This window comes from Janthinobacterium leeuwenhoeki (genome assembly GCF_051380795.1).
Lineage (GTDB): Bacteria > Pseudomonadota > Gammaproteobacteria > Burkholderiales > Burkholderiaceae_D > Janthinobacterium.
Window position 1 is genome coordinate 1 of sequence record NZ_JBNYXT010000010.1, and the last position, 56332, is coordinate 56332.

The 56332-nt window shown below is 62.7% G+C and carries 52 protein-coding genes, 1 tRNA gene and 1 pseudogene (1 of these 54 cut by a window edge); 34 read left to right on the plus strand and 20 right to left on the minus strand.

Annotated features, from left to right (window positions below):
* The first annotated feature begins 470 nt into the window (after positions 1-470).
* Positions 471-1850, plus strand: a complete 1380-nt coding sequence (locus ACQ4WS_RS10680) for a sodium-dependent transporter (RefSeq protein ID WP_436476038.1) — start codon at positions 471-473, stop codon at positions 1848-1850.
* Here the strand turns inward: ACQ4WS_RS10680 and ACQ4WS_RS10685 are convergent, their stop codons facing one another.
* The 7 genes from ACQ4WS_RS10685 to ACQ4WS_RS10715 all read right to left on the minus strand — a co-directional run bounded on the left by ACQ4WS_RS10685 (position 1851) and on the right by ACQ4WS_RS10715 (position 9295).
* Positions 1851-2465 (minus strand): M15 family metallopeptidase, encoded by a 615-nt coding sequence (locus ACQ4WS_RS10685; protein ID WP_436476040.1) that lies wholly within the window; start codon positions 2463-2465, stop codon positions 1851-1853.
* Positions 2465-3367: a LysR family transcriptional regulator gene (locus ACQ4WS_RS10690; protein WP_436476041.1), complete on the minus strand. Its 903-nt coding sequence runs from the start codon at positions 3365-3367 to the stop codon at positions 2465-2467. Before ACQ4WS_RS10690 ends, ACQ4WS_RS10685 begins: the two co-directional genes overlap by 1 nt.
* Before the next feature lie 83 nt (positions 3368-3450).
* Complete coding sequence (locus ACQ4WS_RS10695) at positions 3451-4251, minus strand: N-acetylmuramoyl-L-alanine amidase (RefSeq protein ID WP_436476043.1); 801 nt, start codon at positions 4249-4251, stop codon at positions 3451-3453.
* 30 nt (positions 4252-4281) lie between these two features.
* Positions 4282-5229: a BadF/BadG/BcrA/BcrD ATPase family protein gene (locus ACQ4WS_RS10700; RefSeq protein WP_436476045.1), complete on the minus strand. Its 948-nt coding sequence runs from the start codon at positions 5227-5229 to the stop codon at positions 4282-4284.
* 87 nt (positions 5230-5316) lie between these two features.
* Complete coding sequence (locus ACQ4WS_RS10705; RefSeq protein ID WP_436476046.1) at positions 5317-6978, minus strand: glycoside hydrolase family 10-like protein; 1662 nt, start codon at positions 6976-6978, stop codon at positions 5317-5319.
* A 91-nt stretch (positions 6979-7069) separates the two neighbouring features.
* A complete protein-coding gene (locus ACQ4WS_RS10710; RefSeq protein WP_436476048.1) occupies positions 7070-8368 on the minus strand; it encodes an MFS transporter in 1299 nt (432 codons plus the stop codon).
* A gap of 45 nt (positions 8369-8413) precedes the next feature.
* A complete protein-coding gene (locus tag ACQ4WS_RS10715) occupies positions 8414-9295 on the minus strand; it encodes an N-acetylmuramic acid 6-phosphate etherase (protein ID WP_436476050.1) in 882 nt (293 codons plus the stop codon).
* A 133-nt stretch (positions 9296-9428) separates the two neighbouring features.
* Between ACQ4WS_RS10715 and ACQ4WS_RS10720 the strand changes: the two are divergent.
* Positions 9429-9512 (plus strand): annotated as a pseudogene (locus ACQ4WS_RS10720) (recombinase); the annotation flags it as partial.
* Between the two features lie 12 nt (positions 9513-9524).
* Here ACQ4WS_RS10720 and ACQ4WS_RS10725 read toward each other — a convergent pair.
* Both ACQ4WS_RS10725 and ACQ4WS_RS10730 read right to left on the minus strand, forming a co-directional pair.
* The gene (locus ACQ4WS_RS10725) at positions 9525-10166 is read right to left on the minus strand and encodes a hypothetical protein (protein WP_436476052.1); all 642 of its coding nucleotides are present in this window, start codon (positions 10164-10166) and stop codon (positions 9525-9527) included.
* Complete coding sequence (locus ACQ4WS_RS10730; protein WP_436476054.1) at positions 10166-11167, minus strand: ImmA/IrrE family metallo-endopeptidase; 1002 nt, start codon at positions 11165-11167, stop codon at positions 10166-10168. The genes ACQ4WS_RS10725 and ACQ4WS_RS10730 overlap by 1 nt, the downstream gene beginning before the upstream one ends.
* A gap of 278 nt (positions 11168-11445) precedes the next feature.
* On the opposite strand from ACQ4WS_RS10730, the gene ACQ4WS_RS10735 reads away from it, so the two are divergent.
* Positions 11446-11958: a DJ-1/PfpI family protein gene (locus ACQ4WS_RS10735; RefSeq protein WP_436476056.1), complete on the plus strand. Its 513-nt coding sequence runs from the start codon at positions 11446-11448 to the stop codon at positions 11956-11958.
* A 2-nt stretch (positions 11959-11960) separates the two neighbouring features.
* Here the strand turns inward: ACQ4WS_RS10735 and ACQ4WS_RS10740 are convergent, their stop codons facing one another.
* On the minus strand, positions 11961-12701 hold the full coding sequence (locus tag ACQ4WS_RS10740; protein ID WP_096232721.1) for a GntR family transcriptional regulator: 741 nt from the start codon (positions 12699-12701) through the stop codon (positions 11961-11963).
* Between the two features lie 227 nt (positions 12702-12928).
* Between ACQ4WS_RS10740 and ACQ4WS_RS10745 the strand changes: the two genes are divergently transcribed.
* From ACQ4WS_RS10745 to ACQ4WS_RS10800, 12 genes are all read left to right on the plus strand, one after another.
* Positions 12929-14275, plus strand: a complete 1347-nt coding sequence (locus tag ACQ4WS_RS10745) for a serine hydrolase domain-containing protein (protein ID WP_436476058.1) — start codon at positions 12929-12931, stop codon at positions 14273-14275.
* Positions 14276-14356: 81 nt separating this feature from the next.
* Positions 14357-15643, plus strand: coding sequence for a D-amino acid dehydrogenase (locus tag ACQ4WS_RS10750; protein WP_436476060.1), 1287 nt, complete (start codon positions 14357-14359; stop codon positions 15641-15643).
* 92 nt (positions 15644-15735) lie between these two features.
* Positions 15736-16179, plus strand: a complete 444-nt coding sequence (locus tag ACQ4WS_RS10755) for a YchJ family protein (RefSeq protein WP_436476061.1) — start codon at positions 15736-15738, stop codon at positions 16177-16179.
* Between the two features lie 40 nt (positions 16180-16219).
* The gene (locus ACQ4WS_RS10760; RefSeq protein ID WP_436476062.1) at positions 16220-17842 is read left to right on the plus strand and encodes a carboxyl transferase domain-containing protein; all 1623 of its coding nucleotides are present in this window, start codon (positions 16220-16222) and stop codon (positions 17840-17842) included.
* 22 nt (positions 17843-17864) lie between these two features.
* Positions 17865-18653, plus strand: coding sequence for an enoyl-CoA hydratase/isomerase family protein (locus ACQ4WS_RS10765; protein ID WP_436476064.1), 789 nt, complete (start codon positions 17865-17867; stop codon positions 18651-18653).
* Between the two features lie 45 nt (positions 18654-18698).
* Entirely contained in the window at positions 18699-20027 is a 1329-nt protein-coding gene (gene bioA / locus ACQ4WS_RS10770; protein WP_436476065.1) for an adenosylmethionine--8-amino-7-oxononanoate transaminase, read from the plus strand.
* Position 20028: 1 nt separating this feature from the next.
* Entirely contained in the window at positions 20029-21225 is a 1197-nt protein-coding gene (gene bioF, locus ACQ4WS_RS10775; protein WP_436476066.1) for an 8-amino-7-oxononanoate synthase, read from the plus strand.
* Positions 21215-22006 (plus strand): dethiobiotin synthase, encoded by a 792-nt coding sequence (gene bioD / locus ACQ4WS_RS10780; RefSeq protein WP_436476068.1) that lies wholly within the window; start codon positions 21215-21217, stop codon positions 22004-22006. The genes bioF and bioD overlap by 11 nt, the downstream gene beginning before the upstream one ends.
* Positions 22007-22038: 32 nt before the next feature.
* On the plus strand, positions 22039-23085 hold the full coding sequence (gene bioB / locus ACQ4WS_RS10785) for a biotin synthase BioB (RefSeq protein WP_436476069.1): 1047 nt from the start codon (positions 22039-22041) through the stop codon (positions 23083-23085).
* A 138-nt stretch (positions 23086-23223) separates the two neighbouring features.
* Entirely contained in the window at positions 23224-25251 is a 2028-nt protein-coding gene (locus tag ACQ4WS_RS10790) for an acetyl/propionyl/methylcrotonyl-CoA carboxylase subunit alpha (RefSeq protein ID WP_436476071.1), read from the plus strand.
* 11 nt (positions 25252-25262) lie between these two features.
* Entirely contained in the window at positions 25263-26195 is a 933-nt protein-coding gene (locus tag ACQ4WS_RS10795) for a 2-hydroxyacid dehydrogenase (protein WP_436476073.1), read from the plus strand.
* 1 nt (position 26196) lies between these two features.
* Positions 26197-27120: a hydroxymethylglutaryl-CoA lyase gene (locus ACQ4WS_RS10800; protein WP_436476075.1), complete on the plus strand. Its 924-nt coding sequence runs from the start codon at positions 26197-26199 to the stop codon at positions 27118-27120.
* 169 nt (positions 27121-27289) lie between these two features.
* On the opposite strand, the gene ACQ4WS_RS10805 is transcribed toward ACQ4WS_RS10800, so the two are convergent.
* Positions 27290-27366: transfer RNA gene (locus ACQ4WS_RS10805), tRNA-Pro, on the minus strand.
* 177 nt (positions 27367-27543) lie between these two features.
* On the opposite strand from ACQ4WS_RS10805, the gene ACQ4WS_RS10810 reads away from it, so the two are divergent.
* Positions 27544-28173, plus strand: a complete 630-nt coding sequence (locus ACQ4WS_RS10810) for a hypothetical protein (RefSeq protein ID WP_436476077.1) — start codon at positions 27544-27546, stop codon at positions 28171-28173.
* A 38-nt stretch (positions 28174-28211) separates the two neighbouring features.
* Here the strand turns inward: ACQ4WS_RS10810 and rsmI are convergent, their stop codons facing one another.
* Positions 28212-29120, minus strand: coding sequence for a 16S rRNA (cytidine(1402)-2'-O)-methyltransferase (rsmI, locus tag ACQ4WS_RS10815; RefSeq protein WP_166446200.1), 909 nt, complete (start codon positions 29118-29120; stop codon positions 28212-28214).
* A gap of 60 nt (positions 29121-29180) precedes the next feature.
* Here rsmI and ACQ4WS_RS10820 point away from each other — a divergent pair, with 60 nt between their 5' ends.
* The 7 genes from ACQ4WS_RS10820 to ACQ4WS_RS10850 all read left to right on the plus strand — a co-directional run bounded on the left by ACQ4WS_RS10820 (position 29181) and on the right by ACQ4WS_RS10850 (position 34191).
* Positions 29181-30491, plus strand: a complete 1311-nt coding sequence (locus ACQ4WS_RS10820) for a penicillin-binding protein activator (protein WP_436476079.1) — start codon at positions 29181-29183, stop codon at positions 30489-30491.
* A gap of 9 nt (positions 30492-30500) precedes the next feature.
* A complete protein-coding gene (locus tag ACQ4WS_RS10825; RefSeq protein WP_436476081.1) occupies positions 30501-30860 on the plus strand; it encodes a YraN family protein in 360 nt (119 codons plus the stop codon).
* A 57-nt stretch (positions 30861-30917) separates the two neighbouring features.
* A complete protein-coding gene (locus ACQ4WS_RS10830) occupies positions 30918-31514 on the plus strand; it encodes a phosphoheptose isomerase (RefSeq protein WP_034752465.1) in 597 nt (198 codons plus the stop codon).
* On the plus strand, positions 31507-32193 hold the full coding sequence (locus ACQ4WS_RS10835) for a BON domain-containing protein (RefSeq protein WP_436476083.1): 687 nt from the start codon (positions 31507-31509) through the stop codon (positions 32191-32193). Before ACQ4WS_RS10830 ends, ACQ4WS_RS10835 begins: the two co-directional genes overlap by 8 nt.
* Positions 32194-32288: 95 nt before the next feature.
* Positions 32289-32810 (plus strand): peroxiredoxin family protein, encoded by a 522-nt coding sequence (locus tag ACQ4WS_RS10840; protein ID WP_436476085.1) that lies wholly within the window; start codon positions 32289-32291, stop codon positions 32808-32810.
* Positions 32811-32908: 98 nt separating this feature from the next.
* Positions 32909-33499, plus strand: a complete 591-nt coding sequence (locus ACQ4WS_RS10845) for a sigma-70 family RNA polymerase sigma factor (protein ID WP_436476087.1) — start codon at positions 32909-32911, stop codon at positions 33497-33499.
* Complete coding sequence (locus ACQ4WS_RS10850; protein ID WP_436476089.1) at positions 33496-34191, plus strand: anti-sigma factor; 696 nt, start codon at positions 33496-33498, stop codon at positions 34189-34191. The genes ACQ4WS_RS10845 and ACQ4WS_RS10850 overlap by 4 nt, the downstream gene beginning before the upstream one ends.
* A gap of 64 nt (positions 34192-34255) precedes the next feature.
* Here the strand turns inward: ACQ4WS_RS10850 and ACQ4WS_RS10855 are convergent, their stop codons facing one another.
* Complete coding sequence (locus ACQ4WS_RS10855; RefSeq protein ID WP_436476091.1) at positions 34256-34678, minus strand: PaaI family thioesterase; 423 nt, start codon at positions 34676-34678, stop codon at positions 34256-34258.
* Between the two features lie 90 nt (positions 34679-34768).
* Entirely contained in the window at positions 34769-35926 is a 1158-nt protein-coding gene (locus tag ACQ4WS_RS10860) for a PepSY-associated TM helix domain-containing protein (protein WP_436476093.1), read from the minus strand.
* A 107-nt stretch (positions 35927-36033) separates the two neighbouring features.
* Here ACQ4WS_RS10860 and ACQ4WS_RS10865 point away from each other — a divergent pair, with 107 nt between their 5' ends.
* Complete coding sequence (locus ACQ4WS_RS10865; RefSeq protein WP_436476095.1) at positions 36034-36390, plus strand: hypothetical protein; 357 nt, start codon at positions 36034-36036, stop codon at positions 36388-36390.
* 91 nt (positions 36391-36481) lie between these two features.
* Positions 36482-38638: a TonB-dependent receptor gene (locus ACQ4WS_RS10870; RefSeq protein WP_436476097.1), complete on the plus strand. Its 2157-nt coding sequence runs from the start codon at positions 36482-36484 to the stop codon at positions 38636-38638.
* Between the two features lie 222 nt (positions 38639-38860).
* Here ACQ4WS_RS10870 and lipA read toward each other — a convergent pair whose 3' ends face one another.
* From lipA to pdxR, 3 genes are all read right to left on the minus strand, one after another.
* On the minus strand, positions 38861-39868 hold the full coding sequence (gene lipA / locus ACQ4WS_RS10875) for a lipoyl synthase (protein WP_436476099.1): 1008 nt from the start codon (positions 39866-39868) through the stop codon (positions 38861-38863).
* 37 nt (positions 39869-39905) lie between these two features.
* Entirely contained in the window at positions 39906-40610 is a 705-nt protein-coding gene (lipB, locus tag ACQ4WS_RS10880; RefSeq protein WP_436476101.1) for a lipoyl(octanoyl) transferase LipB, read from the minus strand.
* A gap of 75 nt (positions 40611-40685) precedes the next feature.
* A complete protein-coding gene (gene pdxR / locus ACQ4WS_RS10885) occupies positions 40686-42158 on the minus strand; it encodes a MocR-like pyridoxine biosynthesis transcription factor PdxR (RefSeq protein ID WP_436476103.1) in 1473 nt (490 codons plus the stop codon).
* A 125-nt stretch (positions 42159-42283) separates the two neighbouring features.
* Between pdxR and ACQ4WS_RS10890 the strand changes: the two genes are divergently transcribed.
* A complete protein-coding gene (locus ACQ4WS_RS10890; protein ID WP_436476105.1) occupies positions 42284-43483 on the plus strand; it encodes a multidrug effflux MFS transporter in 1200 nt (399 codons plus the stop codon).
* On the opposite strand, the gene ACQ4WS_RS10895 is transcribed toward ACQ4WS_RS10890, so the two are convergent.
* Positions 43476-43772, minus strand: coding sequence for a DUF493 family protein (locus ACQ4WS_RS10895; protein WP_436476107.1), 297 nt, complete (start codon positions 43770-43772; stop codon positions 43476-43478). The genes ACQ4WS_RS10890 and ACQ4WS_RS10895 overlap by 8 nt on opposite strands.
* Between ACQ4WS_RS10895 and ACQ4WS_RS10900 the strand changes: the two genes are divergently transcribed.
* Positions 43771-44007 (plus strand): hypothetical protein, encoded by a 237-nt coding sequence (locus ACQ4WS_RS10900; protein WP_436476109.1) that lies wholly within the window; start codon positions 43771-43773, stop codon positions 44005-44007. The two genes, ACQ4WS_RS10895 and ACQ4WS_RS10900, sit on opposite strands and share 2 nt — an antisense overlap.
* 76 nt (positions 44008-44083) lie before the next feature.
* Here ACQ4WS_RS10900 and ACQ4WS_RS10905 read toward each other — a convergent pair whose 3' ends face one another.
* Both ACQ4WS_RS10905 and ACQ4WS_RS10910 read right to left on the minus strand, forming a co-directional pair.
* The gene (locus ACQ4WS_RS10905; RefSeq protein ID WP_436476111.1) at positions 44084-45490 is read right to left on the minus strand and encodes a DUF6600 domain-containing protein; all 1407 of its coding nucleotides are present in this window, start codon (positions 45488-45490) and stop codon (positions 44084-44086) included.
* A 103-nt stretch (positions 45491-45593) separates the two neighbouring features.
* The gene (locus ACQ4WS_RS10910) at positions 45594-46235 is read right to left on the minus strand and encodes a LysE family transporter (protein ID WP_436476113.1); all 642 of its coding nucleotides are present in this window, start codon (positions 46233-46235) and stop codon (positions 45594-45596) included.
* Between the two features lie 176 nt (positions 46236-46411).
* Here ACQ4WS_RS10910 and ACQ4WS_RS10915 point away from each other — a divergent pair, with 176 nt between their 5' ends.
* From ACQ4WS_RS10915 to ACQ4WS_RS10945, 7 genes are all read left to right on the plus strand, one after another.
* On the plus strand, positions 46412-47359 hold the full coding sequence (locus ACQ4WS_RS10915) for a DUF808 domain-containing protein (RefSeq protein WP_436476114.1): 948 nt from the start codon (positions 46412-46414) through the stop codon (positions 47357-47359).
* A gap of 84 nt (positions 47360-47443) precedes the next feature.
* On the plus strand, positions 47444-47887 hold the full coding sequence (gene yiaA / locus ACQ4WS_RS10920; protein WP_436476116.1) for an inner membrane protein YiaA: 444 nt from the start codon (positions 47444-47446) through the stop codon (positions 47885-47887).
* Positions 47888-47932: 45 nt separating this feature from the next.
* Positions 47933-50041, plus strand: a complete 2109-nt coding sequence (locus tag ACQ4WS_RS10925; protein WP_436476117.1) for an EAL domain-containing protein — start codon at positions 47933-47935, stop codon at positions 50039-50041.
* A gap of 195 nt (positions 50042-50236) precedes the next feature.
* Complete coding sequence (locus ACQ4WS_RS10930; RefSeq protein ID WP_436476118.1) at positions 50237-51898, plus strand: methyl-accepting chemotaxis protein; 1662 nt, start codon at positions 50237-50239, stop codon at positions 51896-51898.
* Positions 51899-51922: 24 nt separating this feature from the next.
* Positions 51923-53371: an oxygen-independent coproporphyrinogen III oxidase gene (hemN, locus tag ACQ4WS_RS10935; protein WP_436476120.1), complete on the plus strand. Its 1449-nt coding sequence runs from the start codon at positions 51923-51925 to the stop codon at positions 53369-53371.
* Positions 53372-53380: 9 nt separating this feature from the next.
* Positions 53381-54151 (plus strand): sulfite exporter TauE/SafE family protein, encoded by a 771-nt coding sequence (locus tag ACQ4WS_RS10940; protein WP_436476122.1) that lies wholly within the window; start codon positions 53381-53383, stop codon positions 54149-54151.
* A 22-nt stretch (positions 54152-54173) separates the two neighbouring features.
* A protein-coding gene (locus ACQ4WS_RS10945; RefSeq protein ID WP_436476124.1) for a heavy metal translocating P-type ATPase crosses the window boundary here: on the plus strand, positions 54174-56332 show its 5' portion. It continues 268 nt past the right edge of the window; only the first 2159 of its 2427 coding nucleotides appear in the window; the start codon lies at positions 54174-54176; the stop codon falls past the right edge of the window.

The window sequence follows — 56332 nt, forward strand, 5'->3', positions numbered from 1 at the left end:
TAACTAGTTCAAACCCCTCGCATTGCGAGGTGTTTGCTCACTCAAAAAACTGACAGGCTACTTCCGAAGAAGTATCCTATTTCATTATTTCTTGTGAACATTTGATATTTTAAGTTAGACGTCAATCCGAAGATTAACGCTGCACTTACACCAAATGCTCACACTTATCGACTGTTAATTGTTAAAGAACTGTGATCGGTTACTGCTTTCGCGCTATCGACAAAGCGTTGTGTTTGTCAGCTGCGAAGAAGGAAGAGTATGAAGCATTTCACTACATCCGTCAACTCCTTCTTTACTACTCATCGCCGTTTCCGGTGATCCTCAAAGCCGCATTTGACTGCGTCTCATTGGGGAGGCGAACTATAGCAAAGCGCCCCCGTAGTAGCAAGGCTTTTCCGGGGTATTTGCGGCCAACTGCTACAATTTCGCCCCCTCAGCGCAAATCCGCGTCCATATATAGAAGATTCACAATGAAACAACAAGCTCAAGGATCAGGCCTGACCCTGAAACGAGCTGGCTTTACCACTGGCTTCGGCGTGCTCGCCGCCACGCTCGGTTCCGCAGTCGGTCTCGGCAATATCTGGAAGTTCCCCTACCTGACGGGCGCCAATGGCGGCGCCGGCTTCCTGCTCATCTATCTGCTCGCTACCTTATTGGTGGGACTGCCGGTGATGATCGCGGAAATCACCCTGGGACGCCGCGCCAAGGTCAATCCCATCTCCACCATGGAACAGCTGGCACCCAAGGGCAAGCCCTGGTGGCTGGTCGGCGTGATCGGCATGGTCGCCGCCTTCCTGATCGTGGCGTTCTATTCAGAGGTGGTGGGCTGGGTGTTTGCCTATATCGCCAAGGCCATCGACGGCTCCATCCTCAGCAGCGACAAGCTGGTGACGGAAGCGGCCTTCGCTTCGCTGATCAGCAATCCCCTGCAATCACTATTGTGGCAATGGGGCGTGCTGCTGTTTATCGGCGGCATATTGATGCTGGGTGTTACCAAGGGCATCGAAGCGATCGCCAAGAAACTGATGCCGCTGCTGTTCCTGCTGCTGCTACTGCTCTGTGCAGTCAGCCTGTCGCTGGATAAGGCAAGCGAAGGCCTGGCGTTTCTGTTCCGCCCGGATTTTTCCAAGCTGACGGCATCCGTCGTGCTGACGGCCATGGGCCTGGCCTTTTTTAAATTGTCCGTCGGCATGGGTACGATGATGACGTACGGCAGCTATTTCCGCGATGACCAGAATATCCCTGCGACCACCCTGCGCGTGATGGCGGCCGACCTGGGTGTCTCCATGCTGGCCGGCATCGCCATCTTCCCCGCCGTGTTCACGTTTGGCTTCGCCCCCAGCGCAGGACCGTCGCTGGTGTTCATCACCATCCCCGCCGTGTTTTCGCAAATTCCCATGGGACAAGCCCTGATGGTGGTGTTCTTCATCCTGGCCGCCGTGGCCGCCACCGGGGCGATGCTATCGCTGATGGAAGTGCCCGTGGTGATTTTTCACGAACGCTTTGGCTGGACGCGCACCAAGGCAACGGTGGTGACCATGCTGCTACTTGCCGTGCTCGGCTCCGTGTGCGCCCTGAGTAACAGCACCCTGGCCGATTTCAAGCTGTTTAACTTGAATATGTTTGATCTGTTCGACTTCGTCTCGTCGAATATTTTCCTGCCCGTGGGCGGCATCGCCATTGCCTTGTTTACAGGCTGGGCCTGGGGCAAGGACCATTTCATCGATGCGATCAGCAATCATGGCCAGTTGCAAAATAAAACTCTGGCGCATGTGCTGCTGTTCCTGCTGCGCTTTGTCTCGCCCGTGCTGATCCTGATCGTGATGCTGAAGGGACTAAAGGTCTTCTAATTAGAGTACCCGGGTGTAGGTCTGGCGCACCAGCACCCGGTCGCCGCAATCGAAATGCCACCATTCGCTGTTGATACCAAAGAAGCCCGCCTGGAACATGGCGTCGCGCAACAAGCGGCGATGCGCCACGTGTTCCTCCGTGATTTCCCCCTTTTCCAGCAAGGACAGCTCCAGCGCCGGGTGCGAGCGCTCACTCAGATCATCGAAGCCCGTGCCCATGTCCAGTTCCTGCCCGTCCGGGCCCACGATGGTGATGTCGAGCGCCATGCCAAACGAGTGGATCGAGCCGCGCGACGGTTCCGCGATATAGCCCAGCAACTCCGTTCCCTGCAGCGCATCCCACAGTTGCTGCTGCACCCGTTGCGGGCGCAGGGCGTCGAGCACCAATAAATGATGATCGGGGCGATGCGCGACCAGCCAGGCCACGGCTTTTTCCAGGGCGGCGGCGGCATCGCGGTGCAACCAGGCGCAATCGATGGGACTATATAAGTCACGGCCGACAAAGTTGCCGGGCGTGGCGTAGCGCAAGTCGACGGCGATGCCGGCGATGCTGCTCAGGTGGCGAAATTGCGGATCGCTGCCGACCGCTTCCAATTGCAAACTTGCAACAGACATCAGACTCCTCTTTCCAGGCAGTTGCGCGCCGCCACGCCGATGCTGTCGGCCAGGCGCCGCGCGCCATGCGACAGCGGCGAGTGGCTCGCCGTCAATAAATACAGTTGGATGGGGATCGTCGGCGCCCAGGGACGGCGCTGCAGCCGCTCGGGTGAGCCGGACGCGGCCGTAAACGGGTCGACCACGGCCATGCCGGCGCCCGCTTCCACCAGGGAACGGGCAATTTGATAAGTCTGCACCACGGTGGCAAAAACGGGGTGGATATCCTGCGCCTCGCAGGCGGCCACCACCAGCTCACCCAGCGGATCGTTGTCCGCATGGCCGATCAGCTCGCCATTCAGGCCATGCGCCGTCAAGGGCGTGCCGCAATCGGCCGCATGCCAGGTGCCGGCCGGCGCGATCACCGTCATGACACCCTGCGCAATGGGTTCGGCCACGATGCCCGGGTGGCGTGGGTCTTGCAGCGATACGGCCAGGTCCGCTTCACCGAGGCGCAGGGTATTGACGATCTCGCCCGTGTGGTGGGTGGCCAGCTGGCAACGCGTGTGGGGAAAGTCGCGCCGCCATTCCGTCATGGCGAATGGCAAGACGCTGATGGCGAGCGTCGGCGTGGAGACCAGGCGGATGGTTTCCACCGCGTGGCCCTTCAGGCTGGCCGCCAGGCGGCGGATGCCCAATAAATCGCGGTTGAGTTTTTCCGTCTCGACAAACAAACGGTGCGCCTCGGGCTTCGGGTACAGCTTGCCGCGCACGCGCTCGAACAGCGGCATGCCCAGTTGCAATTCGCAATGCTGCAAGACCTTGGTCACGGCCGGCTGCGAAATATGCAACACCTGGGCCGCGCCGCTGATGGTGCCAACTTGCATGATGGCGTGAAACACTTCGATATGACGCAGCCGCATGAGCTATTCCTCTACCTTGCCATGGCCACCTGGGCCTTCAACGTTCAGCATATAAGAAAAAGTCATGGGCTGGAACGGCCATGCTACTTTGTTGCAACAGCTGGGGCCGGCGTCGTCAGCACTTCCAGCAGGGCTGCCGTTTCGCCATCGGGCGTGCCGTCAAACAATGTATTGCGGTATTTCATCTGGAAGGCGATCAACACATTGCGCGTCGCTTCATCGAAGACGCCCGTATTCGGCGTCGCATAGCCGTGCTGGGCCAGCTTTTTCTGGAACCAGACGGCGTCCGGCACTTGGCTCTCAAACATGGGGCGCTGCACGGCGACACGGTTGGCATCGGGCCAGACGATCAGGCCCGCATCGGCCAGTTGGCGCCATGGAAACAGCGGACCCGGATCCTGCTTACGCTGCGGGGCGATTTCGTTGTGGCCCAGGATATTTTCCGGCGCGATGTTGTAACGCGCCTGGATATCTTTCAACAGCGGAATCAGCTCATCGATCTGCGCCTGCGGAAATGGATACCAGAGGCGGCCTTCCGGCGTGTCCTTGTAGCCAGGGTTGACGATCTCGATGCCGATCGAGCTGACATTCAACTGTGTATAAGTCTTCCAGTTACTTACACCCGCGTGATTTGCCTGGCGCGATTCGTCGACCAGCACGTAAAACTTCGGCTTGTCCGTGTCGGTCAGCAAATAATGGCTGCTGACCACTTGTTCCGTCAGGATCTTGATCGAGCGGGGCAGGTCGCTGACCGTGTAATGGATAACGATGAATTTCACGCGCGGGCTCTGGCTGCGCGCCGTCAAGCTGTGGTCAAGGTGCGGCGCGGGCGTGGTACAGGCGGAGAGCAGGGCCACCAGCAGGGCGAGGGCGATTTTTTTCATGAAAGATCCGTGTTCGGGTTGGTAAAATGTTCAGTTCTTGCCAGTACGCTGGCTGGCTGCCCGGGCTGCCAGCTTGGCCGCAGCCTCATGCGAACGGGCAACTTTTTGCTCCAACATCAACGATACCGGCAAAGCGGCGCGCATGGCAACCGCGATGGCCGGGTGCAACTGCGCCGCGCGGCCCGCCAGCACCACGGGACGGGGACCGTAGCGCGCCGTCAGGGCCAGCGCCAAACGCGCCAGTTCCTGTCCCGCGCGCCGCAAGATATCCAGCGCCAGCGGGTCGGCATCCGCACTGGCAGCCACGGCCAGCGCCAGCCGGCCGATGGCGCCCCGGTCCTGGCCATACATGAAAGCGCGCGACAGCGACCAGTCGCTGCCGCCCAGTTGCGCAAACACGGCCCCGGCCATGGGCGAGGCTTGCCAGCTACCAGGCGCCTCGTCTTCGCGGCGCCAGATGTGGCGCAAGGCTTCGCGCGCGATCCAGTAGCCGCCGCCGCCATCGTCAAGCAGCACGCCGCGCCCGCCCGCGCGGTGAAACACGCCATCCGCATCGATCCAGGCGGCAATCGAGCCCGTGCCAGCGTAGACCAGATAGCCTTCGCCTGGTTCAAAGCTGTCGCGATAGGCGATGTCGATATCGTTGCCTACACTGACATCGCCGGCGTCCAGCGCCAGCAAGGCGGCCAGCATGTGCGCCAGCGCCACATCGTCACCGCCAAAGCCCGTCAAGCCCGCCACCACGGCACCCGGTTGGCCGACAGCCAGCACGCCCTGGCACAGCCGGGCAAACGTGGCGTGCACGGCCGCGCGGCCCGCTTCGTTGCTCATTTGCAAGGCAGACAAGCCTTCCACAGCCCCATCGGCCACGATGGCGCCGTCCGCGTTGGCCAGGGCCCAGCGCGTCTGCGTGCCGCCCGCGTCGATGCCCAGGCCCAGCACGGGCGCTGCATGAGGGGCTTTAGGGATGGAAATCATGGCATGAGTGTAAAGCCAAGCCGAGCTTGCAGGCATGAAAGCTTGCGCATGTTTCATGCCTGCAGGTTATGGACTAGCGGTGAACAATTACTTGGCGGGGGCCGTAAACGGTGCGCGCACGGTGACGCGGGGGCTTTCATTGCCGAGGCGGTCCACGGCGCTGACCACCACCGCATTGACTTTACCAATGACATCGTCGACCAGGGTCAGCTCGCCCTGCACGCCCGTGACCACGGTAAAGCGCCAGTCTTCGCCGTAGCGGGCCCAGACGGCGTACTGCGCCACGGCTTTGCCGCCGCCCGCCGTCAATTTGACGTTCAGGCTGGTGGAATCGCGGCGCAAGGCCAGCACGGGCGTACCCGGTGCTTCCTTGCCCAGCCATGGCGTGGCGGGAATCAGCGCAGGGCTTTGATACACGATGGCCTTGAGTTGCTCGCTGACACCCTTGCGGTTCTGCATCAGCGGCGCCATGCTGAAATGCACTTGTCCATTTGCGCCGGGGCGCGTGCGCGTCACTTCGATCTGCTTGATGATCTCTTGCGGCGTGAAGGACTTGGCGGAATTGTCGATCCGGCTCGTATATAAACCCGGCCACACGTGGCGGCCATACGGATTTTGCGCCAGCCAGTAGTCGAGCAGCACGCCAAACGCTTGCGGCGCCTGCGCCACGGGCCAGTACAGCTGCGGCGACAGATAGTCGAGCCAGCCCTTGGCCAGCCACAGTTCCGCATCCGCATACAATTTATCGTACTGGCTGAAGCCGACGATGCCGGCAGGGCGACGATCCGGACGGCCGATGCCGAAGGGGCTGATGCCAAAACGCACCCAGCTCTTTTCGCGGTGGATGCCTGTATACAAGGTTTCAATCAGCTGGTTGACGTTCTGGCGGCGCCAGGAAGGGCGGTCCAACTGGCCACCGGCCAGCAGATATTGCTGCCAGGAAGGCTCATCGGGAAACGGCAGTTCGCGCTTGGCGCCGCCATTGCCCGCGTCCAGCGCGGCTGTTTCCGCACCGGCACCGGCGCCAGGCGCATCGATCGGGTACGGATAAAAGTAATCGTCGATGTGCACGCCGTCGATATCGTAGCGGCGCACGACGTCGAGCACCACCTCCGTCGTGTGTTTGGAAGCGGCGGCGTCGCCCGGGTCCATCCACAGGTAGCGCCCGTATTGCTTGACGGATGCCGGGTTGGTGGACGCAAAACTGTCGCGCGCCAGCGGCGACTTGGCCGTCGCGTGACGCGCCCGGTAAGGGTTGAACCAGGCGTGCAATTCCAGGCCGCGCGCATGCGCCTGCGCCACCCAGAAGGCCAGCGGGTCATACATGGGCAATGGTGGCTGGCCTTGCTTGCCGGTCAGGTATTCCGACCATGGCTCCAGTTGCGATGGGTAAATCGTGTCGGCGCTGGGCCGCACCTGCAGCACAATCGCGTTCAGATTCAAGGACTTGGCGCGGTCAAGGATGGCGATCGCCTCGGCTTGCTGCTTGGCGACAGGCAAATTGCTGCGGCTGGGCCAATCGATATTGGCCACCGTCGAAACCCAGGCGGCGCGGAACTCGCGCGGCGCCGGCGGCGGCACTTCGCCCGTGATGTGCCGTACGGGCGGCACGGCCGGCAAACCCGCTTCGCCCGGCGTCACTGCCGAGGGCAGCTTGGTACTGGTACAGCTGCTGAGCAATGTGGCGGTGGCCAGCGCGGCCAGCACGCCAGCCGCGGCGCCCAGGCGTTTTTTGAAAGTAGACAACAAAACAATTCCTTGCAGTGGTGAAGCGCAGGTCTATCGGTGCGGGCATTTTACTGTGCGCCCGACATCCTTGCGGGCGCACAGTTCAAAAGAATCAAGCCTCGGCCTTCTTGCCGAATTCGGGATCGATCTTGACCAGCGCGGCCATAATGAAGGCGGGAATCGTGGCGATGCAGACCCAGATGAAGAAGTGCTGGTAGCCGAGCATTTGCTGGATCCAGCCGCTGGCCATGCCCGGCAGCATCATGCCCAGGGCCATGAAACCCGTGCAAATGGCGTAATGGGCCGTTTTATGCGCGCCATCGGACACCATGATCATGTACAACATATACGAAGCGAAACCGAAGCCATAGCCAAATTGCTCAAGTGCAATCCCACCGGCGATCACATAGATGCTGCTGGGCAAGGCGCTGGCCAGATAAACGAAGACCAGGTCGGGCAAGTGGACGGACAGCACCATGATCCACAAACAGCGTTTCAAGCCGAAGCGGGAAATAATATAACCGCCCAGCAAGCCGCCCAGGGTCAGGGCGATCACGCCGATGGTGCCGTAGACGAGGCCCACCTGTTCCGTGCTGAGGCCCAGGCCACCCTTGGCGACGGGGTCGAGCAGGAAGGGCGCGGCCAGCTTCAACAGTTGCGCTTCGCCGAGGCGGAACAGCAGCAGGAAACCCAGGATGACGAAAATATCCTTCTTCTTGAAGAAGGAAGCAAAGGTGGCGATGAATTCCTGCAACGGAGAAATACCGGCGCCCTGGATGCTGGGGCGGTCATCCTTGGGCTTGGGCAAGACGAAATAGTGGTACAGGAACAGAGCGATGAACAGGCCCGCCAAAATCGCAAACACGACGGACCAGGCCAGCTGCACATTGCCCGTCGCATGCGTCAGATAGCCGGCCAGATACACGAGGCCGCCCTGGCCCGCGATCATCGCCAGGCGATAAAACGTGCTGCGCACGCCAACGAAGGCCGCCTGCTGGTGCTCTTCCAGTCCCAGCATATAAAAGCCGTCGGCGGCAATGTCATGCGTGGCGGAACTGAAGGCCATCAGCCAGAAGATGGCCAGGCTGATCTGGAAAAAGTGCGGCAGGGACGTCGTCAGGGCCACCAGCGCCAGCGCGGCGCCGATCACCAGCTGCAAGCCGACGATCCAGAAGCGCTTGGTGCGGTACATATCGATGAAGGGCGACCACAACGGCTTGATGACCCATGGCAAGTACAACCAGCTGGTATACAGCGCGATATCCGTATTGGAAAAACCATAGTTCTTGTACATGATCACGGACAAGGTCATGACCACTACATAGGGGATGCCCTGGCCGAAATACAGGGAAGGGATCCATAGCCACGGCTTATTCGCGCGCGCCGGGGCGGTTTGTTTCACTAGCTCCATACATCCTTCTTTGTCTCCCAGACAGAAGAATGCCGTGCCATCGGATCACGCCGCCAGTGCCGCCCGCACACTGCCGTCCGCGCCGGCCAACAATGCCTGTGCCTGGTTTGTGTTGATTTTTTTGATCAAGGCAACTATCGCCACCTTGACGTGATAGTGGCATTGCTCCAGCACGGTCCTGGCCTGCACTTCGCTGGCGCCCGTGGCGTGCATGGTCAGACGCACGGCCCGCCAGATCAGCTTGGCGTTGGTCGGCTTCAAGTCTACCATCAAGTTTCCGTAAGTTTTGTGCAAACCGACCATCAGGGCGCTGGAAATCGTGTTCAGGGTGATTTTTTGCGCCGTGCCCGCTTTCAGGCGGGTGCTGCCGGAAATGACTTCCGTACCCGTGTCGAGCACAATGCCGCATTGCGCCTCAAGCGCCACGGGAGCATCGACATTGTTGGCGATGCCTATCGTCAAGGCGCCAGCCTTGCGCGCGGCCAGCAGCGCGCCCAGCACGTAGGGCGTGGCGCCCGAGGCGGCCAGCAGGATCACCACGTCCTTGGCTTGCGGCTGCAGGGCCAGCAAATCCCGCTCGCCTTGCGATAAATCATCTTCCGCCCCTTCGACTGCCGTAAACATGGCGCCCGCGCCGCCGGCCAGGATGGCGACGGCCCGCTCGGGCGGCCAGGAAAACGTGGGGTTGAGTTCAACGCTGTCGAGTACGCCAAGCCGTCCCGACGTACCGGCGCCCACATACAGCAGGCGTCCGCCAGCGGCGATGCGGGGCAGGGCGGCCGTGATGGCGGCAGCGATGTCGGGCGAGGCCAGCCGCACGGCTTCGACGGCCCAAAACTGGTCATCGACTAGCGCCGCCACCAGTTGTTCCACCGGATACAGGTCCAGATCCGGATGCCGCCGGCTCGGAGTTTCAGTTTTCAACATGATTTCAGAACATGGTTGAAGGTGAAACCAGTTTAATACCGATGTGCAAGGTCAGCCATGAAAGCTTGGCGGACGGGCATAACGGGAGATTATGACTAGTGCAGAAACCTGATGTACCACTCGTACGTCGACAGCAATCACAAGACATCAGACATTGGATATACTCAAACGATACACCCACCTTCGCGCAGAAGATCTTGCCAAGAAACTCGACTAGGTCTTATGCTATTTATACCCGCAGTTCATCAGGAAGTCGTTCTTTTGCGGTCAGGAACAAAGAGACCTCGCGTGTAAATGAAACCAAACACTCACGTAAGTTCTCTTCAGCCATGTCTGGCCTTAAAACCTGCTTCAACACACCATCAGGTTTAGGGCAAGACAGGAGCTTCTGCTTGAGTACAGCAAAACCAAAGACCTCTAGGGCAAGCAACAAAGCACTTTCAAAAGTAACAACTCGACCTACCAAGCCCGTATGTAGTTCAGGTACGGTTTCCTTGCAAGAAATGACTGCACGGAGAGCCTTTCGATCTCCGGTAATCAAGGTCGAAGCATCATCGCTTATGCAAGCAACAAAAAGTTGCTGTTCACCAGCATCAATGTTCGGGATTGCCGACACACGAGTTAATAATTCCAGATTTTCAATCGCAGGAATATCTTTGACAGCATCCAAGAACCTCCTCAAGCGCAGCACAGTTTCTTCGTTGCCACACTTTGAAAGAAGCTTCTCCGGATTTTTGGGGAGCAACTGGTATCTAGCAGTTGTTGAGACAAAGATACTCTCTATCGGTGCACCGAGTAGATCCGGCAACGAATCGAGCAAGTCGCATTGGGCCAGCTTCAGAATTATGTCATTATCCGCGAGAACAATCACTACTCTGCCTCACCAACCATTTTCGCCAGAATATCAAGATCGTCCTCTTTCATAGAGTCCTGATCTAGACTCTCGAACAACTTTGCTCGGATAAGATCTTGATCTGAAGGGGATGTCCCAACAATTTGCTTTACTGCATTTATCGCTACCGGCCAGTGACCATGCGAATGCCCATAGTTGAGTGCTACATGCGTCGGATCAATTTGATTGCTTTCACCGTGTCGAACAGCAGCGCTCGCCAACTCACTGCCGGTCAAGTTCCGTCCAGCAGGAACAATTCTGCACTCCGCATCGCCAGTCAACAACTCTAACGCAAACCGATTAGCTGCACGCTCATCCTCGTCTTCAGCATCCGCATCAATTTTCTGATCAATTATGCAGCCACCTTCCTTCAAATGCTTCAATGCAATATGACCCAACTCGTGCGCCAAATCGAAGAGGAGATAACCATGTGTATAACGTTTCGTAAGCACAATGACAGGGCGTCCATGACAGTCAAATGCCAGGCCATCCATTTTCTTTGCTTTAGCTGGAAATTTGCCCAAATGAATGACGGGAATGCCAATCGAAATGCAATAGTCAAGCAATTCAGCAAAGCCAATCCACTTCGACTTGGTCAAAAGTTCTTTCCGTAAAACGCTAGCATCCGGCACAGCGATTGGAGATACGAGTTCATCCAAACCACTTTGCACAATTCTTGCGGCAGAGAAAGCTAACGCACAGGCAACATCGAGCGAATCCTCAGCTATGTCTGTACGACGTTTAAATTTTCTAGAGTCAGGCAGAGCAAATACAGGCACACTTCCCTGGTCCCATAGGGACTCGGGGCGAATGGCAAGGATTTTTCCAAGAATCAATGTTACTTGCTGAAAACCAGATGGGGTTCCCGCAATCGAGTCATCCCACCACTCAGGAAGCAATGATCTAACAAAAGTAGGGTTGAAGCCTGACGACTGCAGCTTTTTAAGAAGAGGCTGCATAGGTTTTTGAACGATAGCCATTGCATACCTCCAATAAAAAAGTCGCCAAACATGCGCACTATGCCCTCAGCGGGGCAGATACAATGTTCGAGCGAAGTTGTGCTAAGTGCGGAATCCACATGTAGCGCCCGAGAGCCAAAAAATGTCAGTAGGCACTCACACACATGGGATAATTAAGCAAGTATATCATTCAAAGTCAAGTGACCGCAAAAGCTTATTTTCATACAGACTAATACAGTAGATTGCGGTGTTTATCGTCGTCACGCATCCACAGGAGGGGGGGCGCTATACGCCTGGAAATGATCGTCACGTCGGACGCGCTGCTCAAGAAGCACCTGTACGACAGTGATTTCATGTGGGCACTGGCCCATACCAAGCCTGTCTCCGAGGTCAGGGCAGACGAGTATGCGGGCATGGCTTTCGTCGGCGGCGGCGCGGCCATCGTCGGCATCCCGGAAAACAAGCCGCTCCAGGACATCGCCTTGCGTATCTACGAACAACAAGGCGGGGTGATCGCGGGCATCTGCCATGGAACCGAGGGCATCAAGAACCTGAAGCTCAGTGACGGCACTTTCCTGATCCAGGGCAAGGTGCTCACCTCCTTCCCCGATGCGTTTCTCAACAAGGAATCGCCGGTATACAAGGCCTATCCCTTTTCGGCAGAAGCCAGCATCAAGCGCCATGGCGGCATATTCAGGCACGGCGCCAACGGCAAGAGTCACGTCGAAGTCGATGGCCGGCTGGTGACCGGCATGAGCTGGGAGTCGTCCGTCGGCGTGGCGGAATCCATGATCCGCCTGTTCCAGCAGTAGATTTATGGAGCGCGGCGCATCTCTGCCACAAAATCATAATGGTCGCTGCGGCAATACGAATGCGTGAGTTCCACCGCTTCGCCCGACTCCAGGTAGGCGATGCGCGTGATGAACAGCACGGCCTGGCCATCGGGGATGCCCAGCTGCTTGGCCAGCACGTCCGTCGCATTCATGGCGCGGATGTGCTGCAAGGCGCGCACGGGGGCCTTCTTGATGCTGCTCAAGTATTCATACAGCGAATCGCCCATGGCGGCCGGGTCCGGCACCACGCTGAAGGGCAGCACGCTCACTTCATACGCCATCACCACGTCGTCGGCCAGGCGCAGGCGCTCCAGGCGCGCCACTTTCGTGTTCTGCGCCAGGCCCAGGCTCAGCTGTTCATCGCTGCTGGCGATGACGACTTCACGCTTGAGCCAGCGCGAGCCGGGGCGGTAGCCGCGCTGCTGCAGCTGCTCGGAAAAGCTCGACAAGTTCGACAGCGGCTGTTCGATGCGCGGGGCAATATAGTTGCCCGAACCACGGCGGCGCACGACGAGGCCTTGCTCGACGAGCTGGTCGATGGCCTTGCGGGCAGTCACGCGCGATACGTCGAGCAGTTCGGACAGGGTACGTTCGGATGGCAGGGCCTGGTCTACCTGGTAGCGGCCGTTGCGTACGTCATCGCTCAGCTTGCGGGCGATCTGCATATATAAAGGCGAATTGTCATTTAAATCGACCTTGAGTTCTACGCTGGTCTGGCTCATACAGTTCTCCTTGTCCTCCTAGTGTAATAGCGATGGCGCTTGCGCGTAGCCCGTCCACCCATGAATAAATGGAAAATGACCATAAATAACGGTTATACACTTAAAAAAACAATGTTTTACCGTACGTATAGCTTTGCATTATAGATAAATAAGCAATTTTCATTGGCCTAGTCAACCATCCCACCCTATGCTGGCGATGCCTCCACCACACCGTAAAACAGGGAAACATGCACAATAGAATGACAGGATTGCTGGGCTTGCTGCTGCTGGGCACGACCTGGAGCGCGCTGGCCGCCCCGCCCGGCGGCGGCACTCAGCAACTCGTGCCACACGAACGCCAGCGCGCGCTCGATGCGGCGCTGGCCGCCATCGTCGATGACCCGGCCCACCCGCTGGCCAGCCTGTCCGTGCTGGCCATCCGCCATGGCAAGGTGTCGTATCAGCAACAATTTGGCTACCGGCATATCGGCGCCACGCCGGCGGACAGCTTGCCCGTGACGCCGGCCACCCTGTTCCGCATCGCTTCCATATCGAAGATGATGACCACCCTGGGCCTGATGCGGCTGGTCGAGCAGGGCAAGCTGAGCCTGGACCAGGACGTGGGCATTTACCTGGGCTTTTCACTGCGCAACCCGCACTTTCCCCAGCAAGCCGTCACCCTGCGCAGCCTGCTCAGCCATACTTCCTCGCTGCGCGACGCGGGCGGCTACGCTTGGGGACCGGAACGCAGCCTGCGCGACGTGTTCACGGCTGGCGGCGACCTCATGTGGGATGCGGCGGCTCCCCCGGGCCATTACTTTAGGTATGCCAACCTGAACTGGGGCGTGATCGGCACCGTGATGGAAAAAGTCACGGGCGAGCGCTTCGACTTGCTGATGCGGCGTTTGCTGCTCGATCCCCTCGATGTGCGCGGCGGCTACAACCCTGCGGCATTTTCTACGGACGAGGTGGCGAACACGGCCACCCTGTACCGCAAGCGCACGCTGGAGACGGAACAGTGGCAGCCGCAAGGCCCCTGGATCGTGCAAGCCGATGATTTTTACCAGCGTCCACCGGCCGGCATGGCCAACTATGTGATCGGCAGCAACGCCACCGTCTTCAGTCCCACGGGCGGCTTGCGCATTTCCGCCGCAGGACTGGGCACGGTCATGCAGATGCTGCTCGACGGTGGCCGCCACCAGGGCAAGCAACTATTGCAACCGGCCAGCCTCGCCCTGATGTTTGAACGCCAATGGCAGCTGGCGCCCGATGGCGGCAATGGCGACAGCGAGCGGGGCCTGTACCGCGCCTGGGGCCTGGGCAACCAGCAGTTCGATGCGGTGGCGGGGAAGGGCAATGGCCTGGTCGAGGGCGCCAGTTTTCATGCGGTCGGCCACCTGGGCGACGCGTATGGCCTCGTCTCCGCCTTCGTGCTCGATTTGAAGAACAGGAACGGCATGGTGATGCTGGTGGGCGGCACGGGCAGCGACGCCGAACGCTATCCGGGCACCTATTCCGCCATGGGGCGCAACGAGGAATTGATACTCACCACCTTATACCGTGGTGCGATTGATAAGCATGAATCATTTCACTGAAACAGTGCATTCCTGAAAGTTATGGCTGCACCATGATGTTTCATTGGCTCCCTGACCGGCCAGCCTCTAAGCTCTTCCCGAATGCTCCCGCACCATGGGAGCGCAACGCAGCGAGGCAACATGCAGCAACAAGTCATCATCATCGGCGGCGGCGTCGTCGGTCTGACATCGGCCTGGTGGCTGGCCGAGGCCGGCTACAAGGTCACCTTACTGGAACGTAATGAACAAGTGGCGATCGCCGCCAGCTACCGCAATGGCGGCCAGCTCAGCTATCGCTATGTGGCACCGCTGGCGGACGCGGGCGTGCCCTTCAAAGCCCTGCAATGGCTGTTGCAGAAAGATGGCCCGCTGCGCTTCCGGCCCGAAGCGGACTGGCGCCAGTGGCGCTGGATGGCCAGTTTCCTGCGCAATTGTAATGCTGCCAGCAATGCCCGCACGACGGCCAAGCTGCTGCAACTGGGCGAATGGAGCCGCGCCGGCATGGCGCAGCTGGAGTTGAGCGTACCACCGGAAGCGTATGCCTGGCGTGACGCGGGCAAGCTCATCGTCTACCGTTCGCCCGCCATCTTTCAGCGGGCCGTGGCCCGGCCCGAGTCGGAAGAAGCGCGCATCGTCCTGTCGCCTCTTGAAGCCTTACAGCGCGAACCGGCGCTGGCCGCCCTGCAGGGTGCCCTTGCGGGCGGCATCTTCACGGAAGGCGAAGCGGTGGCCGATTGCCACGCCTTTTGCCTGGCCCTGGAAGCGCGCTTGCTGCAGCACCCGAATTGTTCGCTCATATTAAAAGGCGAGGCGCGCCGCCTCGTCACGCACAAGGGCAAGATCACGGGCGTCGACACCAGCCTGGGCCTGTTGCAGGCAGATCACTATGTGCTGGCGGCGGGCATCCAGAGCCGCGACCTGGCCGCCACGGCGGGCATTTACCTACCCCTGTACCCGCTGAAAGGCTACAGCCTGACGGCGCCCATCCGCGCACAGCACCGGGCGCCCGAGATCAGCATCACGGATTTCGAGCGCAAGGTGCTGTATGCTCGCATCGGTGGCGACCTGCGCGTGGCCGCCATGGTCGACATGGTGGGCGCCGACAACAGCATAGCCTGGAACCGCATCGCCGGCCTGACGCGCCTGGCGCGCGAAGCCATGCCGCACGGCGCCGATTACGACCAGGCCACGGCCTGGGCCGGCCTGCGCCCCGCCACACCGAACAGCGCGCCGCTGGTGGGCGCCAGCAAAGTTGGCAATCTGTGGCTCAACGTGGGCCATGGCCCGCTGGGCTTTACCTTTGCCGCCGGCACGGCGCGCATCCTGGCCGACCTCATGGCGGGCAAGGCGCCGCCGTTCGCGCTGGACTTCCTCAGCCCGAAAAAGTAGCAGGCCAAGGCGGCACGCACGCGGCGCTGCCGATATGGCGGATAATTGCGGAACTTTCCTGTTCCGTCTTTTCCGTTCCTTATTGCCAGCGCATGCCCACACCCTCGACATCTGCCGCCTGCCCCTGTGGCGGCGCCTCCTACGCCAGTTGCTGCGGCCCGTATATCGCGGGCGACGTCTTGCCGCCCACGGCCGAAACCCTGATGCGTTCGCGCTACACGGCGTTTACCTTGCGCGATGAAGCGTATCTGCGCGCCACCTGGCACGCCAGCACCCGTCCTACCGACGCTTTATTTGCGGAAGAAGAAAAAGTCCACTGGCTGGGACTTGAGGTAAAATCTGCTTTACGTTTACGTCAACGTAAAGCAGTATCAGCAGATCAAGCCGAAGAGATACACCGCGACAGCGTGGAATTCGTGGCCCGCTACAAGGTCAATGGCCGCGCGCACCGCCTGCATGAAGTGAGCCGCTTCGTGCGCGAAGCAGGCGAGGGTGGCATGCGCTGGTTTTATCTCGACGGCAGTTTTCCCGAATAGCGCGACCCGAGAGACCGGGCGATCATAAAAAGGAACCGCAATGCCGCACATCGAAAGCAAACTCAATCCGCGCAGTGAAGATTTCAAGGCCAATGCTGCGGCCATGCAAGCCATCGTCGACGATTTGCGCGACAAGGTCGAGAAAATCGCTGCCGGCGGCGGCGAGGCGGCTGCCGCCAAGCACCTGGCGCGCGGAAAACTGCTGCCGCGCGATCGCGTGCAAATGCTGCTCGATCCCGGCACGCCCTTCCTCGAGTTTTCCCAGATGGCGGCCTACGCCATGTACCAGGACGCCAAGGGCGTCGATGCGGCGCCTTCCGCCGGCATCATCACGGGCATTGGCCGCGTCTCGGGCCAGGAATGCGTCATCGTCTGCAACGACGCCACCGTCAAGGGCGGTACCTACTACCCGATGACGGTGAAAAAGCATTTGCGCGCCCAGGAAATCGCCGACCAGAACAACCTGCCCTGTATCTACCTGGTCGACTCGGGCGGCGCCAACCTGCCGAACCAGGACGACGTCTTCCCCGACCGCGACCATTTCGGCCGCATCTTCTACAACCAGGCGAACCTGTCGGCCAAGGGCATCCCGCAGATCGCCGTCGTGATGGGCTCTTGCACGGCCGGCGGCGCGTATGTGCCGGCCATGAGCGACGAATCGATCATCGTCAAGGAGCAGGGCACGATTTTCCTCGGTGGCCCGCCGCTGGTGAAAGCGGCCACCGGCGAAGTGGTGACGGCCGAAGACCTGGGTGGCGGCGACGTGCACACGCGTTTGTCCGGCGTGGTCGACCACCTGGCGCAGAACGATCTGCATGCGCTGTCGCTGGCGCGCACCATCGTCTCGAACCTGAACCGCACCAAGCCGCAGCAGATGGCACTGCGCGAGTCCGTGGAACCCAAATACCCGACGCAGGAACTGTACGGCGTGATCCCCGTCGATACGCGCAAGCCCTTCGATGTGAGGGAGGTGATCGCGCGCATCGTCGACGGCAGCGATTTCGACGAGTTCAAGGCCCGCTACGGCACCACCCTGATCTGCGGCTTCGCGCATATCTATGGCGTAAAAGTCGGCATCATCGCCAATAACGGCATCTTGTTCTCCGAATCGGCCCTGAAAGGCACGCATTTCATCGAATTGTGCTGCCAGCGCAAGATCCCGCTCGTCTTCCTGCAAAATATCACCGGCTTCATGGTGGGCCGCAAGTACGAAAACGAAGGCATCGCCCGCAATGGCGCCAAGATGGTCACGGCCGTGGCCACCGCGGCCGTGCCGAAATTCACCGTCATCATCGGCGGCAGCTTCGGCGCCGGCAATTACGGCATGTGCGGCCGCGCGTTTTCCCCGCGTTTCATGTGGATGTGGCCGAATGCGCGCATCTCCGTTATGGGCGGCGACCAGGCCGCTTCCGTGCTGGCGACCGTCAAGCGCGACGGCATCGAGGGCAAGGGCGGCGAGTGGAGCGCGGACGAGGAAGCCGCCTTCAAGCAGCCGATCAAGGAGCAATACGAACACCAGGGCCACCCGTACTACGCCACCGCGCGCCTGTGGGACGATGGCGTGATCGACCCGGCCGATACCCGCATGGTGCTGGGCCTGGGCCTGTCGGCGGCGCTCAACGCCGAAATCCCGGACACGAAGTTCGGCGTGTTTCGTATGTAACCGGCATGTGAGGGAGAAGAGCATGGAATTTGAAACCTTAAAGCTGGTCATCGAGGGCAATGTCGCCAGCGTGACCCTGAACCGTCCCGACGTGCGCAACGCCTTCAACGAGACGACGATCGCCGAACTGACGCGCGCTTTCGAGGGCCTGGGACGCAGCGACATGGTGCGCGCCATCGTGCTGGCGGCGAATGGCGCCGCCTTTTGCGCCGGTGCGGACTTGAACTGGATGAAGAAGATGGCAGGCTACACGCATGCCGAAAACCAGGCCGACGCGCTGCAGCTGGCGCAGATGCTGCGCACGATTTACCTGTGTCCCAAGCCCGTGGTGGCGAAGATCCAGGGCGATTGCTATGCGGGCGGCATGGGCCTGGTCGCCGCATGCGATATCATTCTGGTTGCGGAAGACGTGCATTTCTGCCTGAGCGAAGTGCGCCTGGGACTGATCCCGGCCACTATTTCACCGTATGTCATCAAGGCCATGGGCGAAAACGCGGCACGCCGCTATTTCCTGACTGCGGAGCGATTCTCTGCCCAGGAAGCGCTACGCATCGGCTTTGCCCACGAGGTAGTCGCTGGCGACGCACTGGACGCGAAAACCGCCGAGGTGCTGAAAGCGCTGACGGGCAACAGCCCGCACGCGGTGGCGCAAGCGAAAACGCTGGTGCGCGAGATCGTTGGCCAGCCGGTTGACGATGCGCTGCTGGCGGACACCGCCGAGCGCATCGCGCAAATCCGCGCCTCGGAGCAGGGGCGCGAAGGCGTGCAATCGTTCCTCGACAAGCGCAAGCCGAGTTGGCTCATGGGCTAGCTAATAGTCCAAAGCTCATGGACTAAGAATATCATTGGAGCAGTTTTGAAAGCAGAAAAACAATCGGGCTGGGTCGAACGCAGTCTGCGCAGCGTGTGGCACCCTTGCACACAGATGCAGCACCACGAGACGGTCCCTTTGATCCCCGTCAGCCACGGCCGCGGCGCCTGGCTGTATGACCACGAAGGCCGACGCTACCTGGATGCCATCAGCTCCTGGTGGGTGAACCTGTTCGGCCACGCCAATCCGCGCATCAATGCGGAGCTGAAGGATCAGCTGGACCGCCTGGAACACGCGATGCTGGCCGGTTTCACGCATGAACCGGTGATCGAACTGTCGGAGAAACTCTCCGCGCTCACCAACGGCGTGCTCGGTCACAGCTTTTACGCGTCCGATGGGGCGTCCGCCGTGGAAATCGCCCTGAAAATGAGTTTTCACGCCTGGCGCAACAGCGGCAAGAGTGAAAAACAGGAATTCGTCTGCCTGAAAGGCAGCTACCACGGCGAAACCATCGGCGCGCTGGCCGTCACCGATGTCGCCCTGTTCAAGGATGCCTACGGCCCCTTGCTGCGCGCCACGCAGACGGTGATGTCGCCCGACTTTCGCCAGGCGGCCGAGGGCGAGTGCGCCGAGGACGTGGCGCGCCGCGCCGCCGCCGACGTGGAGCGCCTGTTCCAGGAAAAAGCCGACAAGATCGCCGCCATCATCATCGAGCCGCTGGTGCAGTGCGCCACCGGCATGGCCATGCACGACCCGTTATACCTGTCGCTGGTACGCGCCCTGTGCGACCGCTATCAAGTCCATTTGATCCTCGATGAAATCGCCGTCGGCTGCGGGCGCACGGGCACCTTCTTTGCGTGCGAACAGGCCGGTATCTGGCCCGATTTCGTCTGCCTGTCGAAAGGCATCAGCGGCGGCTATCTGCCACTGTCCCTGGTGATGACGCGCGAAGACATCTATCAGGCGTTCTACAGCACCGACGTACGCCGCGGCTTCCTGCATTCGCACTCGTACACGGGCAACCCGCTGGCCTGCCGCGCGGCACTGGCGACCCTGTCGATTTTCGAGGAAGACGATGTGCTGGTGGCCAACCGCGCGCGCGCAGACAAGATCACACGCGCCCTGGCGCCGCTGGCGCAGCACGAGCGCGTAAAACACTTCCGCCAGCAGGGCATGATCTGGGCCTTCGATGCGGTGGATGCAGCGCCCGATTTTTCGCGCCGCTTCTTCAGCACGGCGCTGGAACACGAACTCCTGATGCGCCCCATCGGTTCCACCGTCTACCTGATGCCGCCGTACATTCTCGACGACGACGAGATCGCGGGCCTGGGCCAGCAGACCCTGGCCGTCTTCAATCATGTGATCGGAGCCTGAGATGGAACTGATCGCGCGATTGAAACAGCAGCTGCAAGGACTGGAAGAGCGTAGCCTGATCCGCCGCCGCCGCACCGTCGATACCCCATGCGCGCCACGCCTGACGGTCGATGGCCGTGACATGCTGGCCTTTTGCAGCAATGACTACCTGGGCCTGGCGTCGCATCCGCGCATCGTGGCTGCGCTGAAAGAGGGCGCAGACCTGTATGGCGCCGGCAGCGGCGCCTCGCACCTGATCAGTGGCCACAGCCGCGCCCACGCGCAGCTGGAAGAGCAGCTGGCGACTTTCGTCGGCGCCAACCTGGAACAGGCGCGCGCCCTGTATTTTTGTACCGGTTACATGGCGAATTTAGCTGTGCTGACCGCGCTGTCGGCGGGCGATGCGGAGAGCGAGATTTTTTCGGAAGCGCTGAACCACGCCTCACTGATCGACGGCACGCGCCTGGCCCGCGTCAAAACGCGCGTGTATCCGCACGCCGACCTCGATGCCTTGGCGGCCCTGCTGGCGGCCAGCACGGCACAAACGAAAATCGTCGTCACCGACAGCGTCTTCAGCATGGATGGCGACCTGGCGCCGCTGCCTGCGCTGCTGGCCCTGTGCGAACAACATGGCTCCTGGCTGGTGATCGACGACGCGCACGGCTTCGGCGCGCTGGGCGAGAACGGCCGCGGCGCGCTGGAACACTTCGACCTGCATTCGCCGCACCTGGTGTATGTGGGCACACTGGGGAAATCGGCCGGCGTGGGCGGCGCCTTTGTTTGCGCGCACGAGGCCGTCATCGACACCCTGATCCAGAAGGCGCGCCCCTACATCTTCACCACGGCCGCCGCGCCCGCGCTGGCGCATGCGCTGCTGGCCAGCCTGGACATCATCGCCGGTGAAGAAGGAAAACAACGCCGGATGCATCTGGCGGCGCTGGTGGCGCAATGGAACGACGGCTTGCAGCTGCAGCACTGGCAAGCCTTGCCGTCGCTGTCCGCCATCCAGCCTGTCATCATTGGCGAGAACGCGGACATGCTGGACATCGCCGCCACCCTGTACCAGCAGGGCCTGTGGGTCGGCGCCATCCGCCCGCCCACCGTGCCAGTCGGTACGGCGCGCCTGCGCGTCACCCTGTCGGCCGGCCATACGGCGCAGGAAGTGGCGCAATTGATCAACGCAGTCAACACCCTGGAAAGGAATCGCCATGAGCCTTGATGATCCTGTCGTGGCGGAAGTGCTGGCGGACCTGGCGCCGGCCGTGCAGCCGGCACCGGCCATTGCCGGCCTGCCGTCGCGCTTTGCCTGTTTCGTCACCGGTACCGACACGGAAATCGGCAAGACCTTGACGTCGTCGGCCCTGCTGCATGCGCTGGTCGCGCGCGGCGTGCGTGCCTGCGGCATGAAGCCTGTCGCCGCCGGCGCCGAGATGCGCGACGGCGAACTGCATAATGAAGACGCCGACAGCCTGATCGCCGCCGGCAACGTCAGCATGCTGCGCAACCTGACAACACCCTACATGCTGAAGGAGCCGGCCGCACCGCACATCGCCGCCGCACTCGAAGGCGTGAGCATCGAATCGGTGCCGATTCTGGCCGCCTACCTGGAAATCGCCGCCGCCTCGGACGCCGTCGTGGTCGAAGGCGTGGGCGGATTCCGCGTGCCGCTGTCGCCCGGTTTCGACTCGGCCGACCTGGCGCAGCAGCTCGATTTGCCCGTGATCCTCGTGGTCGGCATGCGCCTGGGCTGCATCAGCCAGGCCTTGCTGACGCTGGAAGCCATCGAAGCGCGCGGCCTGACCGTCATTGGCTGGGTGGCCAACACCCTGGAAGTGGAAATGCGCTTCCTCGACGAAAATATCGATGCGCTGATCGAGCGCATCCCGGCGCCGCTGCTGGGCAAGGTGCCGCGCCTGGCGCAACCGAGCGCGGAAGCGGCGGCGGCGTATCTCGATTTCACCGGCTTGCCCAACTGGCCGGCGCAGCATCCCAACAATTAAACGTCTCCAAAAAATAGAAGCGAAGGAATCACATGTCTCACGTCCAAGAAGCAGCAAAAACCGTCGAACTGCACCGCCCTGCGGCGCGCATCACCGTGCCGGAAGCGGCCACCTGGCCCGTCGCCGACGTGCTGGCCCTGTTCGACCTGCCTTTCAATGACCTGATGTTCAAGGCCCAGCAAACGCACCGCATCAACTTCCCCGATGGCGACGTGGAACTGGCGACCCTGCTGTCGATCAAGACGGGTGGCTGCGAGGAAGACTGCGGCTATTGCCCGCAGGCGGCCCGCTACGACACGGGCGTGGAAGCGAAAAAAATCCTCGACATCGACACGGTGCTCGACGCAGCACGCCAGGCGAAAGCCAATGGCGCCACGCGATTCTGCATGGGTGCCGCCTGGCGCAGCCCGAAAGAGCGCGACATGGAAAAAGTCGAAGAGATGGTGACCAAGGTCAAGGCGCTGGGCCTGGAAACCTGCGCTACTTTGGGCATGCTGGAAGAGGGACAAGCGGACCGCCTGAAAGACGCGGGCCTCGATTTCTACAACCATAACCTCGATACGGCGCCCGAGTTTTACGACAACGTCATCTCCACGCGCGAATACCAGGACCGTCTGGACACTTTGGGCCGCGTGCGCGAAGCGGGCTTGAAAGTATGCTGCGGCGGCATCGTCGGCATGGGCGAAACGCGCTTGCAGCGCGCGGGACTGATCGCCCAGCTGGCAAACCTGAATCCGTATCCGGAATCGGTGCCCGTCAACCACCTGGTGCAGGTGGAAGGCACGCCTTTGTATGGCCTGGAAGCGCTGGATCCGTTCGAATTCGTGCGCACGATTGCCGTCGCCCGCATCACCATGCCAAAAGCGCGCGTGCGTTTGTCCGCCGGCCGCCGCCAGATGGGCGAAGCCGTGCAAGCCATGTGCTTCCTGGCTGGCGCCAATTCCATCTTCTACGGCGACAAGCTGCTCACCACCGACAACCCGGAAGCGGAAGACGACCGCGTCTTGCTGGGCAAACTGGGCCTGCAGACGCGTGGCGCCATGCTGGACTCGGTGCAGAAAGAGAAGTGCGGCTGCTGATGAAAGCCTTGTCGGGTTACGCCGTGCCGGCTAACCCGACCTACGAATGCCGCCTCACCAATGCGTAAGTCGACACGCCAGCACACAACGTCCATGACAAGAGACAGCTGCCCCTTTTTGAGAGAATAGAGAGAGACCATGTTCACTAAAATCCTGATCGCCAACCGCGGCGAAATCGCTTGCAGAGTCGCCGCCACCGCGCGCCGCATGGGCATCCAGACCGTCGCCGTGTACTCGGAAGCGGACGCCAACGCCAAGCACGTCGCCGTGTGCGACGAAGCCGTCCTGATCGGCCCCGCGCCGGCCAAGGAAAGCTATCTGTGCGGCGACAAGATCATCGCCGTGGCGCTGGCGACAGGCGCGCAGGCGATCCACCCCGGCTATGGCTTCCTCTCCGAAAACGCCGATTTCGCCGACGCCTGCACGCAAGCGGGACTGGTCTTCATCGGCCCGCCGGCGTCCGCCATGCGCGCCATGGGCTCCAAGTCGGCCGCCAAGTCGCTGATGGAAAAAGCGAATGTACCGCTGGTGCCCGGCTACCATGGCGAGAATCAGGATGCGGACTTTTTGCACACGCAAGCCGACAAGATCGGCTATCCCGTGCTGCTGAAGGCCTCGGCCGGCGGCGGCGGCAAGGGCATGCGCGTCATCGACAACAGCGCCGACTTCAAGGCCGCGCTGGCCTCGTGCAAGCGTGAAGCGATCAGCTCTTTCGGCGACGACAAGGTGCTGGCGGAAAAATACCTGTCGCGCCCGCGGCATATCGAAATCCAGGTGTTTGCCGACACCCTGGGCAACTGCATCTACCTGTTCGAGCGAGATTGCTCGGTACAGCGCCGTCATCAAAAGGTGCTGGAAGAAGCGCCGGCGCCGGGCATGCCGTCTGACCGCCGCGCCGCCATGGGCGAAGCGGCCGTTGCCGCCGCCAAGGCCGTCGGTTACGTGGGCGCGGGCACGGTGGAATTCATCGCCAACCAGGATGGCTCGTTCTACTTCATGGAAATGAACACGCGTCTGCAGGTGGAGCATCCGGTGACGGAAATGATCACCGGCACCGACCTGGTGGAGTGGCAGTTGCGCGTCGCCTTTGGCGAGCCGCTGCCGAAAAAACAGAACGAATTGACCATCCACGGCCACGCCATCGAGGCACGCATCTATGCGGAAAATCCGGAAAAGGGCTTTTTGCCGTCGATCGGCACGCTGCGCCACATGCAGTCGCCATCGGCCGTGACGTTCGAACTGGGTGGCACGCTGGTTCCGGCGGCCGTGCGCATCGATTCGGGCGTGCGCGAGGGCGATGCGATTTCACCATTCTACGACCCGATGATCGCCAAGCTGATCGTGTGGGGCGCGGACCGCCGCGAAGCGCTGGCGCGCATGGCGCAGGCGCTGGCCGAGTACCAGATCGTCGGGCTGGCCAGCAATATCGCCTTTTTGAAACGCCTGGTCGAAGGCCAGGCATTCTCCAGCGCCGACCTCGATACGGGTTTGATCGAGCGCAATCAAGACACGCTGTTCCCCGCCCTGCAGGCGGCGCCCGATACTGCCCTGGCGCTGGCGTCCGTCGCCCTGCTGCTGGAAGAAAAAGCGGCGGCCGAAACGCAATCGGCCAATCGCGCTGACCCGTGGGGCAATGCCCTGGGCTGGCGTCTGAACAGCACCCTGGGACGCAGCCTGGCGTTCGCCGATGAATTTGCGCTGGCCGGCGACAGCAAGAGCTACACCGCACGCATCGCCTACAAGACGGATGGATGGCTGTTCAACGGCCAGCCCCTCACCCTGACGGCGCGCAAAGGCAACGAGCTGCACATCAAGCTCGGCGAGCGTGCCGTGCACGGCACGGTGCTGCGCGACGGCGAGCAGTTCCACGTATTCAGCGGCGGCTTGCACACCACACTGCATTACAGCGACCCGATGGCGCATGCGGGTGAAGTGGAGGCGGAAGGCGGCCGCCTGACGGCGCCGATGCCGGGCAAGGTCGTCGCCGTGCTGGTGAACAAAGGCCAGGACGTCAAGAAGGGCGAGCCGCTGGTCATCATGGAAGCGATGAAGATGGAGCACACGATCGCCGCGCCGCACGACGGCCTGGTGGAAGACGTGCTGTATGCCGTCGGCGACCAGGTGGCCGATGGCGCGCCGCTGCTGGCCTTCAAGGCCGCCGCATAGAGGCGGCCACGATGCGCATCCTTTTACAACGGTCGGATGGCAAGGAAGCGGCGTGGATCAGCGACTTCCGCGACTTGCTGCCCGAGGCCGAAATTGCCTTCTGGCGCGAAGGTGACACGTTCGCGCCGTGCGACTACGCCGTCGTGTGGCAGCCGCCAGCGGCCATGCTGCCGGCATTGCGCGAAGTCAAAGCCATTTTCAACACGGGTGCCGGCGTGGACGCGCTCCTGAAATTCGGCGAGGCGTTACCCGACCACGTGCCGCTGGTGCGCCTGGACGACGCGGGCATGGGCGTGCAGATGGCCGAATATGTGAGCCACGCCGTGCTGCGCCACTTCCGCCGCTTCGACGATTACGAAGCTCAGGGCCGCTCCGGCATCTGGCAGCCGCTGCCCGCCTTCGACAAGGCGGATTTCCCCGTCGGCGTGCTGGGCATGGGCGTGCTGGGCACCCGCGTGCTGGGCGCGCTGGCGCAGTTTGAATTCCCGCTGCGTGGCTGGAGCCGCAGCCGCAAGCACCTCGCTGGCGTGCAGTGCTTCGCAGGCGAAGAGGGGCTCGAAGAATTCTTGCGCGGCACGCGCGTGCTGGTGTGCATGCTGCCGCTCACGCCCGAGACGCACAACCTGCTCGACCGCACGCGCCTGTCCATGCTGCTGCCGGGCGCCTATGTCATCAACGTGGCGCGCGGCGCGCATCTCGCCGAACCGGATCTGCTGACCCTGATCCGCTCCGGGCATATCGCCGGAGCGACACTCGACGTGTTCCGCAACGAGCCGCTGCCGCAGCAGCACCCGTTCTGGCAAGAACCGCGCATCACCATCACGCCGCATATTTCGGCCGCCACCCTGCGCCGCGAAAGCGTGGCGCAAATCGCCGCCAAGATGCGCCGCCTGCAAGCCGGAGACTCTGTCGCCGGCATCGTCAACCGTTTGCAAGGATATTGAAATGAATGCTCAAGCCAGTTTGCCGAAACAGGTCACGATCGTCGAAGTGGGCCCACGCGATGGCCTGCAAAACGAGAAGGACACCATCAGCGCCGCCGTCAAGATCGAGCTGGTCGACCGCCTGACCCTGGCGGGCTTCGCCAATATCGAGGCGGCATCCTTCGTCTCGCCAAAATGGGTGCCGCAGATGGCCACCAGCGCGGAAGTGATGGAAAAGATCGCGCGCCGCGCCGGTACCATTTATTCCGCCCTGACGCCGAACATGCAGGGTTTCGATGCCGCGCTGGCGGCGAAGGCCGATGAAGTGGTGATCTTCGGCTCCGCCTCCGAGGCGTTCTCGCAAAAGAACATCAACTGCTCGATCGCCGAATCGATTGCCCGCTTCGAGGGCGTAGCCAAGGCGGCCAAGGAACACGGCCTGCGCCTGCGCGGCAGCATCAGCTGCGCCTTCGGCTGCCCCTACCAGGGGGAAGTGCCGCTCGACGCCGTGGCCGACGTAGTGGGCCGCATGCGCGACCTCGGTTGCGACGAGATCGACATCGCCGACACCATCGGCGTGGCCACGCCGCGCAAAACGCAGGCGGTGATGCAGCGCGCCATCGCAGCCTTCCACGTGGGCGGCTTGTCCGGCCACTTCCACGACACCTATGGACAGGCGCTGGCGAACATCTACGCCAGCCTGGAAACGGGTATCGCGATCTATCACTCGTCCGTCTCCGGCCTGGGCGGCTGCCCCTACGCCAAGGGCGCCACCGGCAATGTGGCCACCGAAGACGTGCTGTACATGATGCAGGGACTGGGCATCGCCACCGGCATCGACCTGGACCTGGTGGTCGATGCGGGCCAGTTCATCTCGCAGCAGCTGGGACGCAAGGGTTCCAGCAGGGCTGGCAACGCCATCGCGGCGAAACGGGCCGCGGCGTAGGTCGGATTAGCGTGGCGACGCCACGCGTAATCCGACAACAGTGTTTGCCATGACCCTGGTGGTGTCGGATTACGCGCTTGCGCGCTAATCCGACCTACCCGACCGGCGTGAACCGTACAGACGAAAAAAAACCCAAGAGCCTGAACTCTTGGGTTTTTTTCTACAAATTTGGTCGGAGTACAAGGATTCGAACCTTGGACCCCCTGGTCCCAAACCAGGTGCGCTACCGGGCTGCGCCACACTCCGAAGACCAAGATAATACAGGCCGTATCGCCTTCGGTCAAGGGTCAGGTGAAACTCTCTGTAAATTATTTACGGGCGGCACTGGAACCCCTGTATTTTCAGCATGCATGAAATATGCGACACTCACTACGCAAGTTTTCCCGATCAGACATGAAGGCGACGACGGCAATGAATTTCAGTATGGAAAGAAGCGACGGCGGCCAGCCCATGCCGAAGGGCCCCGGCATCGTGCTGGGCATTGCCGTGTCCTTGCTGCTGCATGGCGCCTTGATCTATCTGTGGCGCCATGTGCAGCCGACCGTGCAGATGGACACGGCGCCGCGCGTGGAGTCGGTCGCCGTGTGGATACGTCCGCTGGCCGCCAAGCCGCCCCCGCCGCCCGTCGAAGTCGTCAAGCCGAAACGCGAACCCAAGCCCATCAGCAAGCCAAAGCTTGCCGCTACCCGGGAAACGCCGGCGGCGGCCATGGCGCCGGCGGCCAGCCCGCAAGCCATCACGGTCGTACCGGCGTCACCGGCCACGCCGGCAGCCAGTCCCGACACCTTCAGGCAAGAAACCCCGGAAACACCGAAATTCGATATGGAGGCGGCCAGGAGGACGGCGCGCAAGATGGCCGGCGAGCGCGATCCCTCCAAGGTGGGCACGGCCGTGGGGCAAATCCCCGACAAGCCGTTGCAAACGGAAACCCAGCTGGCGCGCGACATCGCACAAGGCAAGCGCGGCGATTGCCGCACCGCCTATTCAGGCGCAGGCTTGCTGGCGCCCGTGCTGATGTTACTCGACAAGAAGGATAGCGGCTGCAAGTGGTAATAATTTAACAATACACCCAGTTGGGCAGGACGGAGAAATTATTCCTGCCCCTTCAACTGCAACGCCCGTTCATACAGGGCGTTTTTCTTGCGCCCCGTGATCTGCGCCGTCAAATTCGCCGCCTGCTTGACGCTGCATTCGGCCAATAAAATGTTCAGGATGCGTTCCGCTTCCACGTCTTCCGCGTCCTGCGCTTCCGTGGCGCCTTCGAGCAGGACGACGAATTCTCCCTTTTCGCGGTGCGCGTCGGCACGGATCCAGCTTTCCGCCTCGGACAGGGGGCAGCGGTGGATTTCCTCGAACATTTTCGTCAGCTCGCGCGCGAACACCACCTGGCGCGTGGGCTCGAACGCTTCCACCAGGGCCGTGGCGCAATCGAGGATGCGGTGCGGCGCTTCATAAAACACCATCGTCGCCGTCACGCCGCGCAGGCTGTGCAGCATGTTTTCACGCTGCTTGGCCTTGGCCGGCAAGAAACCGACAAAATAAAACTGGTCATTCAACAGGCCGCTGGCTGAAATGGCCGTGATCGCCGCCGACGGGCCGGGCAGGGGCAGCACGCGCAAGCCGGCCGCGCGCACGGCGTCGACGATGCGCGCGCCCGGGTCGGACACGGCTGGCGTGCCCGCATCGGAAACGAGGGCGATGCGCTCGCCGGCGTGCAAGCGGGCGATCAGGGTTTGCGCCACTTCGCGTTCGTTATGTTGATGTGCCGCAATCAATGGCTTGTTCAGGCCAAAGCGCGTCAGCAGGTGCGCCGTGTTGCGCGTATCTTCACAGGCGACGGCGTCGGCAAGGCTCAGCAAATGCAGCGCGCGCAGGCTGATATCGGTCACATTGCCGATCGGCGTGGCCACTATATACAATGTTGCGATAGGATAGACCTGGTGCGCCGCCTCTGTCATGATGGGCAGGCTGGCGATGGAACTGATTTCTTGTACGGTCATTTTGGAGGTTAAATGCTTGCTAATAGTGTGAAGTTACTGCTTGTTTGTGCCGCGACCGGCATGCTGAGCGCTTGCAGCACGCCTTGCGACGCGCCCGGGCAATTGTGCGCGCCTATTGAATCTAACACAAGGGCGCTGCCGCCACCGACGCCGCTGCCCGTGCCGCCCAAGCCGCCCGCGCCCGAACCGGTGACGTTTGCCGTGGCCGTACCCGATATTACCGCGTACGACGGCAATGGCGCGCCGTTGGCGCCCATCAAGAACAAGCCGGCGACCGGCACGCCGCAAGACATGCCGGCCGCCACGGCGCCTGCGCCGTCCGACGGCAAGGTCCACCACATCGGCCTGCTGCTGCCGCTGCGCTCCGCTTCCCTGGGGCCGGCCGCCGAATTGCTGCGCGCCGGCTTCATGGCCGCATACGAGCGCGACCGCAGCGGCTTTGAAGTGACGGTGATCGACACGGGCGACGGCAGCAGCGACGCGCTGAACAAGTTTGCGCAAGCGCAAGAGGAACAGGACATCGTCGTGGGGCCTTTGTCGCGCTCGGCCGTCACGGCCGTGGCGAATAGCGACCTGGTGCGTAAGCCGACGATTGCCCTGAACCACCCCGACAACCGCGGCGAGGCGCGCCTGCCGGCCAAGCTGCTGGTGATGGGCCTGTCGATCGAAGCGGAAGCGCGCCAGGTCGCCGCCTGGGCCGCCAGCGAACAGCCTCGCGCCAGCGCGCTGATCCTGTCGGCCGGTTCGCCCTCGCAGCGCCGCATCAGCGCCGCCTTCAAGCAGGAATGGCTGCGCCAGGGCGGCAAGATCGAGACAATGGACTTGACGGCCACGAATGGCTACCTGAGCGATGCCGAGCTGGTGCAACTGCGCGCGCGCCTGGCCGCCACGCCGCCGGGCTTGCTGTTTGCCGCGCTCGACGCCGACCAGGCGCGCCAGCTGCGCGTGGCCATCGGCAGCGACTTGCCTCTGTATGGCACCTCGTCATTGAATCCCGGCGCCGGGCGCGGCGCCAGCGGCCCCGAGCTCGACGGCGCGCGCCTGCTGGACTTGCCATGGCAGGTGCAGCGCGACCATCCGCAAGTGATGGTGTATCCACAACCGGAGCAGCCTGCCGAACGCCGCCTGACGGCCGACATGGAACGCCTGTATGCGCTGGGCATCGATGCCTTCCGCGTGGCGCGCGAAGTGGCGCTGCGGCCGAACGCGCCATTTACCCTCGATGGCGTAACGGGCCGTCTGGCCGTGCGCTTTGAGAATGATCAAAGCGTGTTCGAACGCACGGAACAGGCCGCCACCTATCAGCAGGGCGTGCTGAGCACCTGGCCGCCGGCCGCGCCCGCGCCTGTCGCCGTGCCAGCGGCCCAATAAGAGCACGCCATGCCACCCCTGCCGTTCCAGAATAAACAGGCACGGGGACGGCAAGGGGAAGACGATGCGCTCGCGTATCTGCTGCTGCAAGGCTTGGTGCTGCTGCAACGCAACTATCTGTGCAAGGGAGGCGAGCTGGACCTGATCATGCGCGACGGCCCCTCCATCGTTTTCGTCGAAGTGCGGCTACGCAGCAGTGCCGCCTACGGCGGGGCCCTGGCCAGCATCACGCCAGCCAAGCAGCGGCGCATGGTAGTGGCCGCGCAAACCTGGCTGCTGGGGCAAAAGACGCTGCCAGCGTGCCGCTTCGACGCGCTGGCCATCGATGGCGGACGCATCAGCTGGCTGAAGAACATCCTCGATATGTAAGCATTTTTAACAGTGCTTGTCCGCCATGCCGCGCGCCTGCACTATAATCGGCAGACTATGAATAATCAACGCATCCTCTCGCACTTCCACGAAAGTGCCGAACTCAAGATCCAGGCCGCCACCGTACTGGCGCAGCCCATTGCGCAGGCGATCGACCTGATGTTTTATGCATTGTCCAACGGCAACAAGATCCTCGCCTGCGGCAACGGCGGTTCCGCCGCCGACTGCCAGCATTTCGCAGCCGAGCTGGTCGGGCGCTTCGAACGCGAGCGCTTTCCGCTGCCGGCCCTGGCGCTGACGACGGATACGTCGATCCTGACGGCCGTGGCGAACGACTACAGCTACCGCGAGATTTTCTCGAAACAGGTGCAGGCCTTCGGCCAGGCTGGCGACATCTTGCTGGCCATCTCCACGTCGGGCAATTCGGCCAACGTGATGGCCGCCGTGGAAGCGGCGCTCGAGCGCGAAATGCGCGTCGTGGCGCTGACGGGCAAGGACGGCGGCGCCATCGGCAAGATGCTGACCGACGCCGACGTGCATATCTGCGTGCCGGCCGAGCGCACGGCGCGCATCCAGGAAGTCCATCTGACCACCATACACTGCATCTGCGACGGCATCGATGTCGCCCTATTCGGAGGAGACGTGAATGACTAAATTCGGTACTGGCCCAGGCTGGAAACGCGTACAACGCCCGCTGGCCACCGCACTCTTGTGCGGCGCCATGCTCACCTCGCTCACCGGCTGCATCGAATTGATGGTCGGTGGCGCCGTGATGGGCGGCGTTGCCGCAGCGGACCGCCGCACCCTGGGCGCCCAGACCGAAGACAAGTCGATCGCCCTCAAAGGCGAGTCGCGCATCCCCTCCATCGTCGGCGACGTGGGCCACGTGAATGTCACCAGCTTCAACCGCCGCGTCCTGCTGACGGGCGAAGTGCGCGACGAGGCGATGAAAAATGCCGTCGAGCGCGAAGTGCGCAATATCGAAGGCGTGGAATCGGTGGCCAATGAATTGATCATCGCCGGCCCGGCCAGCTACACCTCGCGCTCGAACGATGCGCTGATCACCACCAAGGTCAAGGCCAGCCTGGTCGACATGAAAACCATCTCGGCCGCCTCGTTCAAGGTCGTCACCGAGAACGCCACCGTCTTCCTGATGGGCAGAGTCACCCAGCGCGAAGGCACGGTCGCGGCCGACGTGGCGCGCGGCGTGGGCGGCGTGCAGAAAGTGGTCAAGCTGTTCGACTACATTTCAGAAGCGGAGCTGAAGCAATTGCAGCCTGATCCGCCGCAGCAGCGCACGACGGGCAACGTCGGCGACAGGCCCCAGCAGTAAGCCTGTACGTCGTTTGACCTACGGCTTTGACGCGGGGATACGGCTATAATTGCCGCATCGCCGCGCGTTTCAAGTGAACTTATTTCAACTTCGCCATGTCAACTTCGCCCTCCGCAAGCAAGTCCTGGATCAAGCCAGCCCTGATCGCCGTCTTCGTGGCGGGCGTGGTGGCCGCTGGCTACCTGTCGCTGAATGACAAGCAAAGCGCGCCGGACGTGACCTTCCACGGCATCCATGGCGAGAAAATCACCTCGGCCAGCCTGCGCGGCAAGGTGGTGATAGTCAATTTCTGGGCCACCTCGTGCACCACTTGCGTGGCGGAAATGCCGGACATGGTCGACACCTACAACAAATACAAGGGGCAGGGCCTGGAATTCGTGGCCGTGGCCATGAAATACGATCCGGCCAACTACGTGCTGAACTTCGCCGAAACGCGCCAGCTGCCGTTCAAGGTGGCGCTCGACGTGACGGGCGAGGCGGCCAAGGCCTATGGCGACGTGGCCCTCACACCCACCACCTTCGTGCTCGACAAGCAGGGCAAGATCCTCAAGCGCTACGTGGGCAGGCCGGAATTCGCCGAACTGCACAAGCTGCTGGAAACCGCCATCGCCGGCTAAGACAGCGCACAAACACGGTATAAAACCTTGTTGCCAAGTGTTATCAACCTGTTATAACCTTCTCTTGCGTGCCCCCATTCACCTTGTGAAGGCCATCCGTGTCCCTAGCCGCTCAATCGCTTGACCCGCAACAACTCAAAACCTGGCTGCTTGCCGCCGGGAACAAGGACGCCACGGCGTTCCGCCAGCTATATAACGCCACCTCATCGAAACTGTTTGGCTTCGCGCTGCGTATATTGCATAAGCAAGAGCTCGCTGAAGAAGCCTTGCAAGAGGGTTTCGTTGCCATCTGGAACAATGCCGCCGCTTACCAGAGCCATCTGGCGGCGCCGATGACCTGGATGGCCACCATCGTGCGCAACAAGGCGTTCGATGTGTTGCGGCGCAGCGACGATACCGTGGAAATCGATGCCGAACAGTTTGATAGCGAAGTCATGAATGCACTCCGAGACCCCCAGGCCACGCCGATCGAATCACTGCAAATGAGCGGTGATGCCAAGGCGCTGGCGTTTTGCATGTCAGCCCTGGAAGGGGTGCACCGGCAGGTGGTCGCCCTGGCGTTCTATCATGACTTGTCGCACAGCGAAGTGGCGCAGCAGATGTCGCTGCCGATCGGCACCGTGAAGACCTGGATACGCCGCAGCCTGGAACGACTGCGCACGTGCCTGGCAAAACGGGAGGCATCATGAATATTCGCGGCAATGACAGCTTGCGCCAGAAACTGGCGTCCGAATACGTGCTGGGCACCCTGAAAGGGGGTGCGCGGCGGCGTTTCGAAGGCTGGTTGTACAACGACGCCGATTTACGCAATATCACGGCCGAATGGCGCCAGCGTTTGGAACCGATGGCGGAATTTGCCACGCCCGTGGCGCCGCCCAAGCGCGTGTGGCAACAGATAGAACAGCGCTTGCACCTGGCGCCGCAGGGCGGCTGGTCCTGGTTGCGTGATTCACTGTCGTTCTGGCGTGGTCTGGGCATGGCCTCTAGCGCCATCGCCGCGCTGCTGGTGATCGTCGTCGCCACGCGCCTGCTGGACGCGCCGCAGATCAGCTATGTGGCCAGCCTGACGGACGAAAAAGCGCAAACGGCTCTGCTGCTGACGGCCGACAGCCGCCACGGCGCGCTCGAGGTGCGCATGGTGGGCAACGCACCCGTGCCGAGCGATAAGGATCTCGAACTGTGGGCTGTGCCGAAGAGCGGCAACCCGCGCTCCTTGGGCTTGCTGGCCGACAAGGGCAATGTGAAACTGGCCCTGTCCCAGCGCGCCATCGGCAACGACGTGGCCTTGCTGGCCGTCACCCTGGAACCGAAAGGCGGTTCGCCGAATCCGGATGGACCGACGGGACCGGTTTTGTATAAAGGTAACTGGGTGAAAATCTAGCAAGCCCAAAAGCAAGGGCTGGGGTCGTACCCTGCAGGGTACGACCCCAGATTTTGCCCTTGGGTTACTTAGGATACAGAATCATCTGCGTGCAGCGAAACAGGGCGATGGTCTTGCCTGTTTCCTTGCTTTTCACCACGGCATCCCAGACTTGCGTGTTGCGGCCCTTGTGCTCAACCTTGGCCGTGCAGGTGAGCGTGCCTTCGCGGGCCGTGCCCAGGTGGTTCGATTTCAGTTCGATGGTCGTAAAATTGCTGGCGCCCTCGGGCAGGTTGACGATGCAGCCGTAGCCGGAAGCCGTGTCGGCCAGTGTCACCACGCTGCCCGCGTGCAGATAGCCATTCGGCGCCAGCAAATGCGGCAGCACGGGCAATTCGGCCGTCAGCTGGCCGTCGCCCACTTGCGTGATGACGATGCCCAGGTGGCCGGGCAGGCGGCCGGTGCCGCGTTCATTCAACATTGCTACGGTGATGTCGGGATTGCTCATGCTGGTCCTTGTGCGGGTGAATCCGGACAGTGGATCTGCCGGAAAATACTATGATGATAGCAACTTTCCCCGCAGCGGTTTGGTGGCCGCTTATTTCCGGCCGCGCCGCCGTTTCCACCACACCAACGTCCCCGTCAGCAGGAACAGCAAGGGCATCAGGCCGAACACGGTAATAAAGCTGCGCCCGGCCACGCCAAAGGCCTGGCCCGAATGCAGGGGGAATTGCCAGCCCAGGAAAACATCGCCGGCCGGCGCCCGCAAGGGATCGCGTATGCGCAGGGGCAAGCCGCTGCGCGCATCCAGGGTGATGCGCGTGGCGCCGTCGCCGTGGGCGATTTCGCCGGGCTGGCGCACGCGGATCTCGTACGGCTGGTCCTTCCTGGCCGGCAACACGATGCGCGACACGCGCGCCTGCGGATACAGCAGCTGCGCGGCGGCCATGGCCTGGCCCGCATCGAGCACGGTGCCATCCTGGGCCACATTCTTCAGTTTGACGGTATCGGGCACCGTCGACACAAGCGCCACCAGCGGCACGATCAATTGCGGCAAATTGAAATAGATGCCGGAAAAGGCCAGCACGGCCAGCACGGGCGCGGCAAAAAAGCCCGCCGCCTTGTGCATCGTATAGTGAAAGCGCGGCCAGGAGCCGCCATGCGACACCGTCAGGGCGCGCTTGATCGCCGTCCACTGCAGGCGCGGCCACCACAGATAGATGCCGCTGAGCGCCATCAGCAGCAAGACCACGCCGGAGATCCCGGTAATGGTTTTGCCCACCTCGCCAGACAATACATAGCGGTGCAGATGAAACATGCCCGACATCAACAGTGGGCGGGTGAGGCCGAAACGGCCCCAGTCGCGTTCGCCTTTCACTTGCAAAGTGTAGGGGTCAACCATCACCTGGCGCACGATGGCCTGGCTGAAAGGCGAAGGCTTGCCGGTCTGGCGGTACGAGGCCACATACACGTCGCGCGCATCGGCGGGCGGATTGAGCTGGCTCGGCTTGCCGTAGGCGGGATCCGCCGTGAGCTGGTCCACCACCGCTTGCAGCGTGCGCGGCGTCACCTGGAAAGCCTGGCCGGGCGCGGGCGTGCTCGCCTGCAACAAGTTGGGATTCAGATACGCGTCGAGCTCCGGCATCCAGGCGATGGCCGAACCCGTCAAGCCCAGCAGGACGAACAGGGCGCCAAACCACAGGCCCGCATACAGATGCAGTTTGGCAAAAAACCACTTGATCGAACGTTGCGACATGGAAGCCTTGGGAAATTTGGGCTGCGGAACGATAGCATGAAAGCCAGGCGGTGAAAACCACGCAACAAGCGCTGACAGCGGGGCGATTTTCTTGCTACTATGCGCTCATGTCTTCCCGCCAGCCCACCCGCAAGCCTTACGGCGAGCCTGCCCATCACGGTGCCGCCGCCCTCGCGCGCACGCCGTGGCGACTGTGCGTGGCCCTGTTCAGTGCGCTGGCCCTCGTGTTCCTGCTGTCGACGGCCGCCTCGCACCTGCACAAGACGACCCTTGACGCGGAAGAGTGCGCGCTGTGCGCCACGGCCATCGACAAGGTGGCCGACATCGCTGTACCGCCGGTCATCACCGAGCCGCCAGCGCAATTATTGCCGTACCGCTTGCTGGCCCTGGCTCCCGCCAGCCTGGCGCCCATCGCCGCCCTCATCCTGCCGCCCGTGCGCGGCCCGCCTGCCGCCTCACTGTAGTTCCCACGCTGTTTTTCCTTTTTCAGGTTGCCCCTTGTCGCGCGTTCATGCGCGCCGGGCCGCCTGGCGTTGACTATTTTTGAGGTTTGCCATGCAACACACACCACGTTTGAGCGCGCTGTCGCTCGCCCTTGTCAGCCTGTTCAGCCTTTCCGCCCACGCCGCCGAGCCTGCCGAAGCCAATACCGATACTGCACCGCAAGACATGCAAAAGGTCGAAGTCACGTCCGCCCACCTGAAAAGCGCGCGCATCGAGCTGTCACCGAAAGTCGGCACCACCATCTACAGCATCGACAGCCATAGGATCGACATGCTGGGCCAGGGCGACAACACGCCGTTCAATGAAGTGCTGCTGCGCCTGCCGGGCGTCTCGCAGGATTCGAAAGGCTCCGGCGCCCTGCACGTGCGCGACGACCATGCCAACGTGCAATACCGCATCAATGGCGTGCAATTGCCGGAAAGCATCAGCGGCTTCGGCCAGTCGATCGACACGCGATTGATCGACAAGACGGATTTCATGACGGGCGCCTTGCCGGCCCAGTTCGGCCTGCGCACGGCCGGGATTGTCGATATTGAAACGAAAGAGGGCGGCTTGAGCCCAGGCGGGCGCATCGGCATCATGGTTGGCAGCCACGACCATATCGAACCCAGCGCCGAATTTTTCGGCAGCGTCGGCAAGTTCAATTACTACCTGTCCGGCAGCTACCTGGGCAACTCCCTGGGCGTGGAAAACTCGCAAGACACACGCAGCGCCCTGCACGACAAGACGCGCCAGAACAAGTCGTTCGGCAGCCTGTCGTATTTCCTCGATGACAACACGCGCCTGGGCGCCATGTTCGGCACTTATAATGGCCGCTTCCAGATCCCCAACAATCCGGACCAGGCGCCCGCCTTCTCGCTCGATGGCCACAGCGATGCGCAGGCAGGCACATCCAGCCTGCCGTCGTCGCAGCTGAATGAAAACCAGCGCGAAGTGAACCGCTTCCTCGTGCTGTCGCTGCAGAAAAGCCTGGGCGACGTCAATTACCAGGTGTCCGCCTTCCACCAGTATTCGGCGCTGCACTTCACGCCCGATGCCATCGGCGACCTGATCTACAACGGCGTGGCCTCGGATTCACGCCGCGCGAACAGCGCTTCCGGTGCCCAGTTCGACATCAGCTACAAATTGCACCAGGACCACACCGTGCGCGCGGGCCTGGCCTACACGCGCCAGAAGACGACCAGCGACAACATGGTGGCCGTCTTCCCCGCCATGGACGGGGCGCAAACCTCCACCACGCCGGTCAGCATCCTGGACAACAGCGGCAAGACGGGCACCCTGGCCAGTGTTTACCTGCAGGATGAATGGCATATCAGTAAACCTTTGACCCTGAACTATGGCGCCCGCTACGACAAGGTTTCGGCCTACACGCGCGAGCAGCAATGGAGCCCGCGCGTCAACCTGGCGTATCAGCTGGCGCCGGGCACGGCCCTGCACGCGGGCTACTCGCGCTACTTCACGCCGCCGCCGCAGGAATTGGCAGCCCAGGGCAGCATCGACCTGTATGCGAACACGACGAATGCGCCGGAAATCGGCCAGTCGGACAACGTCAAGGCCGAGCGCACGCACTACTACGATGTGGGCATCAGCCATCAGGTCAATTCAAAGCTGACCGTGACGGCGGACGTGTACTATAAAAAGATCAACAACCTGCTGGACGAAGGCCAGTTCGGCCAGGCATTGATCTTGACGCCATTCAACTATGCGGACGGCTACGCCAAGGGCCTGGAGTTATCCGCCATCTACAGCGAGAAAAACTGGGGCCTGTTCCTCAACGCCAGCACGCAAAAAGCGCAGGGCCGCAACATCAATTCGGGCCAAGCCCTGTTTGGCGCCGATGAGTTGAACACCATCAGCAAGCACTATGTCTACCTCGATCATGACCAGAAATACACGCTGTCCGGTGGCGGCCATTATCACTTTGGCGATTCGCAAGTGAGCGCTGACTTCCTCTACGGTAGCGGTCTGCGCATGACCCCGGACGGTGGCGCGCCCAATTCCGGCCATCTGCCGAGTTACTTTACCGTCAACACGGCGCTCACGCACACGTGGAAAAACACGCCGCTCGGCAAGGTGGAAGGACGCATGGCCCTGATCAACCTGTTCGACAAATCGTATCTGCTGCGCGACGGGTCCGGCGTCGGCGTGGGGGCGCCGCAATACGGCGCCCGCCGCAGCATTTACGCGGGCCTGTCCACCAGCTTCTAAGAGTTACGCGCGAAGACAGCGGCAGGGTGCAACGCCTGCCGCATATCCCGCCTTGACGAGGCGGCCAGGCGTATGTCCATGCGTCACATCATAGCCAATTTATCAACCATGCTTTTTCAGCATGCTAGTATGGGACGTTCGGCAGCATGGCGTGCATATGCTGCGGGCAGGCAAAAAAAAGCCGCGAGCGTTAGCAGGCGGCTTTGATGTGGCACAAAAGGCTTAGAAATTGAGCGCCGATTCCACGCCGGCGCTGTGCGCCTGTTCATCCGCGTGGTACGAGCTGCGCACCATGGCGCCCACGGCGGCGTGGGTAAAGCCCATTTTGTACGCTTCTTCTTCGAACATTTTAAAGACGTCCGGGTGCACGTAGCGGCGCACGGGCAAGTGGCTGTTCGATGGCGCCAGGTACTGGCCGATGGTCAGCATGTCGATGTCGTGCTCGCGCATGTCGCGCATGACTTGCAGGATTTCCTCGTCCGTCTCGCCCAGGCCCACCATGATGCCGGACTTGGTTTTCACGTCCGGGTACATGGCCTTGAAATCCTTCAGCAGTTTCAAGGAATGCATGTAGTCGGAGCCGGGACGCGCTTCCTTGTACAGGCGCGGCGCCGTTTCCAGATTGTGGTTCATGACGTCAGGCAAGCCATCCTTGAACAGGTTCAGGGCTTTTTCCAGACGGCCACGGAAGTCGGGCACCAGCACTTCGATGCGGGTATTCGGCGACAGGGCGCGCGTTTGCTGGATGCACTCGACGAAATGGCCGGCGCCGCCGTCGCGCAAGTCATCGCGGTCGACGGAAGTAATGACGACGTAGTTCAGGCGCAGCTTGGCGATGGTTTTCGACAAGTTCGATGGCTCTTCCTTGTCCAGCGGATCAGGACGGCCATGGCCGACGTCGCAGAACGGGCAGCGGCGCGTGCACTTGTCGCCCATGATCATGAAGGTGGCCGTGCCCTTGCCAAAGCATTCGCCGATGTTCGGGCAGCTGGCTTCCTCGCACACCGTCACGAGCTTGTTTTCGCGCAGGATGTCCTTGATTTCATAGAAACGGGTCGATGCCGAAGCGGCCTTGACGCGGATCCAGTCCGGCTTTTTCAGGCGCTCGACTTGCTCGATTGGAATGATCTTGATCGGGATGCGCGAAGTCTTGCTGGCGCCTTTTTGCTTTTCGCTCGGGTTGTAGGCGGGAGCGGCGGGGGCGGTGCTGGAAATGGTCTCAGAAGTCATGGCTGCAAGCCCTTGAGGGGCATGTTGGTTTGTTTGCTCAGGCATCCGCTGCCTGAGGCGCGCCTGCGGCGCTGTGTACTTCGCTTACATCGAGTAATACGGTCAATTCATGGGCCAGGGCCCGCTGCACCTCGGCCAGCGGCGCCGACACGCCCATGCTGCGCATGTCCACCGTCTTCAGGCCGGAATAGCCGCAAGGGTTAATCCAGGAAAACGGCGCCAGGTCCATCGCCACGTTGAGCGATACGCCATGGTAGGTGCAGCCGTTGCCGCGCACTTTCAAGCCCAGCGCGGCGATCTTCGCACCCTTGTCTGGCCCGCCGGCAATATAGATGCCAGGCGCGCCATCGATGCGCTCGCCAGCGAGATTATACGCCGCCAGCACGTTGATGATGGCTTGCTCGATTTTATGCACGAACTGGCGCGCATACAGCTTGCCGCCCGGCTTGTTGCGGCGCAAGTCCATCAGCAGGTAAATCACCACCTGGCCGGGGCCGTGGAAGGTCACTTCGCCGCCCCGGTCCGTCTGCACCACGGGCACATTCTCTGCGCCAGCCAGCAAATGGCCGCGGTCGGCCGCCAGGCCCAGGGTGAACACGGGCGGATGCTCGACGATCCACAGTTCGTCGCGCGTGTCCGTCGTGCGCGCGTCGGTAAAGGCGCGCATGGCGGCAAAGGTCGGCTCGTAATCGACGCGGCCCAGCTCGCGGATCAGCGCCGTTTCGGTTCGGGTGGTGGTCATGACAGATTCTGTAATCAGCTGCCGGCGCCTTGCGGACGCTGCGGCGAAGCCGTGATTATAAGCCAGGCTGCCGTTTCATTCAGCCTCGGGCGCCGGCAACAGCAGCAATCTGCCTAATTTTTGAGCGGCATGGCGTATCTGGGCCGCATTCAGGGCCGTGTAGCCCAGCAGCACGGCCGGCGCCAGCTTGGCGCTGTGACAAAAGTCGCCGAGCGGCTGCAGCGCCAGCCCCTCTTGCGCCGCGCGTGCGCAAAACGCCCGCTCGTCGCTGTCCGGCGGCAGCCACAGCACGCAATGAAAGCCCGCCTGCTGGCCGGAAATGGCGTAGCGCCCGGGGGCGGTCTGCTCGAGACAGGCCAGCAACAGGTCGCGCCGCTCCTTGTAGGCCAGCCGCGCCTGGCGCAAATGGCGCACGAAGGCGCCATCCTCCATCCAGGCGGCCAGCGCCAGCTGCTCCGTCACACCCACGGACCTGCCCGTCAACTGCAGGGTGCGCAGCAACTGCGGGCGCAAGGGGGGCGGCAGCACCATGAAGCCCACGCGCAGGCCGGCAAACAGGGTCTTGTTGAAACTGCCGCAATAAATCACGCGCTGGTACTGGTCCAGCGCCTTCAGGGCCGCCAGCGGCGCGCTCTGGTAATTGAATTCACTGTCGTAATCGTCTTCCAGCACCCAGGCGCCGTGGTCGTTCGCCCATTCCAGCAAGGCCAGGCGGCGCGTGACGGACATGGTCACGCCCAGCGGCGACTGGTGCGCCGGCGTCACATACGCGAGGCAGGCGTCCGCGTGCGCGGCCAGGGCGGCGCAATCGATGCCCTCGGCATCGACGGCAATATCCACCGGCACGGCGCCCGCGAGGGCAAACAGGGCGCGCGCGGCCGGATAGCCGGGCTCTTCCAGGCAAACCTTGTCGCCATCGCGCACGATGCTGCGCGCCAGCAAGTCGATCGCGTGGCGGATGCCGGTGGTGACGACGATGTCTTGCGGGTCGCAGCGGATGCCGCGGTACTTGGCGAGGAAATCGGCGATTTGCTGGCGCAGCTGGGGCAGGCCGGCCGGATCGGCGCTGCACAGCTGCTCCGGCGTGGCGGCCGCCAGCGCCCGCGCGGCGCACTTGGACCAGGCGGCCATGGGAAACAGGCTGGCGTCGGCGCGCCGCGCCACAAACGGCAAGCCGTCGCGCACGCCCGTATCCGAGGCAGGCGCGGGCGCCATGGCCAGCAGGGCGGGGGCGGCGTCGCCAAATCCCGCCATCAGGAAACGTTCCGGCACGACGGCGCACACGCGCGTGCCGGAACCGGGCACGCGCGTCACATACGCTTCCGCGTGCAGGCGGTCGAACACGGTTTCGATGGTGCCGCGCGACAACTCCCACCGTTCGGCCAGGGTGCGGCTGGACGGCAAACGGCTGCCCGCCGGCAGCATCTTCGTCAGGATGGCCGAGCGCAGCGCTTCATACGCGCCATCCTGCTTGTTGACGCCCGCCTTGGCTAGCCAGCTGGTGGGACGAGGCAAGTCCAGGGCGTGCGGTGATTTTCCTCGCGGCATGATAATCGTCCAAGTGGTCCAATGAGTTTTCTGATGACTGGCACTTCGCATTACACCACAAACCTTCTACTCTCACCGTTCCGGTGCGCCAGCGGGGCGCACACTTGCAGAGATCGTGTAAAACAATGCAGAAACAAATCGCTGTATGGGCCTGGGGCGGCATCGTGCTGCTGCTGGTCTGCCTGTCGCGCATCAGCATCGACATCTATTTGCCTTCGCTGCCGGCCATGGCCGATGCCCTGCATGCCAGCGATGCCCAGTTGCAACTGACCCTGAGCCTGTTCATGGCCGGCTCGGCCGCCTCGATGCTCGCTTGCGGGCCGCTGGCCGACCGTTACGGACGCCGCCCCGTGCTGCTGGCCGGCACGGGCATTTATGTGCTCGCCAGCATCGTCTGCAGCGTGACCTCCGACGTGCACGTGCTGATCGCCGCGCGCGTGCTGCAGGCGTTCGGCGGCTGCAGCGGTACCATCATCGGCCGGGTCATGGTGCGCGACCGGTTTGACGCCGGCACGCAGGCGCGCATGCTGGGGAGAATCTCGATGCTGATGGGCCTGTCGCCGATCCTGGCGCCGCTGGCCGGCAGCGTGCTCGACGCGGCGTTCGGCTGGCGCGCCGTGTTTGGCGTGCTGTGCCTGCTGGGCGCGCTGTCGCTGGGCTTGATCGCCGCCTACGTGCCGGAAACCAAGCCGGCCAGCGTCGTACCACAAGGAAATACCCTGGCGCTGTACCGGAGCCTGCTGGGCGACGCGTATTTCCTGCGCTATGCGCTGGCCATCGCTTGTGTGTATTGCACGTATTTCCCCTTCATCGCGGAATCGTCCGTGTTGTTGCAAAGGCGCATGCATCTGTCGCCACATGCGTATGCGCTGGTGTTCGCGCTGACGGTCAGCGGCTATGTGGCGGGAGCTAGCCTGTTCCGCGCACTGGGACCGCGCCTGGGCGCCGATTATATGCTGGGCGTGGCGGTGCTGATCAATGTGGCGGGTGCGGCCAGCTTGTTGCTGGCAGGCAGCCTGGCGCCGCAGCACGTGGCGTCGCTGGTGGCGCCCATGCTGCTGGTGATGGTGTCGGTGAGCATGGCCATCCCGGCCTGCCAGCTGGCCGTGCTGCAGCCGTATGGGGCCCAGGCGGGCAGCGCCTCGGGCATGTTCTTCTTCGTGCAAATGCTCATCACGGCCGTTTGCGGCGCCGTCATCGCCGCCATCACGGACGGCAGCGAAAAACCCCTGCTGTGGGTGACGGCGGCGGCCAGCGCGGCCTTTGCCCTCGTGTGGCGGCTGACGAAACGCCAGCCGGCCAGAGCAAACGCATGTCTTACATGACGATCTTGACCATCGGGTGGCCCGACAGCGCCATGTACAGGGCGTCGAGCTGCTCGCGGCTGACGGCGCGCACGGTCACGGTCAGGCCCGTGTAATTGCCCTTGCCCGATGGGCGCTCTTCCATGCGGCCCACGTGGAAGGTCGGATCGTGGCTGATGACCAGTTCCAGCATGGTCGGCGCGAAGTCCACATGCGTCGGGCCCATGATCTTGATGGGAAAGTCGCTCGGGTATTCGATCAGCGATTCGCTGGGAGGAATAATGTGTTCGGTAGGAGGGGTGGTTTGCATGGGGAATCCAATCAGTGCCGGTCAGTGCCAAAGGCATATTGTAGCCAACTTTGGCAGCGCCTGCGCCTGCCGCCATGGCGCCAGGGGCGCGGAAAAAAAAAGCCAGCTTTGTAAGCTGGCGAAAACTATTTCGTTTGGACAAAATAGCCGGAAAATCGGTGCTGTCAGCCGCGAAGGCATTGCGCTGTCCTGCAATGACGCCACTGTAGACAAAACACCGCGGCTTGAGCGCTGAAATGTGACGAACTGCCGGTTTGGCGGCTTGAACGTCGATAATCCATGACCAGACGGACAGGCGGCCAGCGCCCCGTTCACCGCTCCGCTTCCGGCATGCGGCCATTGCGGCCGGGACCGCCGCGCTCATTGTTGCGCTCACGCGGCGAATTGCCGCGCTCGGTGACGGGGCGCGGCAGTGGCCGCTCGGCGCGGGGCCGCTGCTCGCCACGCCAAGCGGGATGCGCCACCTGGTCTTGCACGGGTGGCAAGGCCGGCATCGCCGGCATCACGGGCTGGGGCGGCACTGGCGGCTGCTGCGGCTGCGCCGGCACGGGCGGGCGGTTCGGCCGCATCGGACGCGGCGCCATGTGTGTCTGGCCGTCGTCCGTCTGCAAGCGGCCAGGGCGGTTGACCCCGTCGCGCCGGAAACCATCTTGCTGGCGCGGCGCCTCGACGGGGCGCTGCCAGTTGCCCGCCGGCGCAGGCGCCGTGCTCAAGGGCAAGCTTTGCATGACGGGCGGCGGCATGCTGCTGCGGTTGCGGCGCGGCACGTCGACCATGCGTGAGCCGCCGACCCAGCCCACCAGAGCCGGCGCCCAGGGCACGCGGCCGCGCTCGCGCCCCGGTGCCCAGCCCCAGCGGTGGCCCAACAGCACCCAGCGGCCGTAATGCGAGGGCGCATAACCCCAGGGAGCATTGTCGACCCAGGTCCAGCCCCACGGCGCGATCCACGTCCAGCGCCCGTCGCTGTACGGCGCCCAGCCGGCCGGCACCGTGCTGGGCAGCCACAAGGGGCCATATTCCGCATTGTCTTGCCAGACGCCGTAGCGGTCCAGCTCTTCATAACCGGTGGTATCGTCCGTGACATAGCGCAAGGCGGGCGCGGCGGCGGGGAAGGCTTCCGGCCAGTTATCGAAGGCGATCCGGTGCAAGGCGCCCGTGCGCAATTGCTCGTCCGTCAGCTCGGCGCGCTTACCGGCACGCAAGGTCACGCTGCCCGTCGCGCCATCCACGTCGGCCACGCCTTCGAGCACGCTGACGACGCTGGTGCCGGGCTGGCGCCCCGCATCGATGCGCACCCAGCCCGGCTGGATGAGAGTCACGCGAGCCTGGGCCGTAGTCAGCTCGAAGCCGCGCAGCGCATCGGGATTGCGCACGCGCACGCTGAGCGTGCCATAAGCGAGGTGCAATTTGAAACTGTCATCATCGAGCTCGCTCACTTCCAGCTCGGAATCGCCATCGAGGCGCACGGCGGCCGCACCTACGCGCAATTCCGCCAGCGCGCCGCGCTGGGTGGTCAAACGGTTATCCGTCGTGACGGGCCAGTTCAGCAGGGCGTTTTGCGCTTCGCCATCACCGGCGCGCACCAGCACCTGCCCTTCGACGGTGGAAATGCGCCCCACGCGGGCGGGCGGATTCTCGGCCAGGGCCACGCTGCAAGCCGACGACAGCAGCACGGCGCACACTTTGTTCAGGAAGGGGGAAGACAGGATCGGACGCATGGCAGCGCTCCAGGCAGGACTTACAAGAATGATTGCTACCGATTACATCCGCATAGTGCAGACATCGCAAGCGGGCTTACAAATGTTTGCATGTTGACTCGCCTCAGGAGGCCGCCTGGCTCCCCCGCTTGACGAAGAACAGGGCTGCGCCGACGGCCATCAGCAAGCCGCCAAAGAAGCGGTTCTGCTTCTTCACGGCCCTGGCATCGCGGAAAAAGCGCTGCATCGACGAAGCCAGGAAGGCGTAGCTGTGCATGACGATCTGATCGATCGTGCACATGGTGACGGCCAGGATCAGCAGTTGCGGCAGCAGGGGCGCAGCAGGGCTGATGAATTGCGGCAAGACAGCCACCATGAAGATGATGCCCTTCGGATTCGTCACATTGGTCAAAAAACCCGTCAGCACGCGCCGGCGCATGGAAGGCACCACGGCGTCGGCATGCAGGTCGCCCGTCACGGCCACCTTGGCGCGCCATTGCGACAGGCCCAGATAGATCAGGTACAGCGCGCCCACCGTCTTGACGATATTGAAGGCCACTTCGGAAGCCAGCAGCAAAGAGCCCACGCCGGCGCCGGCGATGCCCAGCACTACCAGCAGCCCCAGCTGCAAGCCGAGGATGGTGGCGCTGGCCTTTTTCACCCCGTACGACAAGCCGTGCGACATCGACAGCACGGCGCCCGAGCCGGGCGAGACGGCGATGATGGAGGCAGCGATGACAAAGGTGATCCAGGTGGAAAAACTCATGCGGCGTCCGAAAAATAGTGAATATGAGCAATTTTACTCCGGCCCGTGCGGCCTTGCCGGCCCGCCCTGAGGTAAGATCGCAGTCATCCCTTGCCGTACAACCAAGAATAACATCATGAAAAACAATACTTTCCTCGCTCCGCCATGCCTTGCCACCACCGTGGGAGCGCGCTGAGATGGCCGGCTCCAGCCTGTTGGCCCTGCTTGACGACATCGCCAGCATCCTCGATGACGTTTCCCTGATGACCAAGGTGGCCGCCAAGAAGACGGCCGGCGTGCTCGGTGACGACCTGGCCCTGAACGCGCAGCAAGTGGCCGGCGTGCGCGCCGAGCGCGAACTGCCCGTCGTGTGGGCCGTCGCCGTCGGCTCGCTGAAGAACAAGGCCATCCTCGTGCCCGCCGCGCTGGCCATCAGCGCGTTTGCGCCGTGGGCCATCACGCCGCTCTTGATGGTGGGCGGCGCCTACCTGTGCTTCGAGGGCTTCGAAAAGATCGCCCACAAATACCTGCACCCGGACGACAGCCACAAGGCCGAGCTGGCACAGGCGCTGCGCGACCCGCAGGTTGACCTCGTCGCGGTGGAAAAGGACAAGATCAAGGGCGCCATCCGCACCGATTTCATTTTATCAGCGGAAATCATCGTCATCGCGCTGGGCACGGTGGCTGCGGCCACCTTCGCCGAACAGGTGGCCGTCGTCGTCGGCATCGCTCTGCTCATGACGGTGGGCGTGTACGGCCTGGTGGCCGGCATCGTCAAGCTCGATGACGCGGGCTTTTATCTGGCGGCGCGCAAGGGCGCGGGCGCGCTGATGAATGGCGTGCGCGGCTTTGGCCGCATGCTCGTGTCGGCGGCGCCGAAACTGATGAAATTTCTCTCCGTGGTGGGCACGCTGGCCATGTTCATGGTGGGCGGCGGCATTTTGACGCACGGCTGGCCGTGGGCCAGCGGCATGCTGCACCATGCGGAAGAAGCCGTCGGCGGCGTGGCCGGCATCGGTCCCGTGCTGGCCGCCGTCACGCCGAGTCTGATCAACGCAGTGGCCGGCCTCATCGCCGGTGGCCTGGTGCTGGCTGGCGTCACGGCCGTGTCAGCTTTATTGCGCATGGTCAAGCCAAGCAAATAGACTTTCTGGTCTGATGGGGTGGCAGGCGCATCCGTGCATGCCGCCCCGGCCATGCCGACGGCGCCCGCTGTCCATGGAGACCCTATGCAGACTTCCCCCATCCAACGTCCCAGCAGCGCCTTCATCGGCGCTTCCTGGGCGGCACTGCTAATCGGCGTCATCACCTATCTGTCAGGCCTGTGGAACGCCACCATGCCACTCAACGAGAAGGGCTATTACTTCACCATCCTCATGTATGGCCTGTTCGCCGCCATCTCGCTGCAAAAATCCGTGCGCGACCGCGCCGAGGGTATCGCCGTGACAGGGATTTACTTTGGCCTGTGCTGGATTTCCGTGCTGCTGGCCTTGCTGCTGCTCACGGTCGGCCTGTGGAACGCCACCCTGCAGAACAGCGAGAAGGGTTTCTATGCCATGGCATTCCTGCTCAGCCTGTTTGCCGCCGTGGCCGTGCAAAAGAATGTGCGCGACGTGGCGCGCGCAGCGCCGGCCGCCACTGCGGCCACCTCTGCCGAGGCGCCGGGAACTTAAGCACCGCAGGCGTGTCTATCCCTGTATCCATATCGGGAGAGGGCGATGAGCGACCAGCAGAAACGTTTGCAGATGGCGCTGGAAGCGGCGCACATGGCGATCTGGGATTCGCGCATCGTCGCTGGCCAGGTCATCGACGGCACGGTCATCTGGTCGGCCAGGGGCGCGGCCCTGCTGGGTCTCGGGGAGCGCGCCCTGACACATTCTTTCCCCGCTTTCCTCGACTGCGTGCATGCCGATGACCGCGACAAGGTAGTCGGGGTGCTGCAGGACGGCGTGCGCCGGCGCGGCGGCTACGCCCTGCAATACCGCGTCGTCTGGCCCGACGGCAGCGAACACTGGCTGGCGGCCAAGGCGCATATCTTCATGGATGCCGGCGGGCATCCCGAACGCACCCTGGGCATCATCTGGGATGTCACCGAGCACATGTTGCGCGAAGTTATGATCGCCGAGCGCAAGGAACTGGCCGAAGTGACGCTCAACTCCATCGGCGACGGCGTCATCACCACCGATCCGTTCGGCAAGACGCGCTACCTGAACCGGGTGGCCGAGCAATTGACGGGCTGGAGCAACGAGCTGGCCCAGGGCCTGGACATCTGGGAAACCCTGAACCTGGTCGATGAACACACGGGGGAGCCGCTCGATCACGTGGCCATCAAGTGCTTGCGGCAGCGCCAGGCCATCGGCATTTCCGCGCATGCGCAACTGGTCACGCGCGAAGGGCGGCGCATCGCGGTGGAAGAGTCAGCCGCGCCCATCTGGTCGCGCGACGGCGACATCCTCGGCGCCGTCGTCGTGTTTCGCGACGTCAGCCATGAGCGCAAGCTGAGCCAGCAATTGTCGTGGCAAGGCACACACGACGCCCTGACGGGCCTGATCAACCGGCGCGAATTCGAACACCTGGTGGCCGGCGCCCTGCACACGGCCAAGCAGGATGGCCACGTGCATGCCCTGCTGTACCTGGATCTGGACCAGTTCAAGGTCATCAACGACACTTGCGGCCACGGCGCCGGCGACGTGCTGCTGCAATTGCTGGCCAAGATGCTGCAGGCACAAATGCGCGACAGCGACATCCTGGCGCGCCTCGGTGGCGACGAGCTGGGGGTGCTGCTGCCCCACTGTCCGCTCGAGCATGCGCGCCTGATCGGCGAACAGCTGCGCCACTCCGTGCGCGAATTCCGTTTTGCCTGGGACGAACGCAGCTTCGAGCTGGGCGTGAGCATCGGCATGGTGGAAATCAGCCAGGACAGCAAGTCCATGAGCGAGCTGCTGAGCGCCGCCGACCAGGCTTGCTACCTGGCCAAGGAGCAGGGCCGCAACCGCATCCATGTCTACCAGGAGTCGGACGTCATGCTGGCGCAGCGGCATGGTGAAATGCTGTGGATTTCGCGCCTGAACGAAGCGTTTGCACACGATTATTTCCGCCTGTACGCCATGCCCATCGTGCACCTGCGCGACAGCCCGGAACAGCACGACGAAGTGCTGATCCGCATCCGCAACGGCCAAGGCGAGCTGATACTGCCGGGCGCCTTCATTCCGGCCGCCGAACGCTACGACATGATGCTGTCCATCGACCGCTGGGTCATCCGCGCCGTCTGCCAGCATATCCAGAGGGTGCGCGACAGCCTGCCGCCTTTGGCCGCGCTGGCGGAAAGCCGGCGCCGCACACCGGCCCTGTATTCCGTCAACCTGTCGGGCATGTCGCTGGCCGACACGGGCCTGCAAGACTACATCACCGGGCAGTTCGTGCAGTTCGCGATAGCGCCCGAGCAAATCTGCTTTGAAATCACGGAAACGGCCGTCATCGCCAACCTGCCCAAGGCGCAAGTGTTCATGCGCCAGCTCAAGGCCATAGGCTGCCGCTTTTCGCTTGACGACTTCGGCAGCGGCTTTTCCTCGTTCGGCTACCTGAAGGCGCTGCCCGTCGACTATTTAAAGATCGACGGCGTCTTCGTGCGCGACATCGCCACCAACGCCATCAACCGCGCCATGGTCAAGGCCATCAATGAAGTGGGGCACGTGATGGGCTTGAAAACGGTGGCCGAATACGTGGAAAATGCGGAAACCCTGGCCATCATCCGCGAACTGGGCATCGACTACGCGCAAGGCTACGCCGTGGGCAACCTGCGCCCCCTGACGGCGGGCATCGATTAGCCAGTGCCGGCAAACAGTAACTTTAAAACAATGCCGCATTGCTATCGCTAAATGCGTGCAAGCACGACCAATCTGGAGGATTTTGATCTACATCAATAAATTTGCGCAGACGACTCCTTACACTGATCTCCATTCTTGCAATCGTGCAAGTCTTACTCACTAATTAGCTCTTTAACTGATCAGGAAGCCGCGACCATGCGCCAAAATTTGCCAGTGACTAACCGTGAAGTCCTCGTCTTGGACGATCAGGCCATCGTGTCGAAAACGGATATGAACGGCAATATCGTGTATGTGAACCCCTACTTCAGCCAGGTCAGCGGCTTCAGCGAGGCAGAGCTGCTCGGTTCGCCGCAAAACATCGTGCGCCACCCGGACATGCCGGCCGAAGCATTTGCCGACCTGTGGGCCTCGATCCAGGCCGGCACGCCGTGGACGGGCCTGGTCAAGAACCGCTGCAAGAACGGCGACTTTTACTGGGTGCGCGCCAACGTCACGCCCATCCGCGAAGCGGGCAAGACCATCGGCTACATGTCGGTGCGCGTGAAAGCGGACAAAGACCAGGTCAAGGCGACCGAAGAAGCCTACGCGGCCATCCGCAACAAGGAAGGCGGCAACATCGTCATCAAGAACGGGCAAATCGTGCGCCCGGGCCTGGCGCACCTGCTGCATAACCTGACGCACATGTCGCTCAACCTGCGCATCTGGGCGGCCACCTCCATCGTCAACTGTTTGCAACTGCTGGTGTGCGTCATCAGCCTGTTCGCCAGCGGCGGCAAGATCACCAATTACGCCATCTTCGGCGCCACCCTGTTCGGCTTCCTGATCAACGTTTTCCTCTGGTACACCTTGCGCACGTCCGTGCTCAAGCCGCTGGGCAAGGCGCTGAACGGCGCGCGGGCGATTGCCGCCGGCGACCTGTCGGGCAGTTTTGAGACGGAAAGCACGGATGAAGTGGGGCAATTGCTGCGCGCACTGCAACAGATGAACAGCAACCTGATCGCCACCATCCGCGATGTGCGCATCAACGTGGAAACCATGGCTGTGGCCACCAAGCAAATCGCCGTCGGCAATATGGACCTCTCGGGCCGCACGGAATCGCAGGCGGCCAGCCTGGAAGAGACGGCCTCGAGCATCGAGGAATTCTCGTCGACGGTGAAACAGAACGCGGACAACTCGGTGCAGGCAAACGAGCTGGCCCTGGCCGCCTCGAAAGTGGCCGTGCAGGGCGGCGAGATCGTTGCCGAAGTGATCACCACCATGGACGACATCAACACTTCGTCGAAGAAAATCGTCGACATCATCGGCCTGATCGAAGGCATCGCCTTCCAGACCAACATCCTGGCCCTGAACGCGGCCGTGGAAGCGGCCCGCGCCGGTGAGCAAGGCCGCGGCTTCGCCGTAGTGGCGGGCGAAGTGCGCAACCTGGCGCAGCGCTCGTCCGTGGCGGCCAAGGACATCAAGCAACTGATTGAAATTTCCGTCGGCAAGGTGGGCGCCGGCATGCTGCAGGTGAACCGCGCCGGCGCCACCATGGAACAGGTGGTCAGTTCCGTCAAGCAGGTGACGGCCATCATGCAGGAAATCTCCATCGCCTCGCGCGAACAGAGCATCGGCGTCGACCAGGTCAACCAGGCCATCGCCCACATGGATCAGGTGACGCAGCAAAACGCGGCCCTGGTGGAAGAGGCCGCCGCCGCCGCCACGCGCCTGGCGGAAGAAGCGGCCAGCCTGTCGCAAGCCGTGAGCCTGTTCAATTTCGGCAAGATGCCGCCACCGCGCCGCGTCGCCATGCCTGGCGGCAAGGGAGGCGCCGCGAACATGGGCAAACCCGCCGCTCTGAAACGCCTGGCCGCCTAAACCTTTCAAGACTTTACACACATCATGCCTACACTACTCAGCAGTGCTTCCGCCGACCTGGACGCCGTCGTCGAATTCGACCCGGTCATCATCGGCAAGATGAGCCAGTCCGGCCCCCGCTACACGTCCTATCCGACCGCCGACCGTTTCCATGCCGACTTCGGCTACGGCAACTTCCTCGAAGCGCTGGCCGCGCTGCGCATGCGTGGCGGCCGCCGTCCGCTGTCGCTGTACGTACACGTGCCGTTCTGCGACACCTTGTGCTACTACTGCGCCTGCAACAAGATCATCACGAAAGACCGCAGCAAGGCTGCCACCTATCTCAGCTATCTGAAACAGGAAATCGCCATGCAGGGCAAGCTGTTTGCCGGCATGAACCAGATCGAGCAGCTGCATTTCGGCGGTGGCACCCCGACCTACCTGAGCGAAAAGCAGATGGATGAACTGATGGCGCACCTGCGCCAGCATTTCGAGTTCGCTTCCGATGCAGACGGCGAATATTCGATCGAAATCGACCCGCGCACCGTGTCGCGCGAGCGCGTGTTTTCCCTGCGCGCACAAGGTTTTAACCGTATCAGTCTGGGCGTGCAGGATTTCGACGCCGACGTGCAAAAAGCCGTCAACCGCATCCAGCCGGAAGCGGAAACGGTGGCCATCATGCAAGCGGCGCGCGACGCCGGTTTCCGCTCAATCAGCATCGACCTGATCTACGGTTTACCCAAGCAGAGCCTGGAGACCATGACGGAAACCTTGCGCAAGGTCATTTCCGCCAGCCCCGACCGCATCGCCCTGTACCACTACGCGCACATGCCGCACCTGTTCAAGCCGCAGCGCCGCATCCTCGACGCCGACATGCCCGACAGCGCCACCAAGCTGGCCATGCTGGGCCTGTGCATCGCGCGCCTGACGGCCGCCGGCTATGTCTACATCGGCATGGACCATTTCGCCAAGCCGACGGACGACCTGGCCGTGGCGCAGCGGCAAGGCCGCTTGCACCGCAACTTCCAGGGCTATTCCACGCGCGCGGAAGCGGATCTGATCGCCTGCGGCGTGTCGGCCATCAGTTCCGTCGGCGCCGTCTACAGCCAGAATGAAAAGACGCTCGATGCGTACTATGAAAGACTCGATGAAGGCGTGCTGCCGATCGCGCGCGGCATCAAGCTCGATACCGATGATTTATTGCGCCGTATCATCATCCAGATGCTGATGTGCAATTTCGAATTGTCGATCGCCAGCATCGAGCAGGCGCACCCCGTCAAGTTCCGCAGCTATTTCGCCGCCGAGCTGGAAAAGCTGCGCGAACTGGCGCGTGACGGCTTGCTCGTCATCGAGGAAGACTGGCTGACGGTGACGCCGAAAGGGCGCTTGCTGATCCGCAATATCTGCATGGTCTTCGACCGCTACCTGACGCAGGCCCGCGCCAACGCGGCGCCAGACGCGGTGCAGCCGCTGCGCTACTCGAAAACAGTGTAGCGCCGCGCGATGAATGCTCTCAGCCTCGTGCCCATGTTCATGGTCGGCCTGGCCGGCAGCGTGCACTGCATCGGCATGTGCGGCGGCATCGTCGGTGCCCTGTCGCTCAGCGGCGGCGCACCGGCACCAGCCGCCCGTCCCGTGATTGCCATCGCCGTGGCGCGCCCCGCATTGCAGACAAGCTTGCCATCGAACGTGCTGCGCGTGCTGGCGTATAACGGCGGGCGCATCGTCAGCTACATGCTGGCCGGCGCCATGGCCGGCAGCCTGGCCGGTGCCGGCATGCTGCACCTGGCGTCACTACAAGTGGCCGGCTACTGGCTGGCCAACCTGATGCTCGTCGCCATGGGCCTGTACCTGATGGATGCCTGGCGCGGCCTGGCCCATCTGGAAGCGGCCGGCAATATCGTCTGGCGCCGCGTGCGCCCTTTGTTGAAACCCCTGATGCCGATGGATACGCCGCTAAAGGCGCTGGCCGTGGGCGGCCTGTGGGGCTGGGTGCCGTGCGGCATGGTCTACAGCGCGCTGCTGACGGCCATGCTGCAAGGTTCGGCCATCAACGGCGCGGCCGCCATGGCCGCCTTCGGCCTGGGTACCCTGCCCATGCTGCTGGGCATGGGTTTACTGGGCACGCGCCTGCGTACGCAGATGCAGCGCCGTCCCGTACGCATCGCCAGCGGCTTGCTGGTGCTGGGCTTTGGCTTGCTGGGCCTGCTGCGCGCCGCGAATGGCGTCTCGCTGGGCTGGCTCGACGCCCTGTGCGTCACGGGCCATCCATGAAAAGACGCATGAAAACAAAACTATGAATGCTGTTTTACAACCCTCTGCCTGCTTCCATTGCGGCTTGCCCGTCCCCGCCGGCTCCAGCTGGAACGTCACCATCGACGACGTGCCGCGCGCCATGTGCTGCCCCGGCTGCGAAGCGGTGGCGCAAACCATCGTCGACATCGGCCAGAGCGCCTACTACCGCGACCGCGACGAATACGCCGTCAACGCAGCCGATGCGACCATGGTGCCGCCCGAACTGCGTTTGTACAGCAATGACGACGCGCAATTCGCGCGCGACGCCAGCAGCTGCGAAGCGACCCTGTCCGTCGAAGGCATACGCTGCGCCGCCTGCGTCTGGCTGATCGAACGCCAGCTGACGCGCCTGCCCGGCGTGCAGGCGGCCAGCCTGAACGTCGCCACCGAGCGCCTGTACGTGCGCTGGAGCCGCGCCGAATGCGAACCGGGCGACATTCTGCAAGCCGTGCGGCAAGTCGGCTACACGGCCTATCCGTATGATGCCGTGCGCCATGGCGAACGCCTGCAAAAAGCCAGCAAGACCCTCGGCCGCCAGCTGTTCGTCGCCGGCCTGTCGATGATGCAGGTGATGATGTACGTGGCGCCCGCCTACCTGGCCGAGGATGGCACCCTGGACGACAACATGGCCAGCCTGATGCGCTGGGCCAGTTTGCTGCTGACCTTGCCGGCCATCTGCTATTCAGCCATGCCGTTTTTCCAGGGCGCCTGGGCCAGCCTGCGCGCGCGCACCCTGGGCATGGATGTGCCCGTGGCGCTGGGCATCCTGGCGGCCTTCTTCGGCAGCGTGGTGGCGACCTTTACGGGCCGCGGCGAAGTGTATTACGACTCGGCCACGATGTTCATCTTCCTCTTGCTGTGCAGCCGCTATTTCGAGCTGCAGGCGCGCCGCAAGGCCGCCTCGGCGCTGGAGCGCTTGCAGCATGCCTTGCCTGCCTCGGCCTCGCTGATGGCAGGCTTCCCGGACAACCGCGCCACCACCCTGGTGCCGGCCGGCAGCCTGGCCGTCGGCGACATCATTCTGGTCAAACCGGGCGAGGCGATCGCCGCCGACGGCGTCATCATCGAGGGCACGAGCGCGCTCGATTTATCCCTGCTGACGGGCGAAAGCGCGGCGCAGCGCAGGAAAACGGGAGAACAGGTGCCGGGCGGGGCCATCAATGCGAGTGCGGCCTTGATCTTGCGCGTGCTCAAGCCGGCGCGCGAAAGCACCTTGTCCGACCTGTTGAAACTGATCGAACGGGCCGGCAGCGGCAAGCCGCAGATCGCGCAGTGGGCCGATAAAGTGGCCGCCTGGTTCGTGCTGGGCCTGCTGCTGTTTGCCGTCGCCGTATTCGCCTTCTGGAGCTGGCACGACCCGTCGCAGGCGTGGCCCGTGGCCATCGCCGTACTGGTCGTGTCGTGCCCCTGCGCGCTTTCTCTGGCCACACCGACGGCGCTGGCGGCCGCCACCGACAGCCTGCTGCGGCGCGGCGTGCTGATCGTCCAGCCGCATGTGCTGGAAACCTTGCACCGCGCCACCCACATCGTCTTCGACAAGACGGGGACCTTGACCCTGGGCCGGCCTGTGCTGCGGCAAATCGAGGGCCTCGGCAGCATGACGGAAGACGCTTGCCTGCAGGTGGCCGCCGCGCTGGAAGCGGGCAGCGCTCATCCACTGGCGCAGGCGATCTTGGCGGCAGCGGGAGAACAACCGAGCATGCATGCGGAACAATTGCAGGAAGTGCAGGGGCAAGGCCTGGAGGGCATCGTCGATGGCGTGCGCTACCGCCTGGGCAACGCAGCGTTTGTCGCCGCCATCGCCGGGCCGCCGCTGGGCGACACGGCCGTCGGCATGCAGGGCATGACGCCGCTGTACCTGGGCACGCAGGGGCGCTGGCTGACGCGCTTCCTGCTCAGCGACGCGCTGCGCCCGGAAGCGCGCGAAGTGGTCGCGTATTTCCAGCGGCGCGGCAAGCAGGTCGTGCTGCTGAGTGGCGACCAGGAAGCGTTGACGCAAAGCGTCGCGACGGAACTGGGCATCAACACGGCGTGCGGCGAATGCCTGCCCGATGAAAAACTCGATTTCGTGCAGCAGTTGCAAGCGACGGGCGCCGTCGTGGCGATGGTCGGCGACGGCATCAACGACGCGGCCGTACTGAGCGCGGCCGACGTCTCGTT

What these genes read in the sequence shown, in the direction of transcription:
- ACQ4WS_RS10755 (WP_436476061.1), top strand. Translation starts at nt 15,736, where the DNA reads ATGCCCACACCCTCGACATCTGCCGCCTGCCCCTGTGGCGGCGCCTCC.
- ACQ4WS_RS10895 (WP_436476107.1), bottom strand. Translation starts at nt 43,772, where the DNA reads ATGCAAACCACCCCTCCTACCGAACACATTATTCCTCCCAGCGAATCG.
- ACQ4WS_RS10865 (WP_436476095.1), top strand. Translation starts at nt 36,034, where the DNA reads ATGTCTTCCCGCCAGCCCACCCGCAAGCCTTACGGCGAGCCTGCCCAT.
- ACQ4WS_RS10850 (WP_436476089.1), top strand. Translation starts at nt 33,496, where the DNA reads ATGAATATTCGCGGCAATGACAGCTTGCGCCAGAAACTGGCGTCCGAA.
- ACQ4WS_RS10685 (WP_436476040.1), bottom strand. Translation starts at nt 2,465, where the DNA reads ATGTCTGTTGCAAGTTTGCAATTGGAAGCGGTCGGCAGCGATCCGCAA.
- ACQ4WS_RS10740 (WP_096232721.1), bottom strand. Translation starts at nt 12,701, where the DNA reads ATGAGCCAGACCAGCGTAGAACTCAAGGTCGATTTAAATGACAATTCG.
- lipB (WP_436476101.1), bottom strand. Translation starts at nt 40,610, where the DNA reads ATGACCACCACCCGAACCGAAACGGCGCTGATCCGCGAGCTGGGCCGC.
- ACQ4WS_RS10890 (WP_436476105.1), top strand. Translation starts at nt 42,284, where the DNA reads ATGCAGAAACAAATCGCTGTATGGGCCTGGGGCGGCATCGTGCTGCTG.
- ACQ4WS_RS10925 (WP_436476117.1), top strand. Translation starts at nt 47,933, where the DNA reads ATGAGCGACCAGCAGAAACGTTTGCAGATGGCGCTGGAAGCGGCGCAC.
- ACQ4WS_RS10930 (WP_436476118.1), top strand. Translation starts at nt 50,237, where the DNA reads ATGCGCCAAAATTTGCCAGTGACTAACCGTGAAGTCCTCGTCTTGGAC.
- ACQ4WS_RS10690 (WP_436476041.1), bottom strand. Translation starts at nt 3,367, where the DNA reads ATGCGGCTGCGTCATATCGAAGTGTTTCACGCCATCATGCAAGTTGGC.
- ACQ4WS_RS10765 (WP_436476064.1), top strand. Translation starts at nt 17,865, where the DNA reads ATGGAATTTGAAACCTTAAAGCTGGTCATCGAGGGCAATGTCGCCAGC.
- ACQ4WS_RS10905 (WP_436476111.1), bottom strand. Translation starts at nt 45,490, where the DNA reads ATGCGTCCGATCCTGTCTTCCCCCTTCCTGAACAAAGTGTGCGCCGTG.
- ACQ4WS_RS10870 (WP_436476097.1), top strand. Translation starts at nt 36,482, where the DNA reads ATGCAACACACACCACGTTTGAGCGCGCTGTCGCTCGCCCTTGTCAGC.
- ACQ4WS_RS10745 (WP_436476058.1), top strand. Translation starts at nt 12,929, where the DNA reads ATGCACAATAGAATGACAGGATTGCTGGGCTTGCTGCTGCTGGGCACG.
- ACQ4WS_RS10940 (WP_436476122.1), top strand. Translation starts at nt 53,381, where the DNA reads ATGAATGCTCTCAGCCTCGTGCCCATGTTCATGGTCGGCCTGGCCGGC.
- lipA (WP_436476099.1), bottom strand. Translation starts at nt 39,868, where the DNA reads ATGACTTCTGAGACCATTTCCAGCACCGCCCCCGCCGCTCCCGCCTAC.
- ACQ4WS_RS10730 (WP_436476054.1), bottom strand. Translation starts at nt 11,167, where the DNA reads ATGGCTATCGTTCAAAAACCTATGCAGCCTCTTCTTAAAAAGCTGCAG.
- rsmI (WP_166446200.1), bottom strand. Translation starts at nt 29,120, where the DNA reads ATGACCGTACAAGAAATCAGTTCCATCGCCAGCCTGCCCATCATGACA.
- ACQ4WS_RS10700 (WP_436476045.1), bottom strand. Translation starts at nt 5,229, where the DNA reads ATGATTTCCATCCCTAAAGCCCCTCATGCAGCGCCCGTGCTGGGCCTG.
- ACQ4WS_RS10795 (WP_436476073.1), top strand. Translation starts at nt 25,263, where the DNA reads ATGCGCATCCTTTTACAACGGTCGGATGGCAAGGAAGCGGCGTGGATC.
- ACQ4WS_RS10790 (WP_436476071.1), top strand. Translation starts at nt 23,224, where the DNA reads ATGTTCACTAAAATCCTGATCGCCAACCGCGGCGAAATCGCTTGCAGA.
- ACQ4WS_RS10710 (WP_436476048.1), bottom strand. Translation starts at nt 8,368, where the DNA reads ATGGAGCTAGTGAAACAAACCGCCCCGGCGCGCGCGAATAAGCCGTGG.
- ACQ4WS_RS10680 (WP_436476038.1), top strand. Translation starts at nt 471, where the DNA reads ATGAAACAACAAGCTCAAGGATCAGGCCTGACCCTGAAACGAGCTGGC.
- ACQ4WS_RS10810 (WP_436476077.1), top strand. Translation starts at nt 27,544, where the DNA reads ATGGAAAGAAGCGACGGCGGCCAGCCCATGCCGAAGGGCCCCGGCATC.
- ACQ4WS_RS10750 (WP_436476060.1), top strand. Translation starts at nt 14,357, where the DNA reads ATGCTCCCGCACCATGGGAGCGCAACGCAGCGAGGCAACATGCAGCAA.
- ACQ4WS_RS10695 (WP_436476043.1), bottom strand. Translation starts at nt 4,251, where the DNA reads ATGAAAAAAATCGCCCTCGCCCTGCTGGTGGCCCTGCTCTCCGCCTGT.
- hemN (WP_436476120.1), top strand. Translation starts at nt 51,923, where the DNA reads ATGCCTACACTACTCAGCAGTGCTTCCGCCGACCTGGACGCCGTCGTC.
- ACQ4WS_RS10855 (WP_436476091.1), bottom strand. Translation starts at nt 34,678, where the DNA reads ATGAGCAATCCCGACATCACCGTAGCAATGTTGAATGAACGCGGCACC.
- ACQ4WS_RS10915 (WP_436476114.1), top strand. Translation starts at nt 46,412, where the DNA reads ATGGCCGGCTCCAGCCTGTTGGCCCTGCTTGACGACATCGCCAGCATC.
- ACQ4WS_RS10825 (WP_436476081.1), top strand. Translation starts at nt 30,501, where the DNA reads ATGCCACCCCTGCCGTTCCAGAATAAACAGGCACGGGGACGGCAAGGG.
- ACQ4WS_RS10860 (WP_436476093.1), bottom strand. Translation starts at nt 35,926, where the DNA reads ATGTCGCAACGTTCGATCAAGTGGTTTTTTGCCAAACTGCATCTGTAT.
- yiaA (WP_436476116.1), top strand. Translation starts at nt 47,444, where the DNA reads ATGCAGACTTCCCCCATCCAACGTCCCAGCAGCGCCTTCATCGGCGCT.
- ACQ4WS_RS10735 (WP_436476056.1), top strand. Translation starts at nt 11,446, where the DNA reads ATGATCGTCACGTCGGACGCGCTGCTCAAGAAGCACCTGTACGACAGT.
- ACQ4WS_RS10830 (WP_034752465.1), top strand. Translation starts at nt 30,918, where the DNA reads ATGAATAATCAACGCATCCTCTCGCACTTCCACGAAAGTGCCGAACTC.
- ACQ4WS_RS10840 (WP_436476085.1), top strand. Translation starts at nt 32,289, where the DNA reads ATGTCAACTTCGCCCTCCGCAAGCAAGTCCTGGATCAAGCCAGCCCTG.
- ACQ4WS_RS10910 (WP_436476113.1), bottom strand. Translation starts at nt 46,235, where the DNA reads ATGAGTTTTTCCACCTGGATCACCTTTGTCATCGCTGCCTCCATCATC.
- ACQ4WS_RS10900 (WP_436476109.1), top strand. Translation starts at nt 43,771, where the DNA reads ATGGGGAATCCAATCAGTGCCGGTCAGTGCCAAAGGCATATTGTAGCC.
- ACQ4WS_RS10835 (WP_436476083.1), top strand. Translation starts at nt 31,507, where the DNA reads ATGACTAAATTCGGTACTGGCCCAGGCTGGAAACGCGTACAACGCCCG.
- bioB (WP_436476069.1), top strand. Translation starts at nt 22,039, where the DNA reads ATGTCTCACGTCCAAGAAGCAGCAAAAACCGTCGAACTGCACCGCCCT.
- bioF (WP_436476066.1), top strand. Translation starts at nt 20,029, where the DNA reads ATGGAACTGATCGCGCGATTGAAACAGCAGCTGCAAGGACTGGAAGAG.
- ACQ4WS_RS10715 (WP_436476050.1), bottom strand. Translation starts at nt 9,295, where the DNA reads ATGTTGAAAACTGAAACTCCGAGCCGGCGGCATCCGGATCTGGACCTG.
- ACQ4WS_RS10820 (WP_436476079.1), top strand. Translation starts at nt 29,181, where the DNA reads ATGCTGAGCGCTTGCAGCACGCCTTGCGACGCGCCCGGGCAATTGTGC.
- ACQ4WS_RS10760 (WP_436476062.1), top strand. Translation starts at nt 16,220, where the DNA reads ATGCCGCACATCGAAAGCAAACTCAATCCGCGCAGTGAAGATTTCAAG.
- ACQ4WS_RS10800 (WP_436476075.1), top strand. Translation starts at nt 26,197, where the DNA reads ATGAATGCTCAAGCCAGTTTGCCGAAACAGGTCACGATCGTCGAAGTG.
- bioD (WP_436476068.1), top strand. Translation starts at nt 21,215, where the DNA reads ATGAGCCTTGATGATCCTGTCGTGGCGGAAGTGCTGGCGGACCTGGCG.
- pdxR (WP_436476103.1), bottom strand. Translation starts at nt 42,158, where the DNA reads ATGCCGCGAGGAAAATCACCGCACGCCCTGGACTTGCCTCGTCCCACC.